The sequence below is a fragment of the Kribbella caucasensis genome (assembly GCF_004361855.1).
Lineage (GTDB): Bacteria > Actinomycetota > Actinomycetes > Propionibacteriales > Kribbellaceae > Kribbella > Kribbella caucasensis.
The window spans coordinates 229,971-286,614 of the sequence record NZ_SNWQ01000001.1; the positions used below are offsets into that span (position 1 = coordinate 229,971).

The window sequence follows — 56,644 nt, forward strand, 5'->3', positions numbered from 1 at the left end:
GCAACGCTGACCCCGGCAGCGTCCTGGGTGATTCCGGTGACCGTGATCCCGGTCAGCACGGTGACGCCCGGCCCGAACTGGTCGGTGATCAGCCGATGCAGTTGCGCCCGATGGATCATCACCGGGATCTCGACCCCGATCGCCGCGGCCTCCACCACCCATCGACCACCGGGCCGGCGCATCCCGGCCATGCCCGCGGGCACCGCCGCCTTCTCCACGCCGGTCACGCCCAGCTCCTCCAGCACCGCCACCGCGGACGGCCAGACCGAGAGCCCCGCCCCGACCTCACCGAGCTCGGCCGCCCGTTCGAGCACCGTGACCTGCCACCCGCATCGCTGCAGCCCGACGGCCGCCGTCACCCCGCCGATCCCCGCTCCCACCACGATCGCTGTCCTCATGGTCGGTGACTCTACATCTGTAGAGGATGGTCGGGTAGAGTGAACCCGTGCCGACCAAAGTTCCGCCCGGGGTTCCGCCCAAGGTTCCGCTTGGCGAGGACCGCCGGGCCGCGATCGCCGATGCCGCCATCCACCTCGTCGCCACCCGCGGTCTGCGCGGCCTGACCCACCGCGCCGTCGACGCCAAAGCGGGCCTGCCGCCGGGTTCCACCTCGTACTACCTGCGCACCCGCAACGCCCTCCTCACCGCCTGCGTAGACCGCATGCTCGCCCGCGATCTGGCCGCCCAACCCGGCCCGGCCGAAGCCAGTACGTCGACCGGGCCCGGTACGGCGGCGCCGTCGACCCGGGCGACCTCGGCGACCCCGTCAGCCCCGCCGCTCCCGTCGTCGTCGGATCTCGAGGAAGTGCTGGCCGGGATGGTGATCCACCTGGTCCGCGAACGGGCGGACGACCAACTCGCCCGCTACGAACTGTCGCTGGAGGCGCGCCGTCAGCCGGAGTTGCTCGACTCGATCGTCCAAGGCGGCCGCGTACTCCGCGAGAACCTCGCCGGCATGCTGTCCGCGATCGGCATCCCCGACGCCGAAGAGGCCGCCTGGCCGGTGGCGGCGATGCTCGACGGCCTGATGTACGACCGGGTCGCCGGGGCCGGCCGGACGATGTCACCCGGGGCCTGGGAGTCCGCGGTACGGCGGGCTGTCTCGGCCGTCCTCAAGGGCTTCCAGCCGGACTGACTACCAGAGGCGCTCGGTGAACGTCACGAACGTGAAGTAGGAAACGCCGAGCAGCATGCCGACGTGTCCGAGCAGGGACAGCCCGGCGCCGGAACCCCAGGCGTCGGCGGCCGCGCCCTTCGCGTGCTTGCTGGCGCTCGGCAACCAACGGGCCAGCAGCAACAATCCGACGATTGCCAGCAGCCACCAACCGGCCAGCGCGCCGAACGCGATCTCCCGGCGGGTGGTGACGAGCGCGACGATCCAGACGAGCAAGGTGAGCACGCCGACCGTCGTGTGCATCCGCAACAGGGCGGAGGAATAGCCGGCCACGCCACTCGCCCGATTGCTCTCGCCCGCACTCGCACCTCCGAGCCGGATGCGCGTCAGCAACACAACCACGGCACCCAGGGCGGTGAGGAACCAGGTGATGTTCGACCATTCCACCCCCAGATCCTTACCCAATCAAACAGTCATGTGAACAGCCCACAGCGCGTCGGCTCACCTTTCCTGGGGTGAACCGACACGCTGCGTTCCGATATTGCGGTGCGGCGGTTACTGTCCGCGCACCTGTACTACGAGGTCGGGGCTACTGTCTACATACCCGTACTGCGAGGCTGTGGCTCAGGTCGTCTGCGACTGCCCGTCGGTGTTCTGACCAGGCAGGGTGCCGGAGTTCTGCGTACCCGGGACCTGGTTCTGCTGAGTGCCTTGACCCTGGCCCTGCTGTGTGCCCTGGCCCTGCTGGGTTCCCGGGTTTTGTTGCTGCGTGCCCGGACCTTGCTGGTTGCCCTGTCCTTGCCCCTGGCCCTGACCGAAGCCTCCGCCGCCGGGACCGCCGAACTGGCCCTGCTGGGCTCCGCCACCGGACGAACTGCCCCAAGCGTGGCCGACCGCGGTACCGCCGAGGAACGCCAGCACAGCCAACAGAGAACCGGCCCCAGCCAGCATCAAACCGTTCGGTTTCCCGCCACTCATCCACTTCCCGTCCGTACTCCTCGGAGCAGCCTCAGTGGCTCCCACGTTCTGACCGGGGTTGGCCAGGTGTTCGGCGGGGTTGTTGGGGTTCTGCGTCATCGTCCTGCTCTCCAGATCATGAGTTGGTGGTGAGGTCGTACACGGTGGTGCTGCCGACGGTGGTGGCGGTGAAGTTCTCGGACACCCAGGTGGCGATCTCGCTCGACGTACCGCTCCGGCCGCCCATCCCGCCGCCACTGCTGCCGATGAAGTAGTGGACTTTGCCCTGGGCAACGAGTTCCTTGAACTCCGCCAGCGACGGCGCCGGGTCGGTTCCGTTGAACCCGCCGATCGCCATCACCGGAACACCGGATGCGATCTGCAGCGGGGCCGCGCCGTTCGCGGTGACCGCGGCGGCCGCCCAGGTGTATCCGCCGGCGCCCTGCTGGAGCAGCGTGACGAGTTCGCTCGACACTCCGCTGATCCCGTTGCCACCGAGGAATCCACCCGTACCGCCACCACCGCCGCCACGACCGTCCGTGGTCCTCTGGCCGTTGGTGGTGCCCTGACCGTTCGTCGTACCGGTCCCGTTGCCCTGACCAGTTCCCTGGCCGGTCCCGTTGCCCTGGTTCGTCGTACCGGTGCCCTGGCCGGGCGGCGTACCCATACCGCCACCACCCGGGCCGCCACCGCGACCGCCTCCGCCGCCGAACCCGCCTGCGCCCGAAGGACCCGCGGACGGCAACGCACCGGCGTGAGCGCTGCTGATCGTGTCGACCGAGTACGCCGCCGGCCCGGCCAGCGCGCTCAGCGCCAGCAGTACTCCGGCGAACACCCCGGCCCGGCGAACCGTCGCGGCACGGCCGACCAACTCCGGCAGGATCAGCACCAGGCCGGCGCCGACGATCCCGCTGATCAGCACGACCCACCGCACCCACGGATGCCAGTCGGGCGTCTCCAGCAGCAACGCGAAGCTCCACCCCGCACTCAGCAGCGCACCACCGGCGAGAGTTGCCCGCGGCAACCATGAGTCCCGGCGACGCCACAGCACCATCGCGGCAGCACCGACCAGAGCCGCGATCGCAGGAGCCAGCGCGACCATGTAGTAGCTGTGGATGATGCCCTGCATGTAGCTGAACACCAGCCCGCTGACAACCAGCCAGCCGCCCCACAGAACCGTGAAGGCGCGAGTCTTGTCCGTCCGCGGACCACGCCACGAGACAGCCAGCAGCACACCGATCGACAGCAGAGCCGCGGGCAGCAACCACGCGATCTGACCGGCGAACTCACCACCGAACAGCCGCTGCAGACCCGTCGCACCACCCCAGCCGGCGCCACCCGTACCGCCGCCGACCGAGCCGGTCTCGTTGCCGTTCAGCCGGCCGAGTCCGTTGTAGCCCAGAGTCAGTTCGAGGATGCTGTTCGTCTGCGACCCGCCGATGTACGGACGGGCCGACGCCGGCATCAGCTCGACGATCGCGATCCACCAGCCGGCTCCCACAATCATCGTGCCGAGCGCGACCAGGCTGTGCACGATCCGCTTGCCGAGCGCGGGCTTGCCGGCGATCAGGTACGCCAATCCGAAGGCCGGAAGTACCAGGAACGCCTGCATCATCTTGGTCAGGAACCCGAAGCCGACCAGCAGACCGGCCAGCGCCATCCACCGCCACGCGTACTTCGACGAGTCGATCGCCCGGGTCACGGCCCAGGCGCCCGCGGTCAGCAGCAGCACGAGCAACGCGTCCGGGTTGTTGAACCGGAACATCAGCACCGCGACCGGCGTCAGCGCGAGCACCGCACCGGCCAGCAGCGCGGCGTTCGCGGAGAACCAGCGGCGGACCGACACGTAGACGAAGCCGACACTCGCGACACCCATCAACGCCTGCGGGATCAGCATGCTCCAGATGCCGAACCCGAAGATCCGGCCGGACAACCCCATCACCCACAACGAGGCCGGAGTCTTGTCCACGGTGATGAAGTTGGACGAGTCGAACGAGCCGAAGAACCAGGCCTTCCAGCTGGTCGATCCCGCCTGCACCGCGGCCGCGTAGTACTCGTTGGCGTAGCCGTTCTTGGACAGCCCCCACAGGTAGGCGATCGCGGTCAGCGCCAGCAGTCCGCCGTACAGGATCTTGTCCCGGCCGATCGCGTACGTCATCGCCCGCGCACGGGGTCCGGCCCTGCCTTCGGCGCGGGATGCGCCGGCGGTCGTGGTCGGTTCGGTCAGGGTGCTCATCAATTGCTCCGGGAGTGTTCGAGAACCGCTGCGGGTTCGAGGGTGGTGGGCAAGGTGGGCGCATCGTCGTCGAAGACCCAGGTCTGGAAGAGGCTGAACCGGACCACGGTCGCAGCCAGGTTCGCGATCGTCAGGACGGCGATCTCGACAGCCTGAGCCGGTACCGCGACCGCCGCGTGCAGCAGCCACAACGAGGAGGCGGTGACGCTCCAGCCGATGAAGAAGGTGAGGAGTCCGCGTACGTGATGCCGACCGCGGTTCTCGACGCCGCGGACGCCGAAGGTGATACGGCGGTTCAGCGCGGTGTTGCCGACCGCGGTGATCAGCAGCGCGGAGAAGTTGGCCACCTGCGCGGGCATCCCTTGGCGAAGGAGCAGGTAGAGCAGCGCATAGGTGATCGTGCTCAGTACGCCGATGCCGGCGAACCGCAGCACCCGAAAGGCAAGCGCGGTTCGCGGATCGGCGATCGCCGGACGGCCGAAGGCTTGCCGGACAGGTTCGAGCGGAAGCCGTCCGAGGGTCCGGTTCAGCCGGACGATCCCCCGCAGGTCGTCCATCACCGTCTGCGCGATCTTGACCCGCGAGTCCAGGTCGTCGACCCAGTCCACCGGTACTTCGTGGATCCGCAGGCCGGCCCGTTCGGCCAGCACCAGCAGCTCGGTGTCGAAGAACCAGCCGGTGTCCTCGACCAGCGGCAGCAGTTCCCGGGCGACGTCCGCGCGGATCGCCTTGAACCCACACTGCGCATCCGAGAACCCGGCACTGAGTGTTGCCCTGAGCAACAGGTTGTAACCGCGCGAGATCACCTCCCGCTTCGGTCGCCGGACCACCCGCGAGCCACGGGCCAGCCGGGTGCCGATGGCAACATCACTGTGCCCGGCCAGCAGCGGCGCCACCAAGGGCAGCAGCGCGTTGAGATTTGTCGACAAGTCAACGTCCATATAGGCGAGCACGTCGGCCGTGCTCCCGGACCAGACCTGCTTCAGCGCGCGACCGCGGCCCGGCAGCTCGATCCGGGTGATCCGGACGCCCTTGAGCTCGGCCGACAGCAGGTTGCCGATCTCCCAGGTGGCGTCGGTGCTTCCGTTGTCGGCGATGCAGACCTCGGCATCGAAGGGGAAGGCGGTGTCCAGGAACTCCCGGAGCCTTCGGATGTTCGGGCCGAGGTCGTTCTCCTCATTGCGAACGGGTACGACGATCTCGACCCGTGGATGACCTGAGTTCTGCATGCCACCCAGGCTGTCGGGTCAACCTGAGTCCACCCCTGCGCGTAGCTGGGAGTTCGCTGGCAGTGTCTGGATCAGGATGCTCAGGCGGTACGGCGGAGCCAGAGCAGGCCGAGAACGGGGAGTACGAGTGGTACGAATCCGTACCCCTGACCGAAGTGCGACCAGACCGTGGCGTCCGGGAAGTCCTCCGGTACGGCGTAACTGAACGCGCCGATCCCGACCACGCCGACCAGCTCGATGACGATCGCCACGGTCGCGACCTGGCGGGACAGTTTCGTTGCCCTGGCCAACGCGAACGTCGCCGCACAGTAGATGACGGCGGCAACGGCCGACAGAGCGTACGCGATCGGCGCCTCGGAGAACTCGGTAGCGATCTGTACTCCGGCCCGCGCGGTCGCCGACAACGCGAACACGCCGTACACCAGGATCAGGATCCGGCCCGGACCGTGCCGGGTCGCTTCCGCGTCGGTCATGTCAGACGGTCCAGATCTCGTACATGCGCAACTCCACGACCGGGATCACGAAGCACGCGAACGCCAGCGCGCCCGCACCCCACCGGCTGCTCTCCGCCAACGCCCACAACGCACCCAGCGGCAGAACGATCAACCCGCCGATCAGGTAACCGACGAAGAACACCCCGGACACGTCCCGCTCCGTGCTTGCCAGCTGCACGATACCCACCACCAGCTGCGCCAGCAGTCCGACCTCGACCACGCCGAGCACACCCAGCAGCCACCAGTTGATCCGACGGTCGAGCGCGGCCAGCACGATCGCGAACACCATCGCGACCAGGGCGAGCCCGGTGATGGTCCAGGTCAGCGGTTCGAACACGGTCTAGAGAATGTCACCTGGGGAGTACGACGCGGCCTCGGGGTAGCGCTTGGCGAGCTGGTCGATCTTGGCGACGACCGCGTTGACCTGAGCGACGGCCGCACCGGTGAAGGACAGCGGCTCGCCGACGATGCCGACGACCTGCTCCTCGGTCAGCCCGAGCCGGCCATCCGCGCCGAGCCGGTGGAACAGGTCGTTCGCCGACAAACCCTTACGCAGGTCGAGCGCGGTGGCGACGGCGTGCTCCTTGATCACCTCGTGCGCGGTCTCCCGGCCGACCCCGTTCTTCACCGCTGCCATCAGGATCTTGGTCGTGGTCAGGAACGGCAGGTACCGCTCCAGCTCACGCGCCACCACCGCCGGGTAGACCCCGAACTCGTCCAGCACCGTCAGGAACGTCTCGAACAACCCGTCCAGCGCGAAGAACGCGTCCGGCAGCGCGACCCGGCGTACAACGGAACAGAAGACGTCACCCTCGTTCCACTGGTTACCGGCCAGCTCGCCCGCCATCGAGGCGTACCCGCGCAGGATCACGGCCAGGCCGTTGACGCGTTCGCAGGACCGGGTGTTCATCTTGTGCGGCATCGCGGATGAGCCGACCTGGCCCTCCTTGAACCCCTCGGTGACGAGCTCGTGCCCGGCCATCAACCGGATCGTCGTCGCCAGGCTGGACGGGCCCGCGGACAGCTGGACCAACGCGGAGACGACCTCGTAGTCGAGCGAGCGCGGGTACACTTGGCCGACGCTCGTCAGCACCCGGCGGAACCCGAGATGCTGAGCGACCTCCGCCTCCAGCCCCGCGAGCAGCTTCTCCTGCCCGCCGAACAGGTCGAGCATATCCTGCGACGTGCCGACCGGGCCCTTGATCCCCCGCAGCGGGAACCGGTCGATCAGCTCCTCCAGCCGCGCGACCGCGACCAGCAACTCGTCCGCCGCCGAGGCGAACCGCTTGCCCAGCGTGGTCGCCTGCGCCGCGACGTTGTGCGACCGTCCGGTCATCACCAGCGCCGCGTGATCCGCCGCCTTCTGCCCCAGCTGCACCGAGGTCGCGACCGCCCGGTCCCGGACGAGCTCGAGGCTGGCGCGGATCTGCAGCTGCTCGACGTTCTCCGTCAGGTCCCGGCTGGTCATCCCCTTGTGGATGTGCTCGTGGCCGGCGAGCGCGTTGAACTCCTCGATCCGCGCCTTCACGTCATGCCGCGTGACCCGCTCCCGCGCCGCGATCGATTCCAGATCGACCTGCTCGAGCACCCGCCGGTAGTCCTCGATCACCCCGTCCGGCACGTCGACGCCGAAGTCCTTCTGCGCACTCAACACCGCCAGCCAGAGCCGCCGCTCCAACACGATCTTGTACTCCGGCGACCACAACTCCGCCATCGACCGACTGGCATAACGCGACGCGAGAACATTCGGAATCCGAGGCTTACTGGAAGTCGACACGGCCCCATTCTCCCTCCCCGGCCCGGACGGCCCGCACGTCGGGGTTGATCGCCTTGCGGACATTTCGACAGGATGTACTCGCCGCCAGCGCGCTCCGTCAGGCGGCAGAGCCGGACAAACCGGCCGAGAACCACTACTACCTCCTGTCCAAATGCACGGAATCCCGCCGCGCCGAGTGCTCAGCCTCCCGCTGGAGCGGCTTCCAGAGCAGACTGAGGCGATGGAGAGAGCGGCTGAGCCGGAGGTTGATGACGAGGTCGGGGCAGTTCTCGGCTGGCTGGAGTTTCACCGCGATGCGCTGGCAGCGAAGTGCGAGGGGTTGACCGCAGAGCAGCTGGTCACGGCGTCCGCGCCGCCGTCGACGCTGACGCTGCTGGGTCTGGTCCGGCACCTGACCGAGATGGAGCGGGACTACCTCACCAACGATCTGAGCGGTGAGAACCGAGGCAGGGTCTATGTCACGGACGACGACTCCGAGGCCGACATCGAGAACCTCGACGCCTCGATGGTGGACTCCTCGATGGCCCGCTGGCAGGCCGAGCGGGCCGCCGCGGATGCCGTGATCACCCGGTACGGCAGCCTCTCGGAGCTGTCCCCTAACGGCCGGGCGACGATCCGCGCCTATCTGCTGAAGGTCCTGCAGGAGTACGCCCGGCACAACGGCCACGCCGACATCATCCGCGAGCGAATCGACGGCAGCCGCGGTGAGTGAGCGGCTGGGTCAGACGGTGATCTCGCCGCGGGCTGCCTTGAGGGCGATGTCGGTGCGGTGTTGGGAGCCCTTGATGCGGATCTGGGCGACGCCTGCGTACGCGCGCTGGCGGGCTTCGTCGAGGTCCTTGCCGGTGGCGCTGACGGCTAGGACGCGGCCGCCTGACGTGACCAGGTCGCTGTCTGCGAGCGCAGTACCGGCGTGGAAGACGCGGACACCGTCGGCTTCGGCGTGGTCGATGCCGGTGATGACGTCGCCGCTGCGGGGCTTCTCCGGGTACTTCTTGGCGGCGACCACGACGGTGACCGACGACGCGTTACGCCAGGTCATCGGGCCGCGGTCCTCCAGTTTGCCCGTCGCCGCGGCGTACAGGAGTCCGCCGAGCGGGGTCTTCAGCAACGGCAGCAACGCCTGCGTCTCGGGGTCACCGAAGCGGCAGTTGAACTCGATCACCCGTACGCCGCGGGACGTGAGCGCGAGTCCGGCGTACAGCAGCCCGGTGAACGGCGTACCGCGGTGCCGCATCTCGTCGACGGTCGGCTGCAGCACCTTCTCGGTGATCTCCTCGACCAGCTTGTCCGGTGCCCAGGGCAACGGGGTGTACGCGCCCATGCCACCGGTGTTCGGGCCTTCGTCGTCGTCGCCGAGTCGCTTGAAGTCCTGGGCCGGCTGCATCGGCAGCACGGTGATCCCGTCGGTGATCGCGAACAACGACACCTCGGGACCGTCGAGGAACTCTTCGATCAGCACCTGCTCGCACGCCGCAGCGTGGGCGAGCGCAACCTCACGATCGGAGGTGACGACGACTCCCTTGCCCGCGGCCAGTCCGTCGTCCTTGACCACGTACGGCGGACCGAACGCGTCGATCGCCTCGGCCGCCTCATCCGGCGTCGTACAGATGTAGGCCCGCCCGGTCGGCACACTCGCGGCCGCCATCACGTCCTTCGCGAACGCCTTCGACCCCTCGATCTCGGCGGCGGCCTTGGACGGCCCGAACACGGCGATCCCGGCCGCCCGCAACGGATCCGCGATCCCGGCGACCAACGGCACCTCGGGTCCGACCACGACCAGGTCGATCTCGAGTTCCTTCGCCAGCGCGACGACCGCATCATGATCCGACACGTCCACCGCACGACAAACGATCGTTTGCCCGTCGTACGCCGGCCGCACCGTCGCGATCCCCGGATTCCCCGGCGCCGCGACAACCTCGGTCACCTGCGGATCCTGCGCCAACCCCCAAACCAGCGCGTGCTCCCGCCCACCCGACCCGATCACCAGTACCTTCACGACGCCCGAGCCTAGTGCACCCCCACCCCGCGAGTTCGACCGTCCCGCCCGTCCGGCAGACCGCTATCGTGCCCGGCATGCATGAAGCTGGCGCCTGCTGATGCCCGGCTCGAAAGTCGTCGGTGTAGTCGCCAGTTCAGCCGGTGGCGTCGAGGAACTCCGAACCGGCCTCGTCGAACCACTCCTCGAAGCCGGGCACAGAGTCGCGGTGACGCTGACGCCTACCGCGGCTCGCTGGCTCGATCACCTCGGCGAAACCACCAAGCTGGCGGAAGTCACCGGCCTGCCGGTGCGATCGGAGGCACGGCTCTTGGGCAGCTCGCGTCCGCATCCCCAGGTTGACGTGTACGCCGTTGCGCCTGCGACCGCGAATCTCGTGGCGAAACTCGCACTCGGTATCGCCGACAACCAAGCGCTGACGGTTCTGTGCGAGGGCGTCGCCGGGACGCCGATGGTCGTGTTCCCGCGGGTGAACGCCGCCCACGCTCGCCATCCGGCCTGGGCCAGTCACCTTGCCACGCTCAGGTCCGTTGGGGTCGAACTCGTATACGGCGAGGACGTCTGGCCGCTCAGCGAACCACGGTCGTCCGGTCCATCGCGACCACTGCCGTGGACCGAGATCCAGCGAAGGGTCGAGCACCTTCTCGGCTGAGGAATCAGTAGTGCCAGTGGTAGCGGGCTTCGGCGGTCCAGGGGAGGGGGAAGGTGGTGTGGTTGGTGAAGGCGGGGCCTAGAGCTCGGGCGAGCTCTACGGTGCGGGTTAGTTGGAGGGAGTAGGGGTGGTGGTTGTCGTCCCACCACTGTTCGTATTGGGTGATGCAGGTTTGGTTGGCGTAGTACTGGTTGAAGCAGGGGTGTGGGGGTGACCACTTCTGGAGGTGGCGGAAGTTGACTGTGGTGGAGCCGTTCGGGGGTTTGATGGTGCCGACGGCGTCCAGGCAGTAGCCGGTTGAGGGGATGGTCCAGCGGACGTAGTGCTGGCGGCCGCCGGCTGATGGGAGGGGCTGCATTCCGGTGCAGTTGGCGGCACCGAGTTTCTCCGAGGTGACGCGCTGGAGCTGGGTGAGGGGGCGGCCGGCGCCGTCGGTGTAGCCGTCGAGCAGGACCCAGTCGCCGGAGCGGATGAAGTGCTCGGCGGATTTCGGCGGCCAGGTCTTCGGGTCGCCCCAGGAGATGTCGGATTCGGTCGCGCTCAGCGGCGTCCACGACCACTGACCGGCCGCGGAACCACCCGCCCAGTACTGCCCGGCGGAGCGCTCGAACATCAGGGAGTACTGCCCATAGTTCTCCGCCTGTACGACGTGCGCCGCAGTCTCGGGCGCGGCGGTCAGCGCGGGTCCGAGCAGAGCCGCGAGCACCAAGGCGAGTCTCATCCGCATGACCCCCGACGCTATCCGTACCCGGCCAGGAAGTCGGTTCCAGGGTGCGGTGGGCCTCGTACGATCCGCGCGGGTTTGGGGAGGGTTTTGCGGGCGACCGGGGTGGGTTCTTGCGGCTGTGGGTGGTATTTCTCTCCCCGGATCGGTCGGCGGGGAGCGAGGCGGCGCCTTCGGCTGGGCAAGAACCTTCGGCCCGTCTAGGCTCCCGGTCAAGCGCAGGATCAAGCCGCTGAGGAGATGCCATGTCGGTTCCCGTCACCAACACGCTGGACGTCCCCGGGGCGACCCTGACGTACGACGTACGGGGTGATCTTGCCGAGCGCGACCAGCCGGTGCTGGTGCTGATCGGTTCGCCGATGGGCGCGAGCGGCTTCCCGACGTTGGCGTCGTACTTCACCGATCGGACGGTCGTGACCTACGACCCACGTGGGGTCGAGCGGAGTGTGCGTACCGACGATTCGGGTGAACTGTCGCCGGACGATCACGCCGCCGACCTGGCCGCCCTGATCGAGGCGCTCGACGCCGGACCGGTCGACCTGTTCGCCAGCAGCGGTGGCGCGGTGAACGCGTTGGCGCTGACAGCCCAGCGGCCCGACCTGATCCGGACGCTGATCGCGCACGAGCCGCCGCTGGCGGGCATCCTGCCGGACGCCGATGCCGCGCTGGCCGCGTGCGAGGACATCTACCAGACCTACCAGCGCGACGGCATGGGCGCGGGGATGGCGAAGTTCATCGCGATCACCAGCTACAAGGACGAGTTCACCGCCGACTACCTCGAGCAGCCGGCGCCGGATCCGGCGATGTTCGGGCTGCCGACGACGGATGACGGTTCCCGCGACGACGCCCTGCTCGCACAGAACCTGCGCGGTTGTACGTCGTACCAGCCGGACTTCGACGCACTCGCCAAGGCATCGGACCGGATCGTGCTCGCGGTCGGCGAGGATTCCGCGGGCGAGCTCGCCCACCGGGGAGGGTTGGCAGCCGCTGGCCGGCTCGGCCTCACGCCGGTGGTGTTCCCGAGCAACCACGGCGGGTTCCTCGGCGACGAGTACGGCTTCCCCGGCAAACCGGCCGAGTTCGCCGCCAAACTACGCGAGGTCCTCGCCGGCAGATAACGCGCCGGAGACCGCCCCGGTCGGGCGGCACGCCGACCCCAGTGTCCGCTGGACCCCCGACCGGTCCGGGGCGGTTGATCTGGTTAGCTGGGGGCATGACTGAGAAGCCTGAGATCGACTTTCCGGAGGGACCGCCGCCGGCGGATCTGGAGATCACCGACATCACCGAGGGCGACGGCGCCGAGGCCAAGGCCGGTTCCCGGGTGAACGTGCACTACGTGGGCGTGGCCCATTCCACCGGCGAGGAGTTCGACGCGTCGTACAACCGCGGCACGCCGCTGGCCTTCCAGCTCGGCGTCGGCCAGGTCATCGCGGGCTGGGACCAGGGCGTCCAGGGGATGAAGGTGGGTGGCCGGCGCAAGCTGGTGATCCCGCCGCACCTCGGGTACGGCGACCGTGGCGCGGGCGGCGCGATCAAGCCCGGCGAGACCCTCATCTTCGTCGTCGACCTGATCGGCGTCAACTGAACCATTGTCCGAGGCCCCCGGTTGCGTCACTGTGACGCTACCGGGGGCCTTCGCGTAGTTGTACTCATCCGCCCAGCTCATCCACAACGTTGACTGGGAGGTATGACGACGATGGCTGCCACCGCGACACCGCCGGCCCGGCCCTGGATCCAGTACGCCGCTCTGGCCGCGAAGCTGGCCTTGTTCCTTTTGTTGCTCACGGCCCTGATCTGGCCGGACCTGTCCGGTATCAAGGGCAAGGCGTCGACGGCCCGGCTGGTCGTCTACCCGATCGGCGCGATGGTGCTACCGCTCTGGTGGTGGGCAGCCGGCCGAATCCGCTCGTTCCCCTGGCTCGCCGACCTCCTGATCACCCTGCCCTGGTTGATCGACCTGCTCGGCAACCGGCTGAACCTGTTCGACACCGTGACCTGGTGGGACGACGCCATGCACTTCGTCCTCTGGGGCCTGCTCACCGCCGGCGTACTGCTCGCCTTCGCCCCACACTCACTGTCCCGCCCGCTCACCGCCTTCGTCGCCCTCGGCTTCGGCGCAACCGCGGCCGTGGTCTGGGAATTGGGCGAGTACTACGCGTTCGTCCGCCACTCCGCCGAACTCCAGACCGCGTACACGGACACCCTCGGTGATCTGTCGCTGGGCAGCCTCGGCGCCCTCCTCGCCGGCCTGCTCGTCCACCACGCACGCAGGCGAATCAACGCCTAGCCCTCCCCTGTTGGACGCGGACGTTCCATGCCAGATTGGTAGGACATGAGGTCAGGCCTCTTCCGGCCGACGCGCAGCGCGCTCGACGAGGAGTATCCATGTCCACCAACATCGAAGAACGTCACGAGCCGACCGGCGGAAGTCAGCGGCTCTCGCTGAGATCGATGCTGATCTGGGGTGCGATAGCGGTTGTCGGCGCCGTCTGCTGGGCGGTCCTGGCGTTGTCCCGCGGCGAGCAGATCTCGGCGCTGTGGATCCTGTTCGCGGCGCTGGCGTCGTACTTCATCGCCTACCGGTTCTACGCTCGCTTCATCGCGTACCGGGTGCTCAAGGTCGACGACACCAGGGCGACACCGGCCGAGCGGCTCGAGAACGGCATGGACTTCGACGTCACCGACCGGCGAGTGCTGTTCGGTCACCACTTCGCCGCGATCGCCGGAGCCGGGCCGCTCGTCGGACCGGTGCTCGCCGCGCAGATGGGGTACCTCCCGGGCACGGTCTGGATCATCGTCGGGGTGATCCTGGCCGGCGCCGTCCAGGACATGATGGTGATGTTCTTCTCGATGCGCCGCGACGGCAAGAGCCTGGGCCAGATGGTGCGCGAGGAGATCGGCGTCGTGGGCGGCACCGCGGCACTGATCGCGGTGTTCGCGATCATGATCATCATTCTGGCCGTGCTGGCGCTGGTGGTCGTCAACGCGCTGGCCGAGTCGCCCTGGGGTGTCTTCTCGATCGCGCTCACCATCCCGATCGCCCTGTTCATGGGCTTCTACCTTCGCTTCATCCGGCCGGGCCAGGTCATGGAGGTCACGGCGATCGGGGTCGCGCTGTTGCTCCTCGCGATCATCGGTGGCGGGTACGTCGAGCAGCTGGGACTCGAGAACGCCCTCACGCTCTCCAAGGAGACGCTGACCCTCTGCCTGGTCGGGTACGGATTCTTCGCCTCGATCCTGCCCGTCTGGATGCTGCTCACCCCGCGCGACTACCTGTCCACGTTCATGAAGATCGGCGTGATCGTGCTGCTCGCGGCGGGCCTGGTGCTGGCCAACCCGATGCTCGAGAACGAGGCGGTCACCGAGTTCGGGCGCGAGGGCACCGGTCCCGTGTTCGCCGGGAAACTGTTCCCGTTCGTGTTCATCACGATCGCCTGTGGCGCCCTGTCCGGATTCCACTCGCTGATCAGCTCCGGCACGACTCCGAAGATGATCGCCAAGGAGAGCCACGTCCGGATGATCGGCTACGGCGGCATGCTGATGGAGTCGTTCGTGGCGATCAGCGCGCTGATCGCGGCGTCGGTCATCGACCAGGGACTGTACTTCGCCATCAACAGCCCGGCCGGCGCCACCGGCGGAAACCCGGAGGCGGCGGCGGAGTTCGTGCGCACCCTGGGCTTCACGATCAGCCCCGCGGATCTCACCAACGCGGCGCAATCGATCGAGGAGCAGACGCTGATCTCGCGAACCGGCGGCGCGCCGACCCTGGCGTTCGGTATCTCACTGATCTTCACCGAGGCGTTCGGCGGCGCGCTGGCCGCGTTCTGGTACCACTTCGCGATCATGTTCGAGGCGCTGTTCATCCTCACCGCCGTGGACGCCGGCACCCGCGTCGGCCGGTTCATGCTGCAGGACACGATCGGGAACGTATGGCGCAAGTACGACGACATCTCCTGGAAGCCGGCCAGCTGGTCCGCCAGCGCCATCGTCGTCGCACTGTGGGGCTACATGCTGTACGTCGGGGTCACGGACCCGCTCGGCGGCATCAACCAGTTGTTCCCGTTGTTCGGAATCTCCAACCAGCTGCTCGCCGCCATCGCCCTCACCCTCTGCGTGTCGCTGCTGATCAAGCACGGCAAGACGAAGTGGGCCTGGGTTCCCGGGATCGGTCTCGCCTGGGACCTGATCGTCACGATGACCGCGAGCTGGCAGAAGGTCTTCTCCGACAACCCGACCATCGGGTACTTCAAGCAACGCTCGGTCTACCAGGACGCCATCGACAACGGCCAGCTCCGCGCGCCCGCAAGGGACATGGACCAGATGCAGCAGATCGTCACCAACTCCACGGTCAACGGCGTGTTGCAGCTTGTCTTCGCGCTGCTGGTGATCGTCGTCGTTGTCAACGCGATGGTCATCTGGGTCAAGGCCGTGCGGGCGGGCGGTCTGCCGACGACCGAGGTACCGCACCAGCCCTCGCGGCTGGTCGCGCCGTCCGACTTCTTCGCCACCAAGGCCGAGAAGGAAGCCGTGCGTCGGTACGAGGAACTCATCAGGGCGGGAGACGAGCGATGAGGTCGGCTGTCATCCGCGCAGGTCGCGGAATCCTCTGGTACCTCCGCGAGGCGACCGGCGAGGCGAAGTGGCACGAGTACGCCGACCGTTGCCGGCGCCAGGGCGTCACACCGATGTCTCGTCGGGAGTTCGAGCGGCACCGGGCCGACCACAAGGAGCAAAACCCGCAGTCCCGCTGCTGCTGACCGCGGCGAGGTACCAGCTGAGGTCTACGGCCGCCCGCGGCTCTGCTGCCACGCCCGGTAGGCAGGCATCGCCTCCGCCTGCGCCTGGTACGCCGCGACGAGGGCGTCACGGATACGCGGCGCATGCTCGGCCACCGGACCGTCCCCGGACCAGAGCAGCCGCTCGCGAACCCACATCGGGTCACCCGCCAGCGGCCGGACGACGACGTTCTCGCGTTCGACCGTGATCGCCCGGCACAGGGACACCCCATGCCCCTGGCTGATCAGCGAGAACACCACACTGGCACTGGTCCGCTGGACCCGCCGCGGCGCGAACCCCGCCCGGCGGCAGGCATCCCGGAACATCTTCCGCATCCGGACGTCCTTGCCATCCCCGGGCAACCACTGCTCATCGGCCAAGGCAGCAAGCGGTATCTCGGCCTCGGCCGCGAGCGGATGATCCTTCGACAGCACGATGAAGACCGGCTCGACGACCAGTACGGCCTCGGTCAGTTCCTCGGGCACCGCCAACTCGTACCCGGGGTAGTCGGCACTCAGCCCGACCTCCAGCCGCGCCTCGACGAGCAACTCGATCAGTTCCTCGTCCGAATCGCTCACATGCAGGGAGACCTCGGCATCGGGCAGCAGCTGGCGGCTGACCGTGACCAGGCCGGCGGCCATCGGGCTGGCGGTGGCCCCGAGCCGAAGAGTCCGCAGGTCGGCGTCGTCAGCCTCGCGGCGTCGTACGTCGCGCATCATGCCGTCGTGCAACGCGATGATGCCCTGCGCATGGGACAGCACCATCGCACCCAGCGCGGTCGGCCTGGCGCCACTCCCGTCCCGGGCGAACAGCGGGCCGCCGAGGGCACGTTCGATCCGCTGCAGCTGCCCGGTGACGGCAGGCTGACTGTGGCCGAGCAGCACCGAGGCACGGCTGATGCTCCCCGTCTCGGCGATCGCGGCGACGACCCGGAGGTGGCGGATCTCCAGATCCATAACGCGATGTTATGACCAACTCGGAGTACCTGAGACCCCTGTCCAGATCCCAGACTTTTCGCTGACGCATCAGGAAGGGAGACGCGATGTCTCGACTGTCCCGACGCCGGCGCCTGACCGGTCTCCTGCTCACCTCCGCCCTGCTCGCCGGCGGCCTCGGCGCACCAGCCGCAGCCGACCCGAGCCCCCGCCCCTGGACCGTCGGCGAAACCGAGGCCCCCACCGGGAGCTGGGTCACGCTGCTGACCGGCGACCGGGTCTTCGTCGACGGCGACCGGATCTCCCTCGACCCAGCACCGGGCCGGGAACAGATGGGTTTCAGCCAGTATCAGCGCGACGGCCACCAGTACGTCGTACCGAACGACGCACTCCGCCTGGTCTCGAGCAACCAGGTCGACCAGCGACTCTTCGACGTCACCGGACTCGTCCTGTCCGGGTACGACGACGCCCACGTCACCGAGTTGCCCACGATCGTCTCGTACGATCCCAGTGCGGCCCCGAAGGTCCGATCCGCCGACGGCGCCCGGATCACCCGGACGCTGCCCGCGATCGGCGCAGCCGCGGTCAAGGTCGGCAAGGCCAAGGCCCGCGACTTCTGGACCGACCTGACGACCGGCGGTACGACGAAGCGCAGTACGGCCCCCGGGATCGCGCGGATCTGGCTCGACGGCAAACGCGAGGTGTCCCTCGACCAGAGCGTCCCGCAGATCGGCGCGCCGACCGCCTGGGCAGCCGGGTACGACGGTACCGGGGTGACCGTGGCCGTCCTGGACACCGGCATCGACGACACCCACCCGGACCTGGCCGGCAAGATCGTCGAGGAGCAGAACTTCAGCGACGCGGCCGACGCCGAGGACCAAGTCGGGCACGGCACGCACGTCGCCTCGACGATCGTCGGCAGCGGCTCAGCGTCCGGCGGGAAGTACCGCGGCGTCGCACCCGGGGCGAACCTGCTGAGCGCCAAGGTCTGCAGCACCCGCAACTGCGCGGAGTCCGCGATCCTGGCCGGGATGGAGTGGGCCGCCCCGAGGGCCAAGGTGATCAACATGAGCCTCGGCGGCGACGACTACCCCGGCATCGACGTACTCGAGGAAGCCGTGAACCGGCTGACCGCCCAGACCGGCGCCCTGTTCGTCATTGCCGCAGGCAACAACGGCCGGACCGGCGGGGTGTCCTCCCCGGCGACCGCCGACGCCGCACTCGCGGTCGGCGCGGTCGACAAGCAGGAGAACCTGGCCGACTTCTCCAACCGCGGCCCGCGGGTCGACGGCGCGATCAAGCCCGATATCACCGCGCCGGGCGTCGGCATCGTCGCGGCACTCGCCAAGGGATCCGACTATCCGGTGTACTCCCCTGGCTACACGCAACTCAACGGGACCTCGATGGCGACGCCACATGTCGCCGGTGCCGCGGCGCTGCTCGAACAGCAGCATCCCGCATGGTCCGCGTCCGACTTGAAGGCAGCGTTGATGGCGTCGGCCAAGCCGAACACCTCGCTCACTGCATTCCAGCAGGGCTCCGGCCGGGTCGACGCCGGTCGCGCGGTCCAGCAGAGCGTGCTGCCCAGCGTCTCCAGTCTGGCCCTCGGAACACAAGCTTGGCCGGCCGAGGACGACGTACCGGTGACGAAGACCGTGACTTATCGCAATGAGGGCACCGACCCTGTCACGCTCGAGCTCTCGACCACCGCCACCGGCCCGGACGGCACCACGGGCCCGGCCGGCCTGTTCACGGTCAGCCCGGCGCAACTCGTCGTACCGGCTGGAGGTACGGCGGACGCGGTCCTCACCGCCGACACAAAGGTGCCGTCGGCAACAGGCACCTTCACCGGTGCACTCCAAGCCTCGAACGCGGCCGGAGTGTCGGTCCGGGTGCCGCTGACGATCGCGAAGGGACACGAGACCCGCACGGTCACCTTCAAGGTCACCGACCGCGCGGGCGCGCCCGCAACCGACTACGCCATCTGGGGCGTCGGACTGGATCTCGACGTCTTCCACTTCCCCTACAACGCATCCGGGACGGTCACCGCCAAGCTGCGGCCGGGCCGGTACCACATCCAGTCGTCCGTGGTCAGCCCCGACGGCAGCTCGACCCTGCTGGTCCAGCCGACGCTCACAGTCGGCCATGACGACAACGGCGTACTGGAACTCGACGCCCGCAAGGGCACACCGGTATCGGTCATCGTGCCACGGGCGTCGGCGCGGACCAGGCTGGCCGCTGTCGGTTTGAACCGCGTGCTGCCGCGGGGTTACGCGATCAACGCGCGCATCACCGGCCCCGACTTCAGCAAGCTGTACACGGCCGACCTGGGCGACGAGGTCACCGCGGAAGAAGGCACCCTGGTGTCCGATGTGACCAGCCGCTGGGGCGAGCCGACCCCCGACGGTACGTTCTTCAACTCACCGTACGAGTACGACATCGTGAACTTCGTCCGCGGCCGATTCCTCACCAACTACAAGCACGTCGTACGGCCGAGCGAACTGGCGACGGTGGTCAACCGCAACCACGGCGCCACTCCAGACAAACAGCGCGGCTTCATGCACAACTGGGGTTTCCCGCCGGAGGGCGGCAGCGCCATCTCGTCCGCGATCCAGTACGACGTACCGAGCACCCGGACCATCTACTACAGCGCAAACGGCGTTGTGTGGAACCACCGCTGGGACATCGTCGGCGGCCGCCAATCACAGCTCTGGTACGACGGCAGCACCTGGCGCCCAGGTATGCGGTACGTGGTCGACTGGCAACGTGGCCCGGCCGGCCCGAAGTTCAACCCGCGCACGTACGTCGCCCGCGTCGGCAACACGATCCTGTTCAACGTACCGCCGTTCGGGGATGACTCCGGGCACACCGGTTACTCGCTGCTCGACAACGGCCGGGTCGGGTTCTACCAGGACGGGGTCAGGCTGGCCGAGATCCCGACGTACTTCTACGACGCGAGTGGACCGGTGCCGGCGGCTGACACGCCATACAGGCTCGAGTACGAGGTCGACCGCACGACCGGGTTCAACGCGTCGACTAAGATCAGCGGCTCCTGGACCTTCAGGTCCAGCCAGGTCGGTACGGACAAGTGGACGTACCTGCCGCTGTCGTCCTTCTCCTTCACACCACAGGTCGACCTCAACAACAGCGCACCCGCCGGTACGCCGTACCTGGTGCCGGTCAGCCTGAAGACGCAACCTGGCTCGACGACCTCACCGACGAAGAAGATCAGCGTCGAGGTCTCGTACGACGAGGGAACCAGCTGGCAGAAGGTGAACCTGATCCGCACCGGAACCGACACGTGGCTAGCCCCACTACGTCACCCGGCCAAGGGATCCGTGTCCTTCCGTTCCACCGCCGAACGCGCCGACGGCGGCACGGTCGACTACACCGTGATCCGCGCCTACAACCTCCACTGACGACACGTTGCGTCCGAAGAACTGCGGGTCATAGCCCACAGTTCTTCGGACGCAAGCTCGGTGGATCAGCGGTCGGTTGGGCGGCAGACGCCGTTGGCGGCGGCGGAGGCGGCCAGTGCCGCCGCGGCCGGGTTGACCGATGGAGTCTCGCTTCGATCGGTGCGAGTGGTGTGGCGGCCGATCGGGACGACCATCGGGGTGCCGGCTACCGGGTCGGGGATGACCTTGACGGCGAGCCCGAAGACGTCGTGGACGACCTGCTCGGTGATCACCTGCCGGGGTTTGCCCTCGGCAACGATCGCACCGTCCTTCATCGCGATCAGGTGGTCGCCGAACCGGCAAGCCTGGTTGAGATCGTGCAACACGAGCACGATCGTCCGCTCGTCCTCCTTGTTCAGGTCGACGAGCAGGTCGAGCACCTCGAACTGGTGGGTCAGGTCCAGGAACGTGGTCGGCTCGTCCAGCAACAGGATGCCGGTCTCCTGCGCCAGCGCCATCGCGATCCAGACCCGTTGCCGCTGGCCACCGGACAGTTCGTCGATCGGCCGGTCCGCGATCTCCAGCACGTCGGTCGACGCCATCGCGCCGGCCACCGCCTCGTCATCGGCCTTGGTCCACTGCCGGATCCAGCCCTGATGCGGATAGCGGCCGCGGCCGACCAGGTCGGCGACGGTGATCCCCTCCGGCGCGGTCGGCGACTGCGGCAGCAACCCGAGTTTGGTGGCCACCTCCCGGGTCGGCACCTGCTGGATGCTCTTGCCGTCCAGCAGCACGGTCCCCTTGCTCGGCTTGAGCAACCGGGCCAGCGTCTTCAGCAGAGTGGACTTGCCGCACGCGTTCGCGCCCACGATCACGGTGATCTTGCCGGTCGGGATCCGGACCGACAGATCGTGGATGATCTCCCGCTGGTCGTAGCCGACGGCAAGGTTCTCGGCCGAGAGACTGTGCTCCACAGGGTTCTCCATTTCAGCCACCACTGCCCACCCGGTTGGCGCGGGCCAGCAGGAACATCAAGTAGGGCGCGCCCACCACACCGGTGACCACACCGACCGGCAGTTGCGTGTCACCGAACGCGTGCTGCGCGATCAGGTCGGACAGGCTCACCACGAGCGCGCCGACCAGTGCCGAGGCGACCATCGCCGGCCCCGGCGAGCGGCTCAGCCAGCGCGCGATCGGCGGCGCCACGAAGGCGACGAACCCGATCGGGCCGGCCGCGGCGGTGGCGACCGCCGCAAGCAGAACGCCGATCACGATCAACCCGAGCCGCGAGCCTTCCACGTGCAGCCCAAGCCCGTACGCCGTTTCGTCGCCGAGCTGCAGGATTCGCAACCGGTGCACGAGATACACCAGGACGGGCGCCAGCACTGCGACCGTGATCGCCATCGACCGTACGTGCGTCCAGTCACGCCCGTTCAGGCTGCCGGTCAACCAGATCAACGCCTGCTGTGCGATCTCCACCCGGGCCTTGGTCAGCAGGTACGACGTGACACTGGTCGCCATCGCACCGATTCCAATACCGACCAGGATCAACCGGTAACTCGACACCCCGCGACGCCAGGCCAGCACGTACATGGTGAACGCCGTCAGCAGAGCTCCCAGGATGGCGAGACCCGACACCGCGGCCCCGGTCAGCCCGAGGGTCACGATCGCGAACACCGCGAACGCGCTCGCGCCGTACGTGACGCCGATGATGTCCGGGCTCGCCAGCGGGTTCCTCGCGATGCTCTGGAAAATCGCGCCCGACATCCCCAGCGCGACCCCGACCAGTACGCCGGTCAGCGCGCGCGGCAACCGCAGCCGGTTCACGATGAACTCCGTGGCCCGGTCCCCCGCGCCGAACAACGTCTTCACCACGTCGATCACCGGGATCTTGAAGTCGCCGAGCGAGAGCGACACGCAGAAGGTGGCGAACACGGCGAGCGCGAGGATCCCGATCACGGTCAGCGACCTGGCCCGGCGTACGGTCCGGGCCCGGCTGACGATCTGCGCACGCTCGGCCGTCTGCGCGGGGGTCACGGTCGCCATCAGAGGTCCGCCAGCTTCCGGCGGCGGACCAGCGCGATGAAGAACGGCGCACCGATCACGGCGGTGACGATGCCGACCTGTAGCTCACCTGGCTGGGCCACGATCCGGCCGAGGACGTCGGACCCGAGCAGCAGGATCGGGGCCAGCAGCATCGAGTACGGCAGGATCCAGCGATAGTCCGGACCGGTCACCAGGCGGGCGACGTGCGGAATGGTCAGGCCGACGAAACCGATCGGTCCCGCGGCCGCGGTCGCCGCACCGCAGAGCAGCACCACCGTCACCGCGGTGAACAAGCGGGCCAGCCCGACCCGCTGACCGAGCGAGCGGGCCACGTCGTCACCAAGCGACAGAGCGTTCAGCAACCGGCCGGAGACCAGCGCCAGCACGATCCCGATCAGGATGAACGGCGCGACCTGTGCGGCGATGTCGGAACCACGGCCGGCCAGCGACCCGACCGACCAGAAGCGGAACTGGTCGAACGTGTCCACGTCCCCGATCAGCAACGCGGTCGTCAGCGACCCGAGCATGGCAGTCATCGCGGCGCCCGCGAGCGCCAGCTTCACCGGGGTCGCGCCCTCCCGGCCCAGCGAGCCGAGCGCGTAGACCGCGACCGAGGCCGCCGCCGCACCGAGGAAGGCTAGCCACACGTACGCCGTGAGGCTGGTCAGGCCGAACCAGTAGATGCCTCCGACAACGAACAGCGCGGCGCCGCCGTTGACGCCGAGGATGCCGGGATCCGCCAGCGGGTTGCGGGTCACGCCCTGCATCAGCGCACCCGACAAGCCCAGCGCGGCGCCGACCAGCAGGCCGATCACGGTCCGCGGTACTCGCAATGAGTGGATGATCACATGATCGGTGTTCGCGTCGTCGTAGTGGCGCAAGGCATCGATCACTGTGGACAGCGGGATCTGCTTCGAGCCGACCGCGATGCTGAGCAACGTCACCAGCACCAGGAGGACAACGCACCCGACCAGTCCGAGCACGAGCGTGGACCGCCGGGTCCGCCGCGGGCGCGACGGCGTGGCGGTGGCATCAGGGCCGACGGAATCGACCACAGCGCTGGGCGGGGGCATTGGACTTTGGGATCCTCTTAGGTAAGGCTAACCTCTAGACGACGCCTTAGAATAACCCGGCCGTCCACGGGTCCGCATTCGAGGTTCCCTGAGTTGTTTATGGAGAAACCAGTATGACGACTGTGCTCGAGCGGCCGATCGTGTTCGACTCGGTCCTCGCCACCGTGGCGGCGGTCGACGACCTCAGCCCGCACCTGCGCCGCGTGACCTTCGTCGCACCGCGGATCGCGGACGCCGTGACGGCCGGACCGGACCAGCGGATCAAGGTGCTGCTCTCGCCGCCCGACGGCAGCGAGCTCATACTCCCGTCCGGCCCCGAGTGGTACACCGAGTGGTGCGCGCAGCCGGCCGATGAGCGTTTCATCATGCGGACCTACACCGTCCGCGCACTCCGTCCCGAGGTCGCCGAGCTCGACATCGAGTTCGTCCTGCACGGTGTCAACGGGCCTGCCTCGGCCTGGGTGAGTGAGGCGCAGCCGGGTGACCAGCTCGGCCTGATCATCCCGTTCGCGGTCGACACCACCAGCACCAAGGGCCTGCTGCACTCCGGCGTCGACTACGTCCCGCCGGCCACCAGCGTCCGCCGGATCCTGGTCGCCGACGAGACCGCGCTGCCCGCGCTGGCCGGGATCCTCGAGCAACTGCCGGCCGCCGTCCACGCCACCGTCTTCGTCGAGGTCCCGGACCTGGCCGACATCCGGCCGCTGCCGACACCGGGCACCGCCGACATCACCTGGATCGCACCCGGGGACGGCCCGAAATCGTTGCTTGAGGCCCTTAAATCGGCCGAGCTTCCGTTCGACGCCGACTACGCCTGGGTGGCCGGTGAGTCGTCGATGATCAAGTCGGTCCGCCGCCACCTGGTCAACGCGGTCGGCATGGCGAAGCCCGCCATCTCCTTCCAGGGCTACTGGAAACGCGGCGAGGCACAGATCTGAGCTGTTGCGTCCGAGGAACCGTGCGCCATAGGCCACGGTTCCTCGGACGCAAGCGATGGGGTCAGCTGGGGTTTTCTGCGTGCGTCAGGGTTTCGAAGGCTACGAAGAGGTTGTTGGAGCCGGCGGGGCGGCGGGACTCGGTGAGGGCCTGGGTGTTCGTCATGGCGATGCCGAGCCTGGTGTGCAAGGCGTTGTAGCCGACCTCGGTGATCGGCCCGAGACCGCGATGGATACTGCCATTACAGAGCCAGGATGGGACCGGCTCCAGGTTGCGCTCCCAGCGGGACTGGAACCCGAGGGCGTGCCGCAGCCGCTCGCCGAATTCACCGTACAGGTCGATGCCCTGGATCCGGGACGTCTCCAGCACGTGCGAGATCGCGGAGATCCCGTAGCCGGTGTGGGTGAAGTCGCGGCAGGTCTCCTGGGTCAGGCCATTCACGAACGTGGTCTGGCCGTGCCAGTACGCGATGATCTTGTCGCGGGTGTTGAGGTTCTGGCTCGGCTTCGTCTTCGGCAGCGCGCCGTCGGACTCGAGATAGACGAACGCGGGCGTCCGGACCCGGAACAACGAGATCGCCTGGTCGTACACGGCCTTGTCGTCCAGGAACACACCGATGCCCTGGATCGCCTCGGTCATGCTGAGTTCCCAGTTGCCGTTGGAGTTCGAGCCGTTGTAGATCTCCGGCAGGTAGACGTTCCGCAGCATCGTCCCGAACCGGCCCGCGTTCGGCCAGTTGCCGTAAGCGTGCTTGATGATCTCGGCCGCCTTCGGCCAGGACGACGCGGCCCACGCGGTCTGCAGCGGCGCGTTGCTGTTGGTGTGGTCGCGGATCGTCGCCGACCACGCGTCCATCAGCTGGATCGCCTTCTGCGCATAGCGATCGTCGCGGGTGACGTACCAGAGCACCGCATCCGTGTACGCCGCGATCGCGTCCTCGCGTTCGTTGGTGCAACCGAGGTTCGGGTTCGAATACGGACCACACTCGACCACGGCGCGCGGGGTCGGCGTACGGCTGAGTGATCCGTACTTACTGTCCCTGGCCTGGTTGAACGCGTTGGTCCAAGGCTGGGCGCCGGCCTGCACCTTGGCCCGGACGAAATCCAACTGCGGCCGGCTGACCCCGACCCCTGGATGTGTGAATGTGGCCGGCGCCTGCACGGCATTGGGCTGCTGTCCTGCTGGTTTCGGTACTGCGAGCGCGGGGCTGCTGAGCGTTCCGGTGACCAGTGCGGCGCACGCCGCGGCCACCAGGATGGTTGTCTTTCGCATGGGCGGATGTCCTGTCCTCGGGGCGGTCGGACACTGCGATTCCCCCACTACCGCAGGGTCTTTGCGAAAGTTTGACGACACACGGTGAGCACGTCAATATGTGGGCGGTTCCGGAACCACGACTGGAACAGACTGCCGATTTGTCCCATCACAGTGGAACAAAACGAGGCCGAGTGCCACCCAACGACGGCACCATCCGGCCTCTCGGAACTCTCGTCGTGGCAGCTCTGGAACTACCCTCCGTCACGACCGGGCAGGCGCTGTCCCGGGGCACGCGACCGCAGCCGCCGCCCAGCCCGGTACTAGCGCGCGTGGCCCGCCAGTACGCCGTCTCGCACTCCGGCGGCGTCGAGGAGGCCGGCTGCCAGCTGCACACCGGCACCGGAGAGCTTCTGGGCCCGCACGACAGCCCGGGCGCTCGCACCGTCGAACACCATGGTCAGCTGGACGGCCAGGGTGTCCGGATCCTCGGCGCCGGCGGCGATCAGCTCCGACCGGAAGAAGTCGGTCAGCTGCTGCTTGAAGTGCCGCGCGACCACACTGCCCGGATGCTCGGGGTTCTTCAGCTCGATCGCGGTGCTCACCAACGGGCAACCCAGGTAGTCACCGCCGGCCACCAGCTGGTCCTGCCGCTCGAAGACCGTCAAGATCCGGGCCCGGTTGGACAACTCCTGCTCCGGGCTGGGCAGCAACATCACCTGGTAGTCCGGCCCGCGGCTCGCCAGGCTCTCGGCGATCACCTCGTCCTTGGAGCGGAACAGCTGGTACATCGACTTCTTCGAGACCCCCGCCGCCTTGCACAGCGCGTCCACGCCGATGCCCACGCCGTCGCGGCGGAAGAGTTCGCCCGCCGCATCCAGCAATCGATCACGGGGTGTCGCCGAGGTCGTCATGGGACCGAGCGTACCGGCTCGATTTGAGAATCGAAACCGATCGGTCTACGCTCCATGGAAACAGCTCGGTTTCCAGGACTTGGAGTTCTTCATGACCACCCTCGAAGGCGCCGTCGCACTCGTCACCGGCGGCAACCGCGGTATCGGCAAGGCGATCGTCGACGACTTGCTCACCCGCGGCGTCCGGAAGGTCTACGCGACCGCCCGCGACCCGAAGCCGAGCACCGACCCGCGGGTGGTGACGCTACCGCTCGAGGTGACCGATCAGGCCTCCATCGACGCCCTGGTCGCGGCCGCGCCGGATGTCACCGTGCTGGTCAACAACGCCGGCGTCATCTCGCCGGCCACCTACCTGGATGCCTCCCTGGAGGACATCCGGCAAGTGTTCGAGATCAACTTCTACGGCCCGCTGAAGCTGACCCGCGCGTTCGCCCCGGTGATCGAGCGCAACGGCGGCGGCCACATCCTGAACATGCACTCGGCCCTGTCCTGGGTCGCCCGCGGCGGCTCCTACGCCGCGACGAAGGCCGCGCTCTGGTCCCAGACGAACGCGATCCGGCTCGAACTCCTCGATCGCGGGATCGGCGTCACCGGCCTGCACATGGGCTACGTCGATACCGACCTGGTCGCCGCTGTCACCGACCCGAAGGAGAAGCCCGCCGACATCGCCAAGGTCGCACTTGACGGTGTCGAGTCCGGCGCCCACGAGGTCCTCGCCGACGCCACCGCCCGCGGCGCGAAGGCGGCGTTGTCCGGCGACCTGGCCAACCTCTACCCCGAGCTCAGCCGCTGACCGGGCCGATCAGCTGTGCGCGGTCAGCTTAGGTAGATGTCCCCGTCGCGGGTGTACTCCATCGACCTGGCGATCCGGTCGGCGAGCTCGGGCGAGAGCTCTCGTTCGACGATGCGGAGCGCCAGGTCGATACCGGCCGTGATCCCACCGGCCGTGACGAGGTTGCCGTCGTCCACCACCCGGTTCTTCTTCAGCACCGGCCCGAATGCCTCGAACTCGTCCCAGGCATTCCGGTTGGTCGTCGCGGGACGGCCCTTCACCAGCCCGGCTTCGGCGAGCAGCATCGACCCGGTGCAGACCGAACCGACCCAGTCGAGCCGGGGACCCAGCTCGGCCAGCCGCGCCGGAAGCACCCCGCGCCGCGCCTCGGCCCACGAACCACGTTCGGCTCGGTTGAGCCATCCACCTCCGGGCACGAATACCGCGTTCGGCGTACCGAGTCCCTCAGGCGCCTTGAACTGCAGCCCGTGCATGCCAGTCACCTCGACCGGCCCGTCCAGCCCGACCAGCGCCACCTCGAGGTCCGACCGCCCAGCAGCGAGGCTCCACACCTCGAACGGCCCCATCACGTCCATCTCGTCCACACCGTCGAAGACCAGCATTTCGATTCGCATACGCCAACCCAACCGGTCCGGCCTGACTCACCACCAGTGGCCAAGCAGCCCACCTTCAGCAGAATCTGGCCACCCGTGACGAACAGTGCGCGGCCGGACGGTGACCGGTTGAGGTCATCCCTTCGACCCGGGTTATGTGGGCCGGTGCCGACGTACCGTAGATGGCATGTCAGGAACCGGGGGACTCCCTTCTCCGCCGACGGAGGAACCTTCCGTACCCACGGAGGTCGCCGCCGCGGTGACGGAGGTGGAGGAGCGGGTGGGGCCGTACCGGCTGGTGCGGCAGTTGGGCCAGGGCGGCATGGGTGTCGTCTACCTGGCCGAAGGGCCCGACCACAAAGAGGTCGCACTGAAGGTGCTGCGGCCGCACGTCGCGCACGACCCGACCGCCCGGGCACGCCTGGAACGTGAGGCGACCACCCTGAAGAAGGTGAGCCACCCGGGCGTCGCCGGGATCGTCGACTACGACCTGCAGGCCGACCGCCCGTACCTGGTGACCCGTTTCATCCCCGGCCGACCGCTCGACGAACAGGTGGACGAGCGCGGCCCGCTGACCCCACAGCGCTGGCTGCCGACGGCCGGCTGCCTCGCCGAGTCGCTGCAGGCGATCCACCGGGCCGGCGTGATCCACCGCGACCTCAAGCCCGGCAACGTGATGATGTTCAACGGCAAGCCGGTGATGATCGACTTCGGCATCGCCCAGGCCGCCGACGACCTGCGGCTGACCCAGACCGGCCTGGTGATCGGTACGCCGGGCTACCTCGCGCCGGAGTTGATCGAAGGCGAGATGGTGTCCGAGTCGGCCGACTGGTGGGGCTGGGCGGCCACGGTCGCCTTCGCGGCCACCGGGCGCCGGCCGTTCGGCAAGGGGCCGTTCGAGATCGTGCTGCACCGCGTCCGGAGCGGCAAGGCCGACCTGGAGGGCCTGGACCCGCGACTGAAGCCACTACTCGCCGCTGCCCTAGCCCCCGATCGCCGGGACCGCCCCACGCAGCAGGAGATCATGACCGGCCTGAACCGGTACGCCGAGGGCCGGGACGCCCTGGTCACGCAGCACGGCACCGGGCCGACCGTGGTGGTGAATCCGCCGACCGCGCTGATGACCCGGGTGATGCCGGAGGACGCCGGGTCGGTGTCTATGGAGCCGGATCCGGTCGAGGTGGCGCAGCTGGTGCCATCGGTGATTCCGCCGCTGTCCGCGTTCGCGCCGCTGCGGGACAAGCTGCGCGACGTGGCCGCCCAGCAGAAGGCCGAACGCATGCAGGCGAAGGCGATGCCGGTGCACCCCGCCACGTACAGCCCGGCGCCGAACGCAGCCGCACCCGCCGCCATGCCATTGCCGTACCAGGCCGCGCCGCCTCCCGGGCTGGGCGGTCCGCCTGCGGGCCCTGGGTACGCCTCGCCACCACCGGCGAACTACCCCGTCACCTACCAGACCCCCGCGAACTACCACGCGCCGGCCAACTACCAGCCGACGAACTACCAGCCCGATAACTACCAGCCCGACAACTACCGGCCGGACAACTACCAGGCGCCGACGAACCACCCGGTGCCCGCGCAGCCGCAGTACGAGGGCAAGCAGAAGGAGAAGCTGCCGCCGCATCTGCAGCCCTCGCGGGGTGGCCTGCTGTTCACGGTGCTGTTGGCACTAGCGGCGCTGACCGCGCTCCTGCCGGTCGCCGGGATCCTGGTCGCCACGGCCCTGGTCGTACTGGCCCGCATGGTCGACAAGTCCAGTACTGCGCTCCTCCGTCGCCGGACAGTCCGTGGCGGTCCCGGCCGATCCGACGGCCTCGTGGCCGTTGCGGCGAGCCCTGTTCACCTGGTGAGTGCCGCGCTCATCACTCTCCCGTGCGCGATCATCCCGCTCATCGTCGGCTTTATCGCGGGCGGCATGACCACGCTGGTCCTCGCCCTCGCCTACGGCTTCAGCTGGGCGCCACTCGAGGCGGTGAGTGTCGGCGCAGGCGCCTTCATCGGCCTCCTGACCGCATGGGTCGGCCCCGGCGGCGCCTCCCTCCGCCGCGGCGCCCAAGCCGGCCTGCGCGCCGCGTTCCGCCCGAGCTGGCTGAGCGCCCTCGCGACCCTGGCCCTGCTCGGCGTCACCGCGTTCCTCGCCGTCACCGCCTACGCGACCGGCCCCGACTGGACCCCTCTCGGCGACGCCTTCCGCCTGCCCGATCTCCCCAACCGCCCCACCCTCGACACCCTCCGAGACCTCCCCATCCTCCGAGACCTCCCCTTCCTCGGCAACTGATGGTTGGGTCTCGGCCGCTGACAGCAGGATCCCGGCCGCTGAGGGCTGGTCTCAGCCGCTGACCCACCAGCCTCAGCGGGCTGACAAGAAGCGGGGAGCTTGAACAAGAAACGGTGGGCCTGAACAAGCTGCAGCAGGTCCAAGGTCCCGGTTTGTTGTTCAAGCTCCCGGGCAGGCCTCCGCCAGATCTCAGATGCGGTTGTCGAGGATGACCATTTGGGTGCGTTCGGGGCCTACTCCGACGGCGGAGATGGGGGCGCCGCTCATCGACTCGACTGCGCGGACGTAGGTCTGGGCGTTCTTCGGCAGGTCCTCGAAGGTGCGGCAGCCGGTGATGTCGTCGTCCCAGCCGTCGAGCTCTTCGTACACCGGAACCGCGTGGTGGAAGTCGGTCTGGGTCATCGGCATCTCGTCGTGCCGGACCCCGTGTACGTCGTACGCGATGCAGACCGGAATCTTCTCGCGGCCGGTGAGCGTGTCCAGTTTGGTCAGGACGAAGTCGGAGACGCCGTTCACGCGCGCGGCGTACCGGGCGATGACGGAGTCGTACCAGCCGCAGCGACGGGGCCGACCGGTCGTCGTACCGAACTCGAAGCCCTGTTGCCGCAGCCACTCGCCGTCGGCGTCCAGCAGTTCGGTCGGGAACGGGCCCTCGCCGACGCGCGTGGTGTACGCCTTGACGACGGCCATCACGCGATCGATCCGGGTCGGCGGGATGCCCGAACCCGTGCAGGCGCCGGCCGAGATCGCGTTCGACGACGTGACGAACGGGTAGGTGCCGTGGTCGACGTCGAGAAGCGTCGCCTGGCCGGCCTCCATCAGCACCGTCTTGCCCGCGTCGAGGGCGTTGTTCAGCAGCAGGCTCGTGTCCGCGACCATCGGCTTCAACCGGTCGGCGTACCCGAGCAGCTCGTCGACGACCTCGGAGATCTCCACCGCGCGCCGGTTGTAGACCTTCACCAGCAACTGGTTCTTCAGCTCCAGCGCGCCGGTCACCTTCTGCTCGAGGATCTTCTCGTCGTACAGGTCCTGGACCCGGATCCCGATCCGGTTCATCTTGTCCGCGTACGTCGGGCCGATGCCGCGCCCGGTGGTGCCGATCTTGCGGCTGCCGAGGAATCGCTCGGTCACCTTGTCGAGGGTCCGGTTGTACGGCGGGATCAGGTGCGCGCTCGCGCTGACCACCAGGCGCGACGTGTCGACGCCGCGGGCCTGCAACGCGTCCAGCTCCTCGAACAGCACGTTCAGATCGACCACCACCCCGTTGCCGATGACGGGCGTCACTCCGGGGGTCAGGATCCCGCTCGGCAGCAGGTGCAGCGCGTACTTCTCGGTGCCGATGACAACCGTGTGGCCGGCGTTGTTGCCGCCGTTGAACTTCACCACGTAGTCGATCACGGCCCCGGTGTTGCCGAGCAGATCGGTCGCTTTACCCTTGCCCTCATCGCCCCACTGGGCGCCGACGAGCACGATTGCGGGCATCTCAGCCCTCCTCTTCAGGCGCGTCGGCCGACGCTCCGTTGCCGTGCGCGGCCGGTCGCTGGAAACGGTGAAGCCCGGAGACGTTCACCGAACATTCATCCGGCGCCGCATCCAGGCTCTTGCGACCAAAGCCTACCGGACCAAGGATCTACCACGTCGCTACCACGTCACTGGTGGAGACAGTTGTGCGACACGTGACGATCCGGGCACTCTTCGTCTCCGACGGGGTTGCCAATCTGCGTGATCACGTGCACACTCTTAGTCAGCGGCCCGCCGAAACTGCCGCAGGGGACGGTTCCGGCGGGCCGCTTCCTTATGCCCCCAGCTACTCCGTCTTCCCCAGCTCCTCCGGGTTCGACGCCAGCCACTCCTTCACCCGGCGATCCGCCTCCTCGCGGGACACGTCCTCGACCTTGGTCAGGATCGCCCACCGATGCCCGAACGGGTCGATCACCGTCCCGTACCGGTCGCCCGTCATGAACGTCTGCACCTGTTCCACCGGCGTCGCGCCCGCCTCGACCGCCTTCGCGAAGGTCGCGTCCACATCCGGCACGTAGTGCACCAGCGACGAGTGCACCCACTCGCCGTTCGGCGCGCGCAGCCCGATCTGCGGCATCTCGTCGCTCAGCTGCAGCATCGAGTTCCCGAACTTCAGCTCGACCTGCCCGACCCGCCCGTCCGGCAGGTCCTGCCGGCTGATCACCTCGGCCCCGAACACCCGCTGGTAGAACTCGATCGCCTTCGGTCCGTCCGAGACCGCCAGGTACGGGGTGAGCGAGTGATAACCGTCGGGGATGGGCCGCACTGATAAATTTCTGCCCGTGTTGGTCGTCGTCATACCCGCAGTCTTCGCCGCACCCAGACCCCCGGTCTTGTAAGAAAGCGACAGCCGAACGTGACCCAACCCCCGGACAGCGAGAAGGGCATCCTGCACCCGCGGGAACAGGCCCGGCACCGCACCCTGAACCGGCTCGCGCCCGGCCCCGCGGTCGGCCGGTTCGTCGAGTGGTACTGGATCGTCGAGTGGGACCTGCAGCAGCCGTACGTCGCGGAGGTGCTGCCGTATCCGAGCGTCAACGTCACCTTCGAGCAACCCGGCGGCGCGTTCCTCAACGGCGTCTGCACCAAGAAGTTCGAACGCGAACTGATCGGCCGCGGCCGGTGCTTCGGGGTGAAGTTCTGGGCCGGCGGATTCGGCGCCGTGACCGGCCGGGACGTCGCCGCGTTCCGGGACCAGCGGCTCCCGCTGACCGAGGTGTTCGCGGACGCCGACCGACTGGCGGACCTGGTCTTCGCTGAGGAATCCGATGTCCGCCGCCGAGCCGTGATCGAGGCGTACCTCAAGGATCACCTGGTGCCCGCCGACCCGCAGTACGAGCTGGTCCGGGAGATCGTCACCGCGATGGCCGACGACCGGTCCATCACCCGCGTCGACCAGCTGACCGACCGCTACGACATCCCCATCCGCACCCTCCAACGCCTCTTCCGCCGGTACGTCGGCGTCGGCCCCAAGTGGGTACTGCGCCGCTACCGCCTGCACGACGGCGCCGAACTCCTGGCCCGCGGCGACACCGCCGAACTCGCCGACCTGGCCGTCGCCCTCGGCTACTTCGACCAGGCCCACTTCACCCGGGAATTCAAAGACCAGATCGGCCTGACGCCGGCCGAGTACGCAGCGCGCACCCAGGCCGAACGCCAGACCGCCCTCTACTGAGCTACGGTGTGCTCCGCCCACCGGTGTAGACGATGCTCGGCGGCTTCGGCTGCGCCATGTCCTGACCGATGAAGAAGCTCACCTGCGGTGGCTGGTTGTACGCCGTGTTCTGCCACGCCACCCCGAGGCGGTAGACCGGATCGTGCATCAACGTGTGCAGGCGCCGATCGGTCTCGTACGGCGTGCTGTAGATCCGCAGCTCGGAGCTGTCCGCGCTGCGCCAGGCGATCTCCTCCCGCCAGTCGCCGAAGAGATCGGCCTGGATCGCCGGAGTTCCCTTGGTGCCGTTGTTGGAGCGTGCCCCCGGATCCGAGAGCAGCACACCGACGGTGCTGGTCTCCCAGTTCCACTTGCTGATCGTCGGTGTCCCGCTCAGCGTGCTGGTGTTCCAGGCGTGATCGACGATCTCCCGCAGCGGGTCACCATCCCACCAGGCCAGGAAGTTGGCCGCTGGGATCGTGGTCGACAACAGCTCACCGGTGGACGACTTCAGCTGGCCGACCGGTGAGTTCCAGGCGGCGTCCCCACCGACCGCCCACCCTTCGGCACCCGGGTGCCTGGGGTCGATGTCGCCCGCCGCGGCCCGGCCGGTGTCGCGGTCGGCCGGGATGTCCCAGATGATCGCGCCGGTCCGGGCATCCCGCATGGTCGCACCACGATTGCCGCTGCGGCCCATGTCCTCGTGCGCCGCGAACGCCTCCAACCCGGGTCGGGCCGGGATCAGGTCGCTGACGTGCAGGGCGTCGCCGTGACCGAGGCCGGTGCTGTAGAGCAGCGACCCGTCGTCATCGACGGTCATGGATCCGAAGACGACCTCGTCCTTGCCGTCGGCATCCACATCGGCGACCGCGAAGTTGTGGTTGCCCATCCCGTAGCCACCTTCGCTGCCCTTGTCGTTGGTGTCGAAGACCCAGCGCCGCTGGAGCTTCCGGTCCACCAGGTCGTAGGCGGCGAGCACGGTACGGGTGTAGTAACCGCGACTGAACACAACGCTCGGGTGCTCGCCATCCAGGTAGGCGACGCCGGCCAGGAATCGGTCGACTCGGTTGCCGTAGGTGTCACCCCACGATCCGACATCACCGCGGGGCGGGGTGTAGTCGACGGTGTCCATGATCTTGCCGGTCAGTCCCTCGAAGACGGTGAGGAACTCCGGCCCGGCCAGGACGTACCCGGCACTGTTGCGATGGTCGGCGTTGGGGTCGCCGATGACCGTGCCCGCCGCGTCCGTCGTACCGTCCGCGGTGCGCATGGTCACCTCGGCCCGGCCGTCACCGTCGAGGTCGAACACCTGGAACTGCGTGTAATGCGCGCCGGCTCTGATGTTCGGGCCGAGGTTGATCCGCCAGAGCTTCGTCCCGTCCAGCTTGTACGCGTCGACGTACACGAGGCCGGTGTAGCCGGCCTGCGAGTTGTCCTTGCTGTTGGACGGCGACCACAACTGGATGATCTCGTAGCTGCCGTCGCCGTCGACGTCACCCACACTGGCATCGCCCGCGCTGTAGCTGTAGGGCTGGCCGTCCAAGGTGTAGTCGTCGGCGGGCTTGTCGAGCGGCACGGAGAAGTGGTTCCCGGCCCAGGTGCCGAACTCCGGTGTCGCCTGCTGCTCCTGCTCGTCGTCGATGGCCGTTACGCGGTAGCGGGAGCTCGTCGTACCGCTTGCGTCGAGGTAGTTGGTCGAGTTCTTGATCGGCTTGGGGTTGAGTCGGACGCCGTCCCGGTAGACGTTGAACCCGATGGAAGGCTTGTCGGTCCCCAGCAACCGCCAGCCGACCAGCACCTTGCCGTCGGCGGTCGGTACGGCGGACGGGGCGCGGTCCAGGTACTCCGCCTGGCGCTTCAATACCGTAACGGCCGGGGTGACAAGTGCCTTGGACAGTGCGGACACACCGCCTGCGTTGACGGCCGACACCTTGTAGAAGTACTTGATCGTAGTGAGCACTTCCTTGTCGGTGAAGGACTTCTCCGACGTCTGGCCCACTATCTGGTAGTTCCCGTCCTCGGTCTCGGCGCGGGAGACGAGATAGGTCGTTGCCTCGTACACCTTTTGCCAGTGCAACGTGAGTTCGTTCTTGTCGATGTCCTGCAACTGGAGCTGGGTCGGCACCGGCGGCACGGGAACGGATGGGTCGACGACCGAGGCCGTGACCGGTGTGGAAGGCACCGATTCGAGGCCGGTGTTGTCGACCGCGGTGACCTGGTACGAGTACGCGAGGCCGGCGGTCACGGTGCTGTCGACGTACAGACGATCGGTCTGCTCGGCCAGCTTGACGGGCTCCGCATCGCCAACGCCCTGCCGGTAGATCCGGTAGCTGACCGCGTCGGTCGCCGCGTTCCACTGGACGGTGCTGGTCGCCGGGCTCGCGTGCGGATCGACCGACTCGACCGCCAGACCCGTCGGGGCGACCAGGAGCGGCGTCACCTCGATCCCGTTCAGCCGCGCTCCCGTACCGCTGACCACGACATTCAGCTGACCGTCGGTGACAAGGATCGGGCCGTGCAGCCGCTCGGTCACGGCCGCCCTACCGGCGTTCCCGTTGCCGGCCGGGCGTCCCTCGATGGCGAAGTCGGTCCGGCTGGTGCCGATCCAGTCGCCGCTGTAGGTCTTGACCATGTACGTGCCGTTCGGTAGGTCCAGCTTGAACTCGAACGGGCTCGCCGAGAGGACGAAGTCGCGCTGCAGGTCGTTGGGCACCCCCGCCGTACTGCCGCGGTCCCGGTCGGCCAGCGCCTCGGGCGGCTGGGTGAACCCGAATCCCCGACCCGCCGAGTAGGTCATGGTGCGGTTGACCTCGGTGTACCCGGCGACCACCGGAGCACCGACCGGGCCGAAGTCGAATTTGTACAGGGCCCGCTTCGTGGTGAAGGTGATCGCGGCAGACGGTTCGGACTCACCCCGGCCGTTCACCGCACCGATCCGGTACGAGTAGCTCTCCCCCTCGGCCAGACCCTGCACGACCGAGCTCGCGGCCGTCGTCGTACCGACCAGCGCGTACGCCGTATCCGGGGCTGAGGCGGTCTTGCGATAGATGCGGTAGATGTCGGCACCTTCGGGCGCGGTCCACCTCAGGACAGCGCCCGCATTGGAGATGCTGCTCGCCATCAGGCTCGTCGGTGCCGCCGGAACGGTCGCGGGCGGCTCGACCTCGACCACCTCGGCCGCCAGTGGGATCTCCAGTTGCGCCACGTCCGTCGCGACCAGCCGGGCCATCTGGATGGCGCCGTACTCCTGGAAGTGCGTGTCGTCGACGGTGCCGTTCGGCCGGCCGGGATAGACGCCCGGATCGACGTGCAGGAACACCGCCTTCGCCGCCTCCGGCCCGATCTCGTCGAGGTACGCCCGGCTCGACGCCGACAGGTCCACCAGGTCGACATCCTCCTCGGCCGCAAGTTCGATCATCTTGGCGACGTACTCCGGGAAGCTGACGTTGAACTTCCCTGTCACCGGGTCGAAGCTGCGCCGCGACACCGGTGTCACCAGGACTGGGACGGCACCGCGCTGGCGGGTCCCATGCACGTACGTCCGCAGGTATTCCTTGTAGTCGGCCGGCGAGGCGTACCGGTCGTCGACGCCTTGGGTGGCGTCGTTGTGACCGAACTGGATGAGCAGGTAGTCGGCCGGCCGGATCACCCGCAGGATCTCATCCAACCGGCCTTGGCTGATGAAGTTCTTCGAGCTCCGGCCGCCGATCGCCTTGTTCACGACGAGCACGTCGTCGGTGAGGTACCGGTCCAGCATCTGCCCCCAGCCAGCCTGCGGCGCGAATCCGGGGTCGTAGGTCTGCACGGTCGAGTCGCCGGCCAGGAAGGCGGTCGGCTTGGCCCCGGCCGTCCGGGTCGGCTGGCGGGTGATGACGAAGGAGTTGATCTTGGCCGCGGTACCGCTGAAGTCGAGGTTCAGCTGACCGTCGACGAGCGAGATGGGGAACGTCATGGTCAGGTACTCACCGGCCGGCTTGGCCGTCAGCTGCACCTTGGCCATCTTCTCGGCGGTGATGGCGATCTCGCTGGCCTCGGTGGCGTCACCGGCCACCAGCGCCACGGTGTAGTCGCCGTTCGGCAGATCCACGAGGAACGACGTACCGGCGACCGCCACGAAGTCACTCCGGAGGGGGTCGGTGGTGCCACGGTCCACCGCCGTCACCTTGGCCGGATCGGCGAAGCCATAGCCGAGGTCGGCGCTGTAGCCCACCTCGGCGACACCGGTGTAGCCGTCGGCGACCGGACTGCTCTGGGTGCCGAAGTCGAAGCGATAGGGGGAGTCCACGGTCGGCAGCGCCGTGGCTGTGACCGGTTGGACCAGCGCGCCGGCGAGAACCAGCGAAAGGAGCGCGGCCAGTAGTTTGCGAGGTCTGCGACCAGGCGATCGCAGGGCAGGCGAAGTCATCATCGGGCTCCGTGACAGGCAATGGACGGGGTCTTCTCAGCGCTTCGTCGCGAGGTTCGCGATCCGTGTTGGAAAGCGTTCTCCTGAAGGTGCGAGATGAGTATCACGAGAGCCGCACCCAAACAACGGCTCGCGATCGCCAGCAGCCCGATCCGCCGTGGCCAATACCGGACACCGAACGACCCCAGCCGACCTGTGCAACTCAGTTCGTCGCGGCCTTTCGCATGTCTGGAGAACCCTCAAACCACCAGAGTCAGGCGCTGACCGAGCCTTGCCTGTGAGGCCGTGCCGGATGGACGCTGGCAGCACGTGGCCGACCCGCTCCGTCTGCAAGCACCGCTTGCATTGGTCATCGGCGCACAGCGGGTAGCCGTCCATAACCTCAACCCAGCGTGGGCACGGCCGAGCTCGCTGAAGCGAGAAGGGCGTTTGTGGTGCGTGTGGGCCACCTCGACGCCGATGAGAGTGGAGGCGCGCGGATGAATGAACAGCCCGAGCCTATGGGGACGAACGAAGAGCCCTCGTCCGCGCGGACAAATCTCGAGACACTTCAGTGGCTCATGGACCACATCGAGGGCCAGGTGGCTTTTGGCGACACGAAGGCCGGCCTGCTGTTCACGGCGGATTCGATCCTGTTGGCGTCCCTGCTCGCGGTATCGACGTCTGAGCAGTTCGGCCTTGAATCGTTGAGTCGTCCCGCTGTGGTCTTGGCGGGCATCTCCTGCGCGGCGCTCGTTGGCGCTCTGTTTCTCGCGCTATGGACAATACTGCCCAGCCGGGCGAATTTGGTCCGTCCGGATGTGGCCGGCCGGGGTCTGACCAACTTCCCTTCTATAGCAAACTCGTCGGCCGAGGCCTACATCGCCAAGGTGATGGGTGCCACGACCGTCTCGTTCAGTGACGACGCGGCTCGATCCATTCATGGAAAGGCCGGGTGGGCCAGGAGGAAGTTTAGGCTCCTTTACGGAGCGATAACGTTGACGATGCTCGCAGTGGCACTTGGAAGCTTCGCCGCAATCTTTGAGCTGCTCAGATCATGAACGTCGTCCGAGCGTCGCCGGACGCATCGGCCAGCCAGCTGTCCAGTCCGCTCGCGAGCCTCGTCAGTCGCTGCAACGATGAAGCTCGTCCCTTGCTTACGCAGTGTGGCAGGAACCGCCGACAAAAGTACGCCAAGTCAGCACACCTGTGGATAAACGGACCGGTCGTGGTCATCACTCGGGCCGATCATGCGGATCCCGTGCGGCGGTCGCTAGCAGTTTTGTGAGCAGGGTTCGGAGTTGGTTGTGGCCTTGTTTGCCTAGGAGCGTGGTGATATCTGCTTCCAGGTCCTGGATGGTGGCTTCGCCGGCGTCGATGCAGGCGTGGCCGCGGGCGGTGAGGACGATGAGTTTGGCGCGGCCGTCGGTCGGGTCGGGGCGGCGTTCGACGTAGCCGAGGTCGATGAGTTCGGCAACCACTTCGCTCATCGACTGCGGGGTCATGTTGGCGCCGCGAGCCAGGTCGGTCAGGCGGGAGCCCTCGCGCTTGATCTGCGCGAAGACCGCCGAGTGCGACGGCTTCTGCGGGTAGCCCGCGCCGACGACGCCGTCGACGATCCGGAAGCCGAGCAGGCTGTACGCCTGTCCGAGCATCGCGATCGTGTTGGCCCGGCGCTGCTGATCCGTTGACGGCATGAAGATCCTAAGGTAAACCTGAATTTCAGGTATACCTTAATACTTTTCCACAACGGATGTGGGGGGACACACCGTGAGCACTTCAAGCGCAACAACGTTCAGCCCCGCCGGTTCGTCGTACCACCGAACCGCGGGGACCATCGGCCTGTGGGCGGGCCTGCTAGGCGCGGCGTCGGGGATCCTGCTGATCGTCTACCCGGCCGCCGTCAGTGACGACCGGTTCAGCTACCCCTTCACCGCTTCGGGGTTCACGCTGATCCAGAGCTTCTTCTTCGTGCAACACGTTTGCATCGCCGTGCTGATCGCGGCACTGTGGATCTCCGGCGCCGCCGGCCGCGGCCGGATCGGCCGGATCGGCGTCGGAGGCAGTGTGCTGTGGATGCTCGGCCTGGGCGTGACGGAACTCGTAGCGATCAGCGCCAAGGATTCGCCGTACCCGAGCCCGCGGACCGACACCATCGAGGCCCTGTACGGCGTGACCTCGACGGGCATCGGCGTGTTCCTGATCATCGCGGGGATCGCAGTGCTGCGGGCGCGGCAGTGGACGGGTTGGCAGCGGTGGCTGCCACTCGCCCTGGGCGTCTACGTGTTCGTTCCATTGACCCCGGGCCTCTTCGGTCCGTTCTGGCTCGGGCGGCTCGTGATCACCGTATGGATGCTGCTGTTCGCCTTGCTGGGCTGGACGGTCCTCCGATCGCGTTCCTGACCACCAGTGCCATCGCAGTGGCGACCAGTGTGGCCAGCAGCGCGAGCGCGAAGCCGTAGTGCGGCGACTGTGCGTCCACAACTCGACCCGCGAAGGCAGCGCCGAGGGCGATCCCCGCGGCGCTGCCGGAGTTGAGCCAGGTGAAGGCCTGAGTCAGTACTGCGGACTCGACCTCCGCCTCCGCCAGCACGGCAGACAACACCTGGAATGGCGCCAACGCGATCCCCGGCACGGCCAACGCAATCCCAACAGCCCAAGGGGAATCCACGACGAGCAGCGGCACGGTGGACACGCCGAGGAAGACGAGCGCCAGGACGAACTGCGTGGGTGGAAGCAACCGCCAACGCCTTGCTCCGTAGGCGAATCCGGCGAACAGACTGACCAAACTGGTGATGCTGTACAGCGGCCCGGCCAGCGACGGCGTACCCCGGTCGACGGCGAACGCTGTCACCGAGACCTGCATGCTCCCGAAGAACAGGCCGACACCGATGTTCGTGGTGGCCAGTGCGAGGAAACCCTTACGGAGCAGGCCTGCCGAGCTCTGACGTTGATCGGCCGTGGTCGGTGGAGGCGCAGTACGGCGTTGCAGGGCCAGTGAGAATCCGCCGGCCAGGACCAGTGTGGTTGCGAGGACAGAGCCGGCGACCGGGGTTCCGAGGGAGCTGACCGTTCCGATGAGGGCCGGGCCGACCATGAAGGCAACGCCGGTACTCAGTGACTCCAGGGCGAAGGCCGGCGACAGTAGCGGCGTACCACAGAGTGCGTGGGACCAGCGGGCGGAGGTCTGCGCTCCTAGTTGTGGGAGCGAGCCGCCGGTGACGACTGCTGCTGCGACCAGCATCCACAGTGGTTGGGCCGACACCGTTAGACCGATCAGGAGGGCGACCGCGGCCGCGTGGGCGAGCAACGTGATCGGCAGCATCCGCGTCTGGCCGAATCTGTCGATCAGGCGCGCTATCTGTGGTCCCGCGAGGGCTTCGGCGACCGCGAAACCACCCGTCACGCTGCCGGCCGCGGCGTACGATCCGGTCGCGCCATGAATGAGCCAGACGATGCCGAGGCCGGTCATGGCGATGCCGATGCGGGCGGGGGCCGAGGCCAGGTAGAACTTCCATGCGCCAGGCGTGCGTAGTACGACGCTGTAGGTGGTGAAGGGCGCGGTGATCCGTCCGGTGAGTGCCGGCACGGTAGAGCCTTCCGCTGCCTGGCGGGGCGGTGACCTGACCGTGGGCGTCCTGCTGTGCCGGTCCGTCGATGCCGCCTACAACCGTCCAGTGTTGGCAGGAAGCGGGGACGCGCGCCGCCTGCCGGCTCTGTCACCGGGCAGAAACTCGGGGTCGATGATGACGCGCTCAGTCTACCGTGCGGCGTCTTTGTTTACTGAACTTGGCGGCATTGAAGAGAGCTCCGCAGCACGAGCGGACGTTCTGCGACGCTATCCGGCGCTGGATGTGTTTCTGCGCCCGATGCGAGATCATCGGCCTCGTGCCAGGGAGTGATGACGGTGGCCTGTGCACCGGCTGTTGCTGCCGGTAGGGACCGAGTAAGCATCACGTCGTGAGAGGCAGCGCGGCTGACTGTCACTGGTCGGCCAGGTAGGGGTCGGCCCAGGCGCTGATGATGCGGGCCGCGCGCTTCGCCTGGTTGCGCCCGGTCAGCAGGTGATCGGCGCCCTCCAGCGACACGAAACTGCGCGGATGCCGGGCCGCCCGGAAGATCTCGCTCGCATTCGCGATGCCGACGGTGTTGTCGGTCGGTGAATGCATCACCAGCAGCGCCCGGTGCAGCGTGCGAATCTGCTCGTGCAGGTCCGCCGCGCGCACGTCCTCGATGAAGTGTCGGCGGAGGGTCAGCGCCTTGCCGCCGATCAGGAACGGTGCCTCACCGTCGGCGAGGCACCGTTCCACGAGCGCGTCGTAGTTGTGCTCGACGTGTCCAGGCTGGTAGGGCGCGCCTATGCTCACCACCGCGCGCACCGAGTCGACGTGGTGGGCCGCGGCGATCACTGCCGCGCCGCCGAAGGAGTGCCCCACGACCAGCCGCACCTCGCGCCCCGACTCGTTCATGAATCGCACCGCCTGGGCGGTGTCGGCGACCTTGTGGGAAAAGGACCCGTCGCCCCAGTCGCCCTCGGAATCGCCGAGCCCGACATTGTCGAAGCGGAGCATCCCGATGCCCTCGCTGGCCAACTGCTTGCAGATCCGGCTGGCGGCGGGGCTCTCCTTGCCAAGGGTGAAGCCGTGCGAGAACACGCCCCAGCCACGGACCGGGGCTGCCGGGTGGTCGACCACACCGGCCAGCTTGGGCCCGCTCGTGCTCGGGAACCAGACACGCTCGGCCACGTCGGTCATCCTCCCAGACCGGGACGGGTTCGTTGATCGGCTACGGCACGGACAAGTTGGGTCCCGGCTTCTCCAGCCGCCGCACCTATTGACCCAACGCCGCTCCGACCTCCAGATTGCGGCGGCGTTGGCGCATCTGCGTGGTGGCTTCGCAGTCAGCTTCGCGGGGGAGACTGACTGATCAATCGGCCAAGTCACTGCAACGGGAACGGCGGCTGCCACCACCACGGCCGGGTATCGACGACCACGCGGTCCAACCATTTGACCCACCAGAAGCCCCGTCGGCCCGGCGCGACGAGCCGGGCCGGCGCACCATGCCCGATCGATAGCGGCCGGTCGGCGACATGCGTTGCGATGAGCAGGAACGGTACGTCCCGCAGCGGCAGGCGCCGCGCGTACCCGGTAACGGAGACCACGACGACGCTGCGTGCGTCCGGCGGGAGCGATGCCGGCAGCAACCGGTCCAGCCGCACCCCGCGCCAGCGCTGGTCGGCGTACCAGCCGCCGGTGCAGTCGAGCACCGCCTCCATTTCGTCGGTGGCCATGGCCAGCAACGCGTCGCGGTCGAGTTCGGCCATCTGCCGACCCGCCACCTCGACACGCAGCCGCCAGATGGCAACGTCGACCCTGGGCACAGCATCCAGGGCCCACTGCGTGACCGGCATCGCCTCCGGACGATCCGAGCCGACCTCGTGCGAGCCGGTCACCCGGCGATCCTGCCCCGGCAACGAGAGCCCACGGGCGACACCTTCCACGGCGACGTATGCCGCAGCCGCACCTCCGCCGAGCCAGAGCGCGCGGAGCAGGGTGCGCCGGGACAGGTCCGTGCGCCGCGGCCGCTGCGGGTGCCGGAGCACGTGCAGGACAGCGAACGGCACCGCAAGCACCGCGGCACCCACATGCACCTGCATCGGGGTGAGACCTGCGTAGGTCCGGAAGCCGCCGAGAACGTGCACGACGCCCGCGAGAAGCGATACGGCGACGAGAACCCCGAGGACGAGGCCGGCAGCCGCACGCCAGGAAGCCGACCGGAATGCCCTGCTCCGCCGCACGATCAGCGACTTCCACGGTACGAGCAGCACCAGCGCCAGACCCGCCGCGCCGTGCAGCACCGTGACGATCCACCCGGGCGTCGTGGTACCCGTGCCGAACGCGGCCCAGCCGGTGGCGAACGCGAGCACGAGCAGCACCAGCAGGGCGACGTTGGTACGGCGCCCGGCACGTCGGCGGACCCGACCTTCCCGGCCCATACATCAAGTGTGCAGCGTCAGCTCCGCAGGGCCTCGCCAGGACGGTGCCGGCCCACGGTTACCTGGTGATCCGCACACCTTCACGCACATCGGCAGTTCAGCACCTTTACGGTCGGCGGCAGATCCGCTAAACGGTGTGGCTTCCCAGTGGCGCGTGCGGCATCATCCGCTAAGGAACGTGGGTGTTCGAGGCGCGATGGAACGCCGTGCGCCGTTCCCGCAGCCCGTCGATCCGCCTAGCCTGCGGTCATGTCGTTCTTCGAGCCGCCTCCTCCTGCTCCCCAGCCTCCCGCACCAGGGCCGCAGCCCCAGCCGCCCGCATGGCAGGCGCCGCCCGAGAGCGTGCTCGGCGTGCCCGTGGCGCAGAGCCGGATCCTTGCCCGCACGGAGTCTGTGACGATCGCCTTAGCCGATGTGGTGGCGTATCCAACGGGCTGCACGTTCGAGCTCCGGCTGGCTGGCCGGCGAACGAATCAAACTGAGGACGAGTGGTGGGACCTGAACGCGGTGTTCTTTGAGCACCGCCGCCCAATCTCACGTCGAGGCCTCGCCAGCGGTGCGCTGCCGGTTGAGCTGCTGCGTGTGGGAGTTGAGTTTGCGGATGGGCGGAAGGCGACCAACGTCGGCGGACGGCCGCCCTGGGACCTGACCACTCCGCCCGAACCGCCCGTCCTGGTCGAGGCCGGCGGCGGGGGTGGGAGCGGTGGTGACGACCGGATCGTCTCCTCCCGCGAGTTCTGGTTGTGGCCCTTGCCGCCCGCGGAACGATTCGCGTTGGTCATCGAGTGGCCGTTCGCGGGCGTGCCGCTCACCCGTACGGAGCTTGACGGTGCCGCGATCGCTGCTGCCGCGGAGCACGCTGAGCCGTTCTGGCCCGAGCCGACGTAGCGTCCACAGCCGCTGCTTTGAAGGCGCCATCTGTCAGCACCGGTACTACGCGGCTGCGGTCGAGCTCCGCCGCGATCGCGACATCCTCGGCGAACCCGTACTGCGTGAGCTCCCGCCCGCCGGCGCAGTCGTGCAGCAGCCGCGGCAGCTCCTTCTCAACCTCCCGGTACGCCGCGACCGCGGCCCGCGCCTCGGGCGACAAGGGGCCGACGTCTCGGTACGCGAGTGCCGCGAGGAAGCCGCCTGCACCCCACAGATCCTCTACGGCGGGACGCAGCGAGTCGTCCTTCCACCGCTCCCCCGCGGCGATCGCCACCACCGTGAGTGCTGGGTCTTCGGCGAGTTTGGCGGCGGCCCATTCGGCTGCCGCGGCCCGATTTCGCAATGACACAGCCAGCACGGTCGAACCACTGTCGCTCAACTGCTGGGAGATCGTGGACCCGTTCGGCGACGGCAGCACCAGTCGGCGTACTCCCTGGGCCTGCCGGATCGTGACGGGCGACAGCGTGATCCCCGGCCGCGATCGCCCGACGGCGAGCACGGCATCCTGCTCCTCGGCGAAGGCCACCGCGGTCTCGTCACGCCAGCGGTACGGCAGGACGTCAATGTCGTTGTCGACGGCGACAGTCACCGCAGTGGTGAAGGACAGCACGTCCACCACCGCGACCAGGCTGCCAGGGACCGCGGCGGCACCGACCGGCCCCCAGTCGAACCCAACTCGAAATCCGGACTGCGCGTAGGGGCTGGTCACCGACGTGATCATGCCAGCCCCTACCAGCAGGCTTCAGCTGAGCTCGTCCGCTGCGGTCGGCGACGAGTCGCGCAGGAAGGTGGTGCAGCGTTCGGCTTCGTCCTTCTCGTCGATGGCGGCCGCGGCCTTGCCCAGGACGGCCAGGCAGCGCAGGAAGCCGCGATTCGGCTCGTGCTCCCAAGGAACCGGGCCGTGACCCTTCCAGCCGTTGCGTCGGAGCAGGTCCAGGCCCCGGTGGTAACCGGTCCGGGCGTAGGCGTAGGCCTCGATCGTGCGGCCGTCCGCGAAGGCCGCTTCGGCCAGCAGGGACCAGGCCAGCGACGAGGTCGGGAACTTGGCCGCGGCCTCGACCGGAGCGAGCCCGGCGGCGAGTTCCGCGGCCGCCGGGTCCACGGGGAGTAAGGTCTCGGGTGGACCGCTGAGCAGATTGTTCAATTCCATGACCACATCTTCGCCGATCACGCAGCCGAACCGGCACGTGACCGCCTGACGAAATCCGTTGACCGTTCACCGATCGGCCACGGATGCTTGAGACCCTGCGTGATAGCCGCCGTGGTTCCCAGCTACGGCCGGAAGGAGGCACCGGATGAGCGTCATAGTCCTGAACGCGTCGTACGAGCCACTGCACACCGTGTCGATCCAGCACGCCATCCGGATGCTGGTCCGCGAGGTCGCAGTGGTGGAAGAGGCGCACGGCGAACGGACCATCGGCCCTTTTCCGGTTCCACGGGTGCTGCGGCTGGTCCGCTACGTGGTCACCCATTGGCGCTACGCCGGCGGCCGGATGAAGTACAGCAAGCACGGCGTGCTCCGCCGGGACAAGTTCCGCTGCGCGTACTGCGGGCTGGAGAACGCCGACACCATGGACCATGTTCAACCCAGATCCAGGGGCGGCCGCACCGAGTGGCTGAACGCGGTCGCCGCCCATGCCGCCTGTAATGAGCGGAAGGGCAACAGGACGCCCGGCGAGGCCAATATGCCGCTCCTCTGGCAACCCTGGGTTCCAACCCGGGCCGAGCTCGTCATACAGACATGACGGGCTTTTTTCATGCCCAATTCCGGGTCGGCGAATGATCCCGCGGGGTTGTCCACAGCGCCGATGATTCCTGCGGTTCGGGCCGGCTGATCACTGCATCTTGTCTGTGTGAACCCACAACTCAGCGTGATGACCGCGATCCGCGGCGGCGTCTTCACCCGCGCCGACGCGCGTGCCTGCGGCTACCCCGACCCCGACATCGACTCCCTGCTGGACTCCGGCGGCTGGCGCCGGATCCGGCCGGGCACCTACGCCCCCTACCGTGACTTCGCCGTCGTCACCGACGAGATGCTCCACCTCCGCGGCCTCCATCGAGTACTACGCTCTGGCGAGCCCGGCCTGATCGCCAGCCACCAGTCAGCCGCCGCCCTGCACGCCCTCCCACTCTGGGGCCTCGATCTCACCCAGATCCACGTCACGACCCGGACGGCCCACTCTGGCCACCGGCCCAGCGAGGCCGCGGCCGGATCACGCGACAGCTGGGCCGTGATCGGGGCGGACGAGGTGTGCCGGCATGTCCGCGACCCGATCGGCCCGGGCGTCCAGGTCTGGAACAACCTGCGCCTGGTCTCACCAGCTCGAGCGGTCGCCGAAGTCGCCGCCACCTCACCGCTCGTCCCGGGCGTCGTGGTCGCCGAAGCCGCCCTCGCCGCGGGGATCGCCACGTCGAGAACCCTCCAGCGGGCGGCGAGCCAGCTCGTCGAGGGGATCGACCAAGCGGAGCGAGTCGTCGCGCAAGCCCAGCCGGAATCCGCCTCGGTCGCGGAATCACGCCTGCGCCTGATCCTGTCCGAGGCAGGCCTCCCCACGCCTTCGACGTCCGCACCGCCCGCGATCGACGTCGACCAAACCGGATGCGCGCTGTGGTTCCCCGACGAGCGGACCGTGGTGGAGTTCGATCCCCGGCGACCTTTCTGGTGCCAGGTTCCGGACGACTACCTCGACGACACGGCCACGCGCTTCTTCGCGCCCCGTCCCGGTGTCCCGACCGAGCCCGAGCCGCTCGAATACTGCTGGATCTCCTGGACCGATCTCGACGATCCACCCCTCGTCGTCGACCGCGTCCGAGCCACCTTCGCCCGGGCGTCCCGCCGTACCGGCGTCCGGATCTTCGATCCCACCCGCAGCCCGCGTTCCCACCGAAGACGCCGCACCGGATCGACGCAGCCCGACTACGCCCTGCCCTCCGACCACGACATCCCCGGATGACCCCCCATGGCGACGACATCCCCGGCTGACCTCAGGACAAAGCGAACGGGCCCGCCGTCCGATCGACGACGAGCCCGCTCAAGACGATCCGTCAACAGCTACTCCGGGCAGCTGCTGCGGCCATCACCGCTACAGCGTGGTTCAGGCCTTCAGGGAGGTGCCGGTGGAGCGGAGGCTCTCGCAGGCCTCGGCGACCCGCTTGGCCATCCCCGCCTCGGCGAGCTTGCCCCAGGCGCGCGGGTCGTAGGCCTTCTTGTTGCCGACCTCGCCGTCCAGCTTCAGCACACCGTCGTAGTTGTTGAACATGTGCCCGGCGGCCGGCCGGGTGAACGCGTACTGCGTGTCGGTGTCGACGTTCATCTTGATCACGCCGTTGTCGACCGCGGCCCGGATCTCCTCCAGGGTCGAGCCGGATCCACCGTGGAAGACCAGGTCGAACGGGCGCTCCTTGCCGACCTTGGCGCCGACCGCGTCCTGGATCTCCTTGAGGATCTCCGGGCGCAGCTTGACCGAGCCGGGCTTGTAGACGCCGTGCACGTTGCCGAAGGTGAGCGCGGTCAGGTAGCGGCCGTTCTCGCCGGTGCCGAGCGCCTCGACCGTGGCCAGGCCGTCCTCGACCGTGGTGTAGAGCTTCTCGTTGATCTCGTTGGCGACACCGTCCTCCTCGCCGCCGACCACACCGACCTCGATCTCCAGCACGATCCGGGCGGCGGCAGCCTTGGCGAGCAGGTCCTTGGCGATCTCCAGGTTCTCGTCCAGCGGCACCGCGGAACCGTCCCACATGTGCGACTGGAACAGCGGGTTCTCCCCGCGGGCGACGCGCTCGGCGGAGATCTCCAGCAGCGGCCGGACGAAGCCGTCCAGCTTGTCCTTCGGGCAGTGGTCGGTGTGCAGCGCGATGTTCACCGGGTAGTTCTTGGCGACCTCGTGCGCGTAGGCGGCCAGGGCGACCGAGCCGGTCACCATGTCCTTCACGGTCGCACCGGACAGGTACTCCGCGCCGCCGGTGGAGACCTGGACGATGCCGTCCGATCCGGCCTCGGCGAAGCCGCGCAGTGCGGCGATCAGCGTCTGCGAGGAGCTGACGTTGATGGCTGGGTAGGCGAAGCGGTTCTGCTTGGCCTTGTCCAGCATCTCGGCATAGACCTCAGGGGTGGCAATAGGCATGTCTCGCGGTACTCCTCACAACAAAAGTTCGTGTGGGTCGGGCTCCAGTATGTCCGCCGCGCACCTCGTCGTGCCCGGCGCCCTGCTGCCGAACCGGCCGGACGGCCGTGCTGTGTTCGGCGATGGTGCAGACCAGTTGATGAACAGGACCGGTCCAGTTCGTTTCCACCAGAAGAAGATCGCGCTCGTCGATCCAACCGCGGCGGATCGGTGCCCGGCTGGTCAGGTGGCGGTTCCCGACCGCGGGCCTCGGGGTGTGAGGGCCATGTGCAGCCGGTAGCGGTCGGCCCGGTAGGCCGACCAGGACAGCTCGACGACCTTGCGGCCGGCGAAGGTGGTGCGCTCGAGGACCAGCAGGGGTGCCCGCCGGGCCACACCGAGGACCCGGGCGACATGACCGTCGGCGTTGTCCGCCCGGACGGTCTGCTCCCCGGAGGTGACGACGACGTCGTACTCGCTGGCGAAGACGTCGTACAGGGTGCCGAGCTCGCGGCCGAGCAGGCCGGGGAAGAGCTGCGACGGGTAGTAGCCGATCTCGTACGCCATCGGCGACGCGTCGGCGGTCCGCAGCCGCTCGACCCGGATCACCTTGGTGCCCTTGGCGACTCGCAGCCCCTTCGCGGTCTCGTCGGAGGCCTCGATCTCGGTGGCCGACAGCACCACCGTGCCGGGTTCGAGCCCGCGGGCCCGCATCTCCCGGGAGAACGAGGTGAGGTGCAGTTGCGAGTCGACCTGCGGGCCGGTGACGAAGGTGCCCTTGCCGTGCACGCGTTCGAGCGCGCCGGACTCGACCAGGTCGCTGATCGCCTGCCGGACGGTGACCCGGGAGACGTTCAGTTTGTCCACCAGAGCCCGTTCGGACGGGATCGGGTCACCCGGGTGCAGTTCGACGTCGATCAGCCGTTCCAGCACCGACCGGACCTGAGCCCGCTTCGTCGCAACCATGGAATCCAGCTCCTCCAGACCTGGCGGTGTCGCCGGGGGTGTCCCGGAGCACCGCTCACTGCTATCGTGCGCAGCATACCTGTTAAGACCAGATAGGACCAGTGATCCCTGTGGTGTCTGTTCCCGCCCCTGCCACCCAGATGGCGCGCGAGATCGCCGAGCAGCCGGCCGCGCTGGCGGCCACCTTCGAGCACGTCCTGCCCCTGCGACACGACATCACCCGGCTGGCCGCCGGCCGCCGGCACGTCATCTTCGTGGCCCGCGGTTCGTCGGACAACGCCGGCGTCTACGGCCGGTACCTGACCGAGATCCACGCCGGCCGCCAGGCGTCCCTGGCCGCCCCCTCGGTCGCCACCCTGTACGGCGCGAACCTCGACCTCTCGAACTCCCTCGTGGTCGCGGTCAGCCAGTCCGGCGCGACCCAGGAGATCGTCGACACCGCCGAGTGGGCCAAGCGCAACGGCGCCGCCGTGGTCGGCATCACCAACGACGGCAACAGCCCGCTCGCCTCGACCGCCGACGTCGCCCTGATCACCCAGGCCGGCAAGGAGCTGGCCGTCCCGGCGACCAAGACCTACACCACCCAGCTGGCCGCGATCACCGTGGCGGTCGACTCGCTCGCGCCGAAGCCGGGCACGCTCGACGCCGCCATCGCCCGGGTTCCCGACGCCGCCGCCAAGATGCTGGAGGGTTCGGTGGAGGCGGCCGCCGATCTCCTCGCCGGCGCCCACGACGTCCTCGCCAGCGGCCGCGGCCTCACCTTCGGCACCACGCTCGAGGTCGCCCTCAAGCTGGAGGAGACCTGCCTCCAGCCGGTCCGCGGCCTCTCGTACGCCGACCTCAAGCACGGCCCGATCGCCGTCGTCGACGCCGATCTGGTCACCATCCTGGTCGCCGCCGCGGACGGCCCGGCCCTCCCCGGCATGACCGAGCTCGCCTCGATCGTCCGCGAGAAGGGCAGCAAGATCCTCGGCATCGGCGGCGACGCCACCTTTGCCGCCCGCTGCGACGTCAACCTCCCCGGCCCCGATCTGCCCGAGACCCTCTCCCCCCTCGCCCTGGTCATCCCCGCCCAGCGCGCCATCGAGGCCCTCGCCCGCAAACTGGGCCTCGACCCCGACGCCCCCCGAGGCCTCCGCAAGGTCACCCAAACCGACTGACCCCAGGCCCCGCGCCGGAGCACCGAGGCCCCCGACCCTCGTTGCCGGGGCCTCGGTGGTCCCAGGGAAATTCCGGTGCATCGATGAACTGCGAGCCCTAGATTCGTGGGGTGACCGCGGACGACGACGTGCCCTCCAACCTTTCGCATCTCGGCGCGCCGATCGGGCCGATGATCCGCGTCCACGGCGGGTTCGCCAACCGGATGTACCGGCTCGACACCGACCAGGGGTCGTTCGCGGTGAAGGAGTTGAACCTCGTCGACCGCCGCTGGACCTCCCACGTCGAGGACGTGTTCAGGTTCGAGCGGGCGGCCTTCGCTGCCGGCATCCCGATGCCAGAGCCGATCTCGGCCAGCCACCACACGCTCGTCCACCGGTGGGTCGAGGGAGAGAAGGTGCCCGAAGCACCGGTGTCGGCGGCGTACGCGTTCGAGATCGGTGAGATCCTCGCGCGCATCCACGCGCTCGACGTCGAGTGGACCCACGTGTCGATCGAGGACCCGACGTCACGGGACTGGCCCGAGCTCGCCGAGCGGGCGGCGGCGACCGGACAGCCGTGGGCCGACGAACTCGCCTCCCACGTCGAGACGTTCCTCGCGATTGCCCACTTCGTCGACACCTGCGAACGGCCAGGCCCCGCCGTGCTGACCCACAGGGACATCCAACCGTGGAACCTGCTCGCTCGAGACGGTCGGCCGGTGGTGCTCGACTGGGAGCTCTCGGGGATGCTCGACCTGGCCAGTGAGCTCGGCTCGACCGCGCTGAGCCTCGCGAAGGGACCTGGCTTCGACGACATCGAGCCCACCATCTTCCGCTCGGTCCTCGACGGCTACGTCGCAGGGGGCGGAGCACTGCCGCCGTCGGGTCCAAGCTGGTTCGTGTTCATGATCGGCGGCTGGCTGGGGTTCACGAGGTGGAACATCCTCCGCTGCCTCGCCGGTGTCGAGGCGAGCACCGGCCCTGACCTCGCGCTGTCGCACGAGTCCGTGCGCAACGGCGTGCGCGGCCTCCCCGACATGTTCGGCCGACTTCCGGAGCTCGAGGCGCTGCTCGTGTGACAGCGACCCGCTTCTGTGCTGGGTGCTCGGCGTGACGCGCGCTCCCGATCCCACTCGTGGCGACAGTCGATGACCTGTACCGACGCGGACGCGTGGACACCGTCTCGGACCTCTCCACACCACCGACCTAGCGCCAATCGGCGCGCGAAGAGTTCGGTCAACTTAGCCCATCTGTCCCGGCCGTCGCGTCCGCATCGGCAGAACTTCGCTGGGAAAGTGCTCATTTGGTGAGCACTTTCCCAGCGATAGTTGATGTCAGGAAGCGGGAACAACGCACCGAAGGGACCACGGAAATGATGCGAGGATTCGCCACCGTCAGCTTCTACGCCGCGGACATGAGCGCCGCCAAGGCCTGGTACACCGAACTGCTCGGGATCGAGCCGTACTTCGCGCGGCCGGAGGTCGGGGACCCGGCGTACCTGGAGTTCCGTTTCGGGGACTACCAGTGCGAGCTCGGGATCATCGACGCGAAATGGGCGCCTCACTCGGTGGGCGAGAAGCCGGCCGGCGCGATCGTCTACTGGCACGTCGACGACCTCGAGGGCATGGTCGAGCGCCTGCTCGAACTCGGCGCGACCCAGAACGAGCCGATCACCGCCCGCGGCGACACCGGATTCCGGACCGCCTCGGTGGTCGACCCGTTCGGCAACATCATCGGCGTCATGTACAACCCGCACTACCTGGAAATCCTCGACTCGCTGAAGAACTGAGGGTTCGAGTACACAGCGGAAACCCGGCCGAGCAAGGGCCCGCCGGGGGTTCGTGCGGAGGCGGCGTGGCGAGTGTCCGCCGTCGTGGTCAGAGTCGGCCGCGGCGGCGGAGGGCTGTACTGATGTGGTCGGCGCACTCCAAGAGCGGCGGGAGTACGTCGGTTCGCAGCGAAGCGACCGTTGATCGGGCGACGTGGGCGGAAACGTTGAGGGCGGCTGCGGTTCGGCCGCGGGAGTCGAGGATCGGTACCGCGATCGACCTCAGGCCCAGCTCCAGTTCTTGGTCGACCATCGCATAGCCGTCCGTCCGAGCACGACCGATCACTTTCCGCAGTTCGTCGGTCGTTGCGACGGTGCGATCGGTGAGTTCCTCGGCCTTCAGGGACGACAGGTACGCCGCAAGCTCGGGCTCGGGTAGTCCCGCGAGCAGGACCCGGCCCATCGAGGTCGCATAGGCGGGAAGCCGAACTCCGACGCCCAGCGCGACGGTCATGATCCGGCTGGTCGGGACGCGCGCCACGTAGACGATGTCGGGTAGATCGAGGGTCGCGATCGAGCAGGACTCCTGCGTCTTCGCGCTCAGCTCCTCCATGAAAGGGCCGGCGATATCGCCCAGGTCCAGCGACGACAGGTAGGCCCAGCCGAGAGCGAGGACGCGCGGGGTGAGCAAGAAGCGTCGCCCGTCGCTGCGGACGTAGCCGAGCTCCTCCAGGGTGAGCAGGATCCGGCGGGCGGTCGCGGGGCTGATGCCGACATCTCGGGCGACCTCGCTCAGGGTCAGCGACGGCGATTCCGCCGAGAACGCGCGGATCACCGCGAGGCCGCGCTCGAGCCCCTGCAGGAAGGTTCCGGTGGTGGACGCATCACCAGGCACGAGCTACCCTTTTCGTTGAAAGAAGAATTTTTCGCTGAGCGAAATCGTAGCGGAGTCATCATGCCAAGTCCAACCCCTGCGCACCTGAATCCCCTGGCCGATGCGATCGCCGAGCACGTGCACGACGGGGACACGGTTGCGCTCGAGGGCTTCACGCATCTGATTCCGTTCGCCGCGGCGCACGAGATCGCCCGGCAGGGACGCCGGCACCTGACGCTGGTGCGGATGACGCCGGATCTGGTGTATGACCAGCTGATCGGGCTCGGCGTCGCGGACGAACTCGTGTTCTCGTACGGCGGCAACCCGGGCGTCGGCTCCCTGCACCGACTCCGTGACGCGGTGGAAAAGCACTGGCCGCACCAACTCGCCGTACGGGAGCACAGTCATGCGGGGTTGGCCAATGCGTATGTGGCCGGTGCCGCTCGGCTGCCGTTCGCCGTACTGCGGGGCTACCGCGGCACGGATCTCGAGGAGCAGCGGGACATCATCTCCAGCGTCACGTGTCCGTTCACCGGTGAGGAACTGGCCGCCGTGAAGGCGATCAACCCGGACGTCACCGTGATCCACGCGCAGCTCGCGGACCGCGAGGGCAACGTGATGCTCTGGGGGATCACCGGTGTGCAGCGCGAGGCGGTGCTCGCCGCGGACCGCGCGATCGTGACGGTCGAGGAGGTCGTGGACGAGTTCCCCGAGCGCACCGGCGCGGTGATCCTGCCGAACTGGGTGCTGTCAGCGGTCTGCGTCGTACCGAACGGAGCCTGGCCCTCGTACGCCGCGGGCTACTCGGTCCGCGACAACGACTTCTACCAACGCTGGGACGCCATCGCCCGGGACCGAACCGCCTTCCTCACCTGGGCGTCCGAGAACAACCTGCCGACCGACAACACCTCCCCAGCCGAGGACACCTTGTCCGGCGCAAACGCCTCGCCGGCCGAGAGCAGCTTGACGGCTGAGAACGACACCAAGGAGCCGGCTGATGTCTGAGTGGGACAGTGCGGACATGATGAACGTCGCGGCCGCGCGGGAGTTGAAGAACGGCGACGTGTGCCTGGTCGGGGTCGGCCCGCCCAACCTCGCCGCGAACCTCGCCCGCCGCACGCACGCACCGGCCTGCCGCCTGGTTTACGAGTCGGGTGCGATCGACGCCAAACCACGCCGGCTCCCACTCTCGATCGGTGATGACGACCTCGCGGCGACAGCAACAGCGGTCGTGTCCGTGCCGGAGATGTTCAACTTCTGGGTCGGCGCGGGCCGGATCGATGTCGGCTTCCTCGGCGCGGCGCAGATCGATCGCTACGGCAACATCAACACGACCGTCATCGGCGACCACAAAGACCCCACGATCCGCCTCCCCGGCGCGGGCGGCGCACCCGAGATCGCCTCCGCCGCCAAGCGCGTGATCGTCATCGTCAAGCAATCGCGCAGGACGTTCGTCGAGCAGGTCGACTTCGTCACGTCAGTCGGTTACGGCCCGACCGGCAACGAACGCCAAGCACCCGGCGCCGGCCCGACGCTGGTGATCACCGACCACGGCGTTCTCGAACCCGACCCCGACACCAACGAACTCACCCTCACCCGCCTGCACCCGGGCATCACCGTCGACCAGGCCCGGCAAGCCACCGGCTGGGACCTGAAAGTTGCCGACAGCATCGAAGACGTGCCGCCGCCGACCGCGACCGAGCTCACCGAGCTCCACCGCCTCCGCGACCGGGAACCCGCCGATGGATGAGTTCGTGTACGTCGGGTTGCCGACGCGGGTCGTGCTCGGAGTCGGCGCGCTGGACAAAGTGCCGGACGAGATCGACCTGCTCGGCATCGAGAAGGTGCTGTTGATCGCGACCAAGGCGGTTCGCGACGACGCCGATCTCCTGGAGATCGCCCTCAAAGACCGGTTCGCCGGCCGGATCGACGACGTCCGGCAGCACGTGCCGATCGAGCGCGCCGAGGCGGCCCGGAACAAGGCGAAGGAGGTCGACGCACAAGGCATCGTCGCGATCGGCGGCGGTTCCGCGATCGGGTTGGCCAAGGCGATCGCGTTGACGACGAGATTGCCGATCGTGGCGGTGCCGACGACGTACGCCGGTTCGGAGATGACGCCGGTCTGGGGGCTGACAGCCGAAGGTACCAAGACGACCGGCAGCAGCCTCGACGTACTGCCGAAGACCGTCGTCTACGACCCGCTGCTGAGCCGCCGCCTTCCGCTCAAGGTGACCGCGGCCAGTGTCGCCAACGCGCTCGCCCACTGCGCCGAGGCGACCTGGACCCCCAAGGCCAATCCGATCACCGACGTCACCGCTGTGGAAGGTGTTCGGGCGCTGTCCGAGGGACTCCGAGCCGCAACCACCGAGCCCACCGATCTAGAGGCCCGAAGCAACCTTCTGTATGGCGCCTGCCTGGCCGGCTCCACCCTCGCTCAGGCAGGAACCTCGTTGCATCACAAGCTCTGTCACCTCCTCGGCGGCACCTACGACCTCCCCCATGCCGAGACCCACGCCGCGGTCCTCCCCCAGGTGACCCGCGTCAAAGCCCTCGACGCACCACGCGCAAAGGTACGACTGGAAGCGGCACTGGAGACCGACGACCTCGCCACCGGCCTCTACGACCTCTTCACCACCGCGCAGGTGCCGACAAGCCTCAAAGAACTCGGCCTGACCGAAGGCCAGGCCCGGGAGGCGGCGGACAAGTTCGCGCCGGACGACCCCGAAGTACTGGACATCCTGATCCGCGCTTGGGCCGGTCAGCGGCCAGAAGGAGCAGCCCGATGAGATCCGCCTTCCTGCTCGACGCCGTCCGTACGCCGGTCGGCAAGCTCGGTGGGGCCTTGTCCGGCGCACGCCCCGACGACCTGGCGGCCGCGACGCTCAAGGAACTCCTGATCCGCCACCCCGACCTGGACCCGGCCCGTATCGACGACGTCTTCCTCGGCAACGCGAACGGCGCCGGCGAGGAGAACCGCGACGTCGCCCGGATGGCCGCGCTGCTGGCCGGATTCCCGACGAGCGTCCCCGGTACGACGGTCAACCGGCTCTGCGGATCGGGTCTCGAAGCGGCGATCCAGGCTGCGCGCGCGATCGAGACCGGCGACGCTGACCTTGTCATCGCCGGCGGCGTGGAATC

Annotated in this window: 54 protein-coding genes (2 of these 54 only partly in view); 25 read left to right on the forward strand and 29 right to left on the reverse strand. The window is 68.2% G+C overall.

What is annotated here, in order from left to right; all coding sequences use genetic code 11:
- Window positions 1-398 carry the start of an FAD-dependent monooxygenase gene (locus EV643_RS01070; RefSeq protein ID WP_133798018.1) on the reverse strand. The gene continues 715 nt to the left of window position 1, outside the view, so only the first 398 of its 1,113 coding nucleotides appear in the window; it begins with the start codon at window positions 396-398; its stop codon lies beyond the left edge, outside the window.
- A 47-nt stretch (window positions 399-445) separates the two neighbouring features.
- Between EV643_RS01070 and EV643_RS01075 the strand changes: the two genes are divergently transcribed.
- Complete coding sequence (locus tag EV643_RS01075; RefSeq protein ID WP_133798019.1) at window positions 446-1,135, forward strand: TetR/AcrR family transcriptional regulator; 690 nt, start codon at window positions 446-448, stop codon at window positions 1,133-1,135.
- Here the strand turns inward: EV643_RS01075 and EV643_RS01080 are convergent, their stop codons facing one another.
- From EV643_RS01080 to purB, 7 genes are all read right to left on the reverse strand, one after another.
- A complete protein-coding gene (locus tag EV643_RS01080; protein ID WP_133798020.1) occupies window positions 1,136-1,561 on the reverse strand; it encodes a hypothetical protein in 426 nt (141 codons plus the stop codon). It abuts the gene before it with no gap.
- 177 nt (window positions 1,562-1,738) lie between these two features.
- Entirely contained in the window at window positions 1,739-2,191 is a 453-nt protein-coding gene (locus EV643_RS01085) for a hypothetical protein (RefSeq protein WP_133798021.1), read from the reverse strand.
- Between the two features lie 16 nt (window positions 2,192-2,207).
- A complete protein-coding gene (locus tag EV643_RS01090; protein WP_133798022.1) occupies window positions 2,208-4,307 on the reverse strand; it encodes an ArnT family glycosyltransferase in 2,100 nt (699 codons plus the stop codon).
- Window positions 4,307-5,536 carry a bifunctional glycosyltransferase family 2/GtrA family protein gene (locus EV643_RS01095; RefSeq protein WP_133798023.1) on the reverse strand — a complete coding sequence of 410 codons (1,230 nt, stop codon included), beginning with the start codon at window positions 5,534-5,536 and terminating at the stop codon, window positions 4,307-4,309. The genes EV643_RS01090 and EV643_RS01095 overlap by 1 nt, the downstream gene beginning before the upstream one ends.
- Before the next feature lie 80 nt (window positions 5,537-5,616).
- A complete protein-coding gene (locus EV643_RS01100; protein ID WP_133798024.1) occupies window positions 5,617-6,009 on the reverse strand; it encodes a hypothetical protein in 393 nt (130 codons plus the stop codon).
- Window position 6,010: 1 nt separating this feature from the next.
- The gene (locus tag EV643_RS01105) at window positions 6,011-6,367 is read right to left on the reverse strand and encodes a hypothetical protein (protein ID WP_133798025.1); all 357 of its coding nucleotides are present in this window, start codon (window positions 6,365-6,367) and stop codon (window positions 6,011-6,013) included.
- A gap of 3 nt (window positions 6,368-6,370) precedes the next feature.
- Window positions 6,371-7,807 carry an adenylosuccinate lyase gene (purB, locus tag EV643_RS01110; protein WP_133798026.1) on the reverse strand — a complete coding sequence of 479 codons (1,437 nt, stop codon included), beginning with the start codon at window positions 7,805-7,807 and terminating at the stop codon, window positions 6,371-6,373.
- A 220-nt stretch (window positions 7,808-8,027) separates the two neighbouring features.
- Between purB and EV643_RS01115 the strand changes: the two genes are divergently transcribed.
- Window positions 8,028-8,519 carry a DinB family protein gene (locus tag EV643_RS01115; RefSeq protein WP_166665276.1) on the forward strand — a complete coding sequence of 164 codons (492 nt, stop codon included), beginning with the start codon at window positions 8,028-8,030 and terminating at the stop codon, window positions 8,517-8,519.
- 9 nt (window positions 8,520-8,528) lie between these two features.
- On the opposite strand, the gene purD is transcribed toward EV643_RS01115, so the two are convergent.
- Window positions 8,529-9,806 (reverse strand): phosphoribosylamine--glycine ligase, encoded by a 1,278-nt coding sequence (gene purD / locus EV643_RS01120; protein ID WP_133798028.1) that lies wholly within the window; start codon window positions 9,804-9,806, stop codon window positions 8,529-8,531.
- Window positions 9,807-9,906: 100 nt separating this feature from the next.
- On the opposite strand from purD, the gene EV643_RS01125 reads away from it, so the two are divergent.
- A complete protein-coding gene (locus EV643_RS01125) occupies window positions 9,907-10,458 on the forward strand; it encodes a flavoprotein (RefSeq protein WP_133798029.1) in 552 nt (183 codons plus the stop codon).
- A gap of 4 nt (window positions 10,459-10,462) precedes the next feature.
- Here the strand turns inward: EV643_RS01125 and EV643_RS01130 are convergent, their stop codons facing one another.
- Window positions 10,463-11,185, reverse strand: coding sequence for a hypothetical protein (locus EV643_RS01130; protein WP_133798030.1), 723 nt, complete (start codon window positions 11,183-11,185; stop codon window positions 10,463-10,465).
- Window positions 11,186-11,427: 242 nt separating this feature from the next.
- Between EV643_RS01130 and EV643_RS01135 the strand changes: the two genes are divergently transcribed.
- From EV643_RS01135 to EV643_RS01155, 5 genes are all read left to right on the forward strand, one after another.
- Window positions 11,428-12,300, forward strand: a complete 873-nt coding sequence (locus EV643_RS01135) for an alpha/beta fold hydrolase (protein WP_133798031.1) — start codon at window positions 11,428-11,430, stop codon at window positions 12,298-12,300.
- A gap of 95 nt (window positions 12,301-12,395) precedes the next feature.
- Entirely contained in the window at window positions 12,396-12,767 is a 372-nt protein-coding gene (locus tag EV643_RS01140) for an FKBP-type peptidyl-prolyl cis-trans isomerase (RefSeq protein ID WP_133798032.1), read from the forward strand.
- 102 nt (window positions 12,768-12,869) lie between these two features.
- On the forward strand, window positions 12,870-13,469 hold the full coding sequence (locus tag EV643_RS01145) for a DUF2238 domain-containing protein (protein ID WP_133798033.1): 600 nt from the start codon (window positions 12,870-12,872) through the stop codon (window positions 13,467-13,469).
- A gap of 98 nt (window positions 13,470-13,567) precedes the next feature.
- Entirely contained in the window at window positions 13,568-15,754 is a 2,187-nt protein-coding gene (locus tag EV643_RS01150; RefSeq protein ID WP_133798034.1) for a carbon starvation CstA family protein, read from the forward strand.
- Window positions 15,751-15,939, forward strand: coding sequence for a YbdD/YjiX family protein (locus EV643_RS01155; RefSeq protein ID WP_133798035.1), 189 nt, complete (start codon window positions 15,751-15,753; stop codon window positions 15,937-15,939). Before EV643_RS01150 ends, EV643_RS01155 begins: the two co-directional genes overlap by 4 nt.
- A 24-nt stretch (window positions 15,940-15,963) precedes the next feature.
- On the opposite strand, the gene EV643_RS01160 is transcribed toward EV643_RS01155, so the two are convergent.
- Complete coding sequence (locus EV643_RS01160) at window positions 15,964-16,914, reverse strand: LysR family transcriptional regulator (protein ID WP_133798036.1); 951 nt, start codon at window positions 16,912-16,914, stop codon at window positions 15,964-15,966.
- 86 nt (window positions 16,915-17,000) lie between these two features.
- On the opposite strand from EV643_RS01160, the gene EV643_RS01165 reads away from it, so the two are divergent.
- A complete protein-coding gene (locus EV643_RS01165) occupies window positions 17,001-20,312 on the forward strand; it encodes a S8 family peptidase (RefSeq protein WP_133798037.1) in 3,312 nt (1,103 codons plus the stop codon).
- Between the two features lie 65 nt (window positions 20,313-20,377).
- Here the strand turns inward: EV643_RS01165 and EV643_RS01170 are convergent, their stop codons facing one another.
- The 3 genes from EV643_RS01170 to EV643_RS01180 are packed head-to-tail and all read right to left on the reverse strand — an operon-like array spanning window position 20,378 to window position 23,410.
- Window positions 20,378-21,277, reverse strand: coding sequence for an ABC transporter ATP-binding protein (locus EV643_RS01170; RefSeq protein WP_133798038.1), 900 nt, complete (start codon window positions 21,275-21,277; stop codon window positions 20,378-20,380).
- A gap of 1 nt (window position 21,278) precedes the next feature.
- Window positions 21,279-22,337 carry a FecCD family ABC transporter permease gene (locus EV643_RS01175; protein WP_133798039.1) on the reverse strand — a complete coding sequence of 353 codons (1,059 nt, stop codon included), beginning with the start codon at window positions 22,335-22,337 and terminating at the stop codon, window positions 21,279-21,281.
- A complete protein-coding gene (locus EV643_RS01180; RefSeq protein WP_238165271.1) occupies window positions 22,337-23,410 on the reverse strand; it encodes a FecCD family ABC transporter permease in 1,074 nt (357 codons plus the stop codon). Before EV643_RS01180 ends, EV643_RS01175 begins: the two co-directional genes overlap by 1 nt.
- A gap of 113 nt (window positions 23,411-23,523) precedes the next feature.
- On the opposite strand from EV643_RS01180, the gene EV643_RS01185 reads away from it, so the two are divergent.
- The gene (locus EV643_RS01185; protein ID WP_133798040.1) at window positions 23,524-24,348 is read left to right on the forward strand and encodes a siderophore-interacting protein; all 825 of its coding nucleotides are present in this window, start codon (window positions 23,524-23,526) and stop codon (window positions 24,346-24,348) included.
- A gap of 61 nt (window positions 24,349-24,409) precedes the next feature.
- Here EV643_RS01185 and EV643_RS01190 read toward each other — a convergent pair whose 3' ends face one another.
- Together EV643_RS01190 and EV643_RS01195 are read right to left on the reverse strand one after the other, a co-directional pair.
- Window positions 24,410-25,618, reverse strand: coding sequence for an alginate lyase family protein (locus EV643_RS01190; protein WP_133798041.1), 1,209 nt, complete (start codon window positions 25,616-25,618; stop codon window positions 24,410-24,412).
- A 302-nt stretch (window positions 25,619-25,920) separates the two neighbouring features.
- Window positions 25,921-26,511, reverse strand: a complete 591-nt coding sequence (locus EV643_RS01195) for a TetR/AcrR family transcriptional regulator (protein WP_133798042.1) — start codon at window positions 26,509-26,511, stop codon at window positions 25,921-25,923.
- A gap of 91 nt (window positions 26,512-26,602) precedes the next feature.
- Here EV643_RS01195 and EV643_RS01200 point away from each other — a divergent pair, with 91 nt between their 5' ends.
- Window positions 26,603-27,304 carry an SDR family oxidoreductase gene (locus tag EV643_RS01200; protein ID WP_133798043.1) on the forward strand — a complete coding sequence of 234 codons (702 nt, stop codon included), beginning with the start codon at window positions 26,603-26,605 and terminating at the stop codon, window positions 27,302-27,304.
- Window positions 27,305-27,327: 23 nt separating this feature from the next.
- On the opposite strand, the gene EV643_RS01205 is transcribed toward EV643_RS01200, so the two are convergent.
- Window positions 27,328-27,918 carry a DJ-1/PfpI family protein gene (locus EV643_RS01205; RefSeq protein ID WP_133798044.1) on the reverse strand — a complete coding sequence of 197 codons (591 nt, stop codon included), beginning with the start codon at window positions 27,916-27,918 and terminating at the stop codon, window positions 27,328-27,330.
- Window positions 27,919-28,084: 166 nt separating this feature from the next.
- Here EV643_RS01205 and EV643_RS01210 point away from each other — a divergent pair, with 166 nt between their 5' ends.
- Window positions 28,085-30,175, forward strand: a complete 2,091-nt coding sequence (locus tag EV643_RS01210; protein ID WP_133798045.1) for a serine/threonine-protein kinase — start codon at window positions 28,085-28,087, stop codon at window positions 30,173-30,175.
- Between the two features lie 189 nt (window positions 30,176-30,364).
- Here EV643_RS01210 and EV643_RS01215 read toward each other — a convergent pair whose 3' ends face one another.
- On the reverse strand, window positions 30,365-31,657 hold the full coding sequence (locus tag EV643_RS01215) for an adenylosuccinate synthase (protein WP_133798046.1): 1,293 nt from the start codon (window positions 31,655-31,657) through the stop codon (window positions 30,365-30,367).
- Between the two features lie 325 nt (window positions 31,658-31,982).
- A complete protein-coding gene (locus EV643_RS01220) occupies window positions 31,983-32,462 on the reverse strand; it encodes a VOC family protein (protein ID WP_238165272.1) in 480 nt (159 codons plus the stop codon).
- Between the two features lie 90 nt (window positions 32,463-32,552).
- Between EV643_RS01220 and EV643_RS01225 the strand changes: the two genes are divergently transcribed.
- Entirely contained in the window at window positions 32,553-33,371 is an 819-nt protein-coding gene (locus EV643_RS01225) for an AraC family transcriptional regulator (RefSeq protein ID WP_133798048.1), read from the forward strand.
- Between the two features lies 1 nt (window position 33,372).
- Here the strand turns inward: EV643_RS01225 and EV643_RS01230 are convergent, their stop codons facing one another.
- On the reverse strand, window positions 33,373-37,755 hold the full coding sequence (locus tag EV643_RS01230; protein WP_238165273.1) for a rhamnogalacturonan lyase family protein: 4,383 nt from the start codon (window positions 37,753-37,755) through the stop codon (window positions 33,373-33,375).
- 392 nt (window positions 37,756-38,147) lie between these two features.
- Between EV643_RS01230 and EV643_RS01235 the strand changes: the two genes are divergently transcribed.
- Entirely contained in the window at window positions 38,148-38,795 is a 648-nt protein-coding gene (locus tag EV643_RS01235) for a Pycsar system effector family protein (protein WP_133798050.1), read from the forward strand.
- 174 nt (window positions 38,796-38,969) lie between these two features.
- Here EV643_RS01235 and EV643_RS01240 read toward each other — a convergent pair whose 3' ends face one another.
- Window positions 38,970-39,431, reverse strand: a complete 462-nt coding sequence (locus tag EV643_RS01240) for a MarR family winged helix-turn-helix transcriptional regulator (protein WP_133798051.1) — start codon at window positions 39,429-39,431, stop codon at window positions 38,970-38,972.
- Window positions 39,432-39,504: 73 nt separating this feature from the next.
- On the opposite strand from EV643_RS01240, the gene EV643_RS01245 reads away from it, so the two are divergent.
- Window positions 39,505-40,137: a hypothetical protein gene (locus EV643_RS01245; RefSeq protein WP_133798052.1), complete on the forward strand. Its 633-nt coding sequence runs from the start codon at window positions 39,505-39,507 to the stop codon at window positions 40,135-40,137.
- On the opposite strand, the gene EV643_RS01250 is transcribed toward EV643_RS01245, so the two are convergent.
- The 3 genes from EV643_RS01250 to EV643_RS01260 form a co-directional block, all read right to left on the reverse strand.
- A complete protein-coding gene (locus tag EV643_RS01250) occupies window positions 40,076-41,323 on the reverse strand; it encodes an MFS transporter (RefSeq protein ID WP_133798053.1) in 1,248 nt (415 codons plus the stop codon). The two genes, EV643_RS01245 and EV643_RS01250, sit on opposite strands and share 62 nt — an antisense overlap.
- A gap of 394 nt (window positions 41,324-41,717) precedes the next feature.
- Entirely contained in the window at window positions 41,718-42,488 is a 771-nt protein-coding gene (locus EV643_RS01255) for an alpha/beta hydrolase family protein (protein WP_238165274.1), read from the reverse strand.
- Window positions 42,489-42,673: 185 nt separating this feature from the next.
- A complete protein-coding gene (locus EV643_RS01260; protein WP_133798055.1) occupies window positions 42,674-43,729 on the reverse strand; it encodes a molybdopterin-dependent oxidoreductase in 1,056 nt (351 codons plus the stop codon).
- A 582-nt stretch (window positions 43,730-44,311) separates the two neighbouring features.
- On the opposite strand from EV643_RS01260, the gene EV643_RS01265 reads away from it, so the two are divergent.
- Complete coding sequence (locus EV643_RS01265) at window positions 44,312-44,617, forward strand: hypothetical protein (RefSeq protein WP_133798056.1); 306 nt, start codon at window positions 44,312-44,314, stop codon at window positions 44,615-44,617.
- Here EV643_RS01265 and EV643_RS01270 read toward each other — a convergent pair.
- A complete protein-coding gene (locus tag EV643_RS01270) occupies window positions 44,538-45,380 on the reverse strand; it encodes a 2-phosphosulfolactate phosphatase (protein ID WP_166665277.1) in 843 nt (280 codons plus the stop codon). The genes EV643_RS01265 and EV643_RS01270 overlap by 80 nt on opposite strands.
- 21 nt (window positions 45,381-45,401) lie before the next feature.
- Complete coding sequence (locus EV643_RS01275) at window positions 45,402-45,809, reverse strand: DUF3151 domain-containing protein (RefSeq protein ID WP_133798057.1); 408 nt, start codon at window positions 45,807-45,809, stop codon at window positions 45,402-45,404.
- 145 nt (window positions 45,810-45,954) lie between these two features.
- Between EV643_RS01275 and EV643_RS01280 the strand changes: the two genes are divergently transcribed.
- Together EV643_RS01280 and EV643_RS01285 are read left to right on the forward strand one after the other, a co-directional pair.
- The gene (locus EV643_RS01280) at window positions 45,955-46,404 is read left to right on the forward strand and encodes an HNH endonuclease (protein ID WP_133798058.1); all 450 of its coding nucleotides are present in this window, start codon (window positions 45,955-45,957) and stop codon (window positions 46,402-46,404) included.
- A 108-nt stretch (window positions 46,405-46,512) separates the two neighbouring features.
- Window positions 46,513-47,613 carry a type IV toxin-antitoxin system AbiEi family antitoxin domain-containing protein gene (locus EV643_RS01285; RefSeq protein WP_238165275.1) on the forward strand — a complete coding sequence of 367 codons (1,101 nt, stop codon included), beginning with the start codon at window positions 46,513-46,515 and terminating at the stop codon, window positions 47,611-47,613.
- 141 nt (window positions 47,614-47,754) lie between these two features.
- Here EV643_RS01285 and fbaA read toward each other — a convergent pair whose 3' ends face one another.
- Together fbaA and EV643_RS01295 are read right to left on the reverse strand one after the other, a co-directional pair.
- Complete coding sequence (gene fbaA / locus EV643_RS01290; RefSeq protein ID WP_133798059.1) at window positions 47,755-48,780, reverse strand: class II fructose-bisphosphate aldolase; 1,026 nt, start codon at window positions 48,778-48,780, stop codon at window positions 47,755-47,757.
- 222 nt (window positions 48,781-49,002) lie between these two features.
- On the reverse strand, window positions 49,003-49,725 hold the full coding sequence (locus EV643_RS01295) for a GntR family transcriptional regulator (protein ID WP_133798060.1): 723 nt from the start codon (window positions 49,723-49,725) through the stop codon (window positions 49,003-49,005).
- A 113-nt stretch (window positions 49,726-49,838) separates the two neighbouring features.
- Between EV643_RS01295 and EV643_RS01300 the strand changes: the two genes are divergently transcribed.
- The 3 genes from EV643_RS01300 (at window position 49,839) to EV643_RS01310 (ending at window position 52,653) form a co-directional block, all read left to right on the forward strand.
- Window positions 49,839-50,885 carry an SIS domain-containing protein gene (locus EV643_RS01300; protein ID WP_238165276.1) on the forward strand — a complete coding sequence of 349 codons (1,047 nt, stop codon included), beginning with the start codon at window positions 49,839-49,841 and terminating at the stop codon, window positions 50,883-50,885.
- A 110-nt stretch (window positions 50,886-50,995) separates the two neighbouring features.
- Entirely contained in the window at window positions 50,996-51,943 is a 948-nt protein-coding gene (locus EV643_RS01305) for a phosphotransferase family protein (protein WP_202869342.1), read from the forward strand.
- Window positions 51,944-52,236: 293 nt separating this feature from the next.
- On the forward strand, window positions 52,237-52,653 hold the full coding sequence (locus tag EV643_RS01310; protein ID WP_133798061.1) for a VOC family protein: 417 nt from the start codon (window positions 52,237-52,239) through the stop codon (window positions 52,651-52,653).
- A gap of 88 nt (window positions 52,654-52,741) precedes the next feature.
- Here EV643_RS01310 and EV643_RS01315 read toward each other — a convergent pair whose 3' ends face one another.
- Window positions 52,742-53,527 (reverse strand): IclR family transcriptional regulator domain-containing protein, encoded by a 786-nt coding sequence (locus EV643_RS01315; RefSeq protein ID WP_133798062.1) that lies wholly within the window; start codon window positions 53,525-53,527, stop codon window positions 52,742-52,744.
- Between the two features lie 60 nt (window positions 53,528-53,587).
- Here EV643_RS01315 and EV643_RS01320 point away from each other — a divergent pair, with 60 nt between their 5' ends.
- The 4 genes in view from EV643_RS01320 to EV643_RS01335 are tightly spaced (each overlapping or abutting the next) and all read left to right on the forward strand, a layout consistent with a single transcriptional unit that may run on beyond the window.
- Entirely contained in the window at window positions 53,588-54,511 is a 924-nt protein-coding gene (locus EV643_RS01320) for a CoA transferase subunit A (RefSeq protein WP_133798063.1), read from the forward strand.
- Window positions 54,504-55,256 (forward strand): CoA-transferase subunit beta, encoded by a 753-nt coding sequence (locus tag EV643_RS01325; RefSeq protein WP_133798064.1) that lies wholly within the window; start codon window positions 54,504-54,506, stop codon window positions 55,254-55,256. Before EV643_RS01320 ends, EV643_RS01325 begins: the two co-directional genes overlap by 8 nt.
- Entirely contained in the window at window positions 55,249-56,292 is a 1,044-nt protein-coding gene (locus tag EV643_RS01330; RefSeq protein ID WP_133798065.1) for a maleylacetate reductase, read from the forward strand. Before EV643_RS01325 ends, EV643_RS01330 begins: the two co-directional genes overlap by 8 nt.
- Window positions 56,289-56,644, forward strand: partial view of a thiolase family protein gene (locus tag EV643_RS01335; RefSeq protein WP_133798066.1) — the 5' end (the start) only. It continues 853 nt past the right edge of the window; the window shows 356 of its 1,209 coding nt (coding positions 1-356); its start codon is at window positions 56,289-56,291; its stop codon lies off the right edge, out of view. Before EV643_RS01330 ends, EV643_RS01335 begins: the two co-directional genes overlap by 4 nt.

What these genes read in the sequence shown, in the direction of transcription:
- EV643_RS01085 (WP_133798021.1), bottom strand. Translation starts at nt 2,191, where the DNA reads ATGACGCAGAACCCCAACAACCCCGCCGAACACCTGGCCAACCCCGGT.
- EV643_RS01090 (WP_133798022.1), bottom strand. Translation starts at nt 4,307, where the DNA reads ATGAGCACCCTGACCGAACCGACCACGACCGCCGGCGCATCCCGCGCC.
- EV643_RS01095 (WP_133798023.1), bottom strand. Translation starts at nt 5,536, where the DNA reads ATGCAGAACTCAGGTCATCCACGGGTCGAGATCGTCGTACCCGTTCGC.
- EV643_RS01100 (WP_133798024.1), bottom strand. Translation starts at nt 6,009, where the DNA reads ATGACCGACGCGGAAGCGACCCGGCACGGTCCGGGCCGGATCCTGATC.
- EV643_RS01115 (WP_166665276.1), top strand. Translation starts at nt 8,028, where the DNA reads ATGGAGAGAGCGGCTGAGCCGGAGGTTGATGACGAGGTCGGGGCAGTT.
- EV643_RS01125 (WP_133798029.1), top strand. Translation starts at nt 9,907, where the DNA reads ATGCCCGGCTCGAAAGTCGTCGGTGTAGTCGCCAGTTCAGCCGGTGGC.
- EV643_RS01130 (WP_133798030.1), bottom strand. Translation starts at nt 11,185, where the DNA reads ATGCGGATGAGACTCGCCTTGGTGCTCGCGGCTCTGCTCGGACCCGCG.
- EV643_RS01135 (WP_133798031.1), top strand. Translation starts at nt 11,428, where the DNA reads ATGTCGGTTCCCGTCACCAACACGCTGGACGTCCCCGGGGCGACCCTG.
- EV643_RS01140 (WP_133798032.1), top strand. Translation starts at nt 12,396, where the DNA reads ATGACTGAGAAGCCTGAGATCGACTTTCCGGAGGGACCGCCGCCGGCG.
- EV643_RS01145 (WP_133798033.1), top strand. Translation starts at nt 12,870, where the DNA reads ATGACGACGATGGCTGCCACCGCGACACCGCCGGCCCGGCCCTGGATC.
- EV643_RS01150 (WP_133798034.1), top strand. Translation starts at nt 13,568, where the DNA reads ATGTCCACCAACATCGAAGAACGTCACGAGCCGACCGGCGGAAGTCAG.
- EV643_RS01155 (WP_133798035.1), top strand. Translation starts at nt 15,751, where the DNA reads ATGAGGTCGGCTGTCATCCGCGCAGGTCGCGGAATCCTCTGGTACCTC.
- EV643_RS01160 (WP_133798036.1), bottom strand. Translation starts at nt 16,914, where the DNA reads ATGGATCTGGAGATCCGCCACCTCCGGGTCGTCGCCGCGATCGCCGAG.
- EV643_RS01165 (WP_133798037.1), top strand. Translation starts at nt 17,001, where the DNA reads ATGTCTCGACTGTCCCGACGCCGGCGCCTGACCGGTCTCCTGCTCACC.
- EV643_RS01170 (WP_133798038.1), bottom strand. Translation starts at nt 21,277, where the DNA reads ATGGAGAACCCTGTGGAGCACAGTCTCTCGGCCGAGAACCTTGCCGTC.
- EV643_RS01175 (WP_133798039.1), bottom strand. Translation starts at nt 22,337, where the DNA reads ATGGCGACCGTGACCCCCGCGCAGACGGCCGAGCGTGCGCAGATCGTC.
- EV643_RS01180 (WP_238165271.1), bottom strand. Translation starts at nt 23,410, where the DNA reads ATGCCCCCGCCCAGCGCTGTGGTCGATTCCGTCGGCCCTGATGCCACC.
- EV643_RS01185 (WP_133798040.1), top strand. Translation starts at nt 23,524, where the DNA reads ATGACGACTGTGCTCGAGCGGCCGATCGTGTTCGACTCGGTCCTCGCC.
- EV643_RS01190 (WP_133798041.1), bottom strand. Translation starts at nt 25,618, where the DNA reads ATGCGAAAGACAACCATCCTGGTGGCCGCGGCGTGCGCCGCACTGGTC.
- EV643_RS01195 (WP_133798042.1), bottom strand. Translation starts at nt 26,511, where the DNA reads ATGACGACCTCGGCGACACCCCGTGATCGATTGCTGGATGCGGCGGGC.
- EV643_RS01200 (WP_133798043.1), top strand. Translation starts at nt 26,603, where the DNA reads ATGACCACCCTCGAAGGCGCCGTCGCACTCGTCACCGGCGGCAACCGC.
- EV643_RS01205 (WP_133798044.1), bottom strand. Translation starts at nt 27,918, where the DNA reads ATGCGAATCGAAATGCTGGTCTTCGACGGTGTGGACGAGATGGACGTG.
- EV643_RS01210 (WP_133798045.1), top strand. Translation starts at nt 28,085, where the DNA reads ATGTCAGGAACCGGGGGACTCCCTTCTCCGCCGACGGAGGAACCTTCC.
- EV643_RS01215 (WP_133798046.1), bottom strand. Translation starts at nt 31,657, where the DNA reads ATGCCCGCAATCGTGCTCGTCGGCGCCCAGTGGGGCGATGAGGGCAAG.
- EV643_RS01230 (WP_238165273.1), bottom strand. Translation starts at nt 37,755, where the DNA reads ATGACTTCGCCTGCCCTGCGATCGCCTGGTCGCAGACCTCGCAAACTA.
- EV643_RS01240 (WP_133798051.1), bottom strand. Translation starts at nt 39,431, where the DNA reads ATGCCGTCAACGGATCAGCAGCGCCGGGCCAACACGATCGCGATGCTC.
- EV643_RS01255 (WP_238165274.1), bottom strand. Translation starts at nt 42,488, where the DNA reads ATGACCGACGTGGCCGAGCGTGTCTGGTTCCCGAGCACGAGCGGGCCC.
- EV643_RS01260 (WP_133798055.1), bottom strand. Translation starts at nt 43,729, where the DNA reads ATGGGCCGGGAAGGTCGGGTCCGCCGACGTGCCGGGCGCCGTACCAAC.
- EV643_RS01270 (WP_166665277.1), bottom strand. Translation starts at nt 45,380, where the DNA reads ATGATCACGTCGGTGACCAGCCCCTACGCGCAGTCCGGATTTCGAGTT.
- EV643_RS01275 (WP_133798057.1), bottom strand. Translation starts at nt 45,809, where the DNA reads ATGGAATTGAACAATCTGCTCAGCGGTCCACCCGAGACCTTACTCCCC.
- EV643_RS01280 (WP_133798058.1), top strand. Translation starts at nt 45,955, where the DNA reads ATGAGCGTCATAGTCCTGAACGCGTCGTACGAGCCACTGCACACCGTG.
- fbaA (WP_133798059.1), bottom strand. Translation starts at nt 48,780, where the DNA reads ATGCCTATTGCCACCCCTGAGGTCTATGCCGAGATGCTGGACAAGGCC.
- EV643_RS01295 (WP_133798060.1), bottom strand. Translation starts at nt 49,725, where the DNA reads ATGGTTGCGACGAAGCGGGCTCAGGTCCGGTCGGTGCTGGAACGGCTG.
- EV643_RS01310 (WP_133798061.1), top strand. Translation starts at nt 52,237, where the DNA reads ATGATGCGAGGATTCGCCACCGTCAGCTTCTACGCCGCGGACATGAGC.
- EV643_RS01320 (WP_133798063.1), top strand. Translation starts at nt 53,588, where the DNA reads ATGCCAAGTCCAACCCCTGCGCACCTGAATCCCCTGGCCGATGCGATC.
- EV643_RS01325 (WP_133798064.1), top strand. Translation starts at nt 54,504, where the DNA reads ATGTCTGAGTGGGACAGTGCGGACATGATGAACGTCGCGGCCGCGCGG.
- EV643_RS01330 (WP_133798065.1), top strand. Translation starts at nt 55,249, where the DNA reads ATGGATGAGTTCGTGTACGTCGGGTTGCCGACGCGGGTCGTGCTCGGA.